Origin of the sequence: Flavobacterium salmonis, assembly GCF_903819435.1 — a bacterium.
GTDB classification, from domain to species: Bacteria; Bacteroidota; Bacteroidia; order Flavobacteriales; family Flavobacteriaceae; genus Flavobacterium; species Flavobacterium chungangense.
Genome location: NZ_CAIJDP010000084.1, coordinates 57,672 through 115,342, shown reverse-complemented (window position 1 = coordinate 115,342; position 57,671 = coordinate 57,672). Strand labels below are relative to the sequence as shown.

The window sequence follows — 57,671 nt, the reverse complement described above, 5'->3', positions numbered from 1 at the left end:
AAAATTAGATGGTTTTAGTAGCGATGAGTCTCGTAATCCATTATTCGAAATTTTATCGGCTGGTCCTATTATCAGAGGTAAAGTAACAGATTTAAGTGGTAGTCCATTACCTGGAGCTACTGTACTTGCAAAAGGATCAAAGATATCGGTGCTGACTGATTTTGATGGAAATTTTTCTATTGAAATGCCAACGAACAGCAATAGGTTACTAATTTCTTATGTAGGTTTCGAAACTAAAGAAATTGGGATAGAAAATACTTCTCCAACAATTGCCTTAACAGAAGAAGGACAAAACTTAAAAGAAGTGGTCATTACTACAGGTTATGAAAAAACTTCTAAAAGAACTTTTACAGGAGCTATAAGTAAAATTTCGGGTTCTGAACTTAAAGTAGACGGTGTAGTGGATATCAGTAGAATGATTGAAGGTAAAGCAGCGGGGGTAACTGTTCAGAATATTACAGGTACTTTTGGAACAGCACCAAAAATTACAGTACGTGGATCATCATCTATTTTTGGAGATACTAAACCATTATGGGTTATTGACGGAGTTGTTCAGGAAGATATTATTAATGTTTCTGTAGCAGACTTGGCCTCTGGAAATTCCGAAACATTATTAAGTTCTTCGGTTGCGGGTTTAAATTCGAATGACATACAAAGTATCGAAATTTTGAAAGATGCATCGGCAACTTCTATATATGGGTCAAGATCATTAAACGGTGTTATTGTTGTGACTACAAAACAAGGACGAAGAGATTCGCCATTAAAGGTTACTTATTCAGTTGAAAATTCAGTAAGAACTGTGCCAAATTATAATCAATATGATATTTTGAATTCTCAGGAAACAATGAGTATTTTAAAAGAGGTTGAAGCAAAAGGATTCTTAGAAAGACCATTAACAACACAAGGACGTTATGGCGGAGTTTATAATATTCTTGAAAGAGCTGTTTCTACCTATATACCTGAAACAGATAGTTATTTAGTAAATAATGATCCGGCTAGTCGTAATGCTTTTTTAAAAAAATATGAATTAGCAAACACAGATTGGTTTAAAACGTTGTTCAGACCTTCAATTACCCAAAATCATTCATTAAGTTTTTCAGGAGGAGGAAAAAACAATACATTTTATGGATCATTAGCCTATTATACTGATCCGGGTTGGAGTATTGCGGATAATGTTAAACAACTTTCATCCAATTTAAAGGGAACTTTTTATGTTAATGACAGATTGAATGTTACACTAACAACACAAGCTTCTATTAGAGATCAGGGAGCTCCTGGAAGTTATGATAGTGAAAAGGATGAATACTTTGGAACAACTACCAGAGCTTTTGATATTAATCCGTTCAATTATGTGTTAAATACAAGCAGAACTTTAAGACCTTATGATGATAACGGCAATTTAGAATATTACAGAAACAATTGGGCACCAATAAATATCTTAAATGAATTAGAGAATAATTTCATGGAGATTAAGGTAAAAGATATACGTTTTCAAATGGATTTAGATTATAAAATAAATCCTTATTTGACCTATAATCTGACTGCAGCTGCCCGATATGCTAATACAAGCAGAGAACACAAAATTCTTGAAAATTCGAATATAGTAGGTGCTTATAATGCTGCCGAAACAACAGTTGTCAGAGATGAAAATATTTTTTTATATCAAGATCCTGATGATCTGACTGCACCAAAAGTTTCAGTTCTGCCAAATGGGGGAATGCTTAGAAAATTTACAAATGATTTAACATCTTATAATATTAGAAATAGTGTTAATTACAGACGTACTTTAAATGATACACATGAATTAGAAGGTTTATTTGGTACCGAATTAAGGTCTTTAGACAGAAACAGCGATAATTTCACTGCTTTTGGTGTGCAGTATGATAAAGGTCTTACCGGTTTTACAGACCCAAGACTATTAGAAAAAATCATTACGGAAGGGGGCTCTTATTTTGGTTTTAATGAAGAAAGAGAAAGAACAATGGGATTTTTTGGAAAAGTAGGATACACTTATGATCGTCGTTATACAGGATCTCTTACCGGGCGTTATGACGGATCAAACAGACAAGGTAATAGTGATTCTTCAAGATGGCTTCCTACTTATACTTTTAGTGGAAAATGGAATGTGAAGGAGGAAGATTTTATGCAAAACGTTTCTGTAATAAATAATCTTGCTTTAAGAGCATCTTATGGACTTACTGCTACAGCGGGGCCTGCTACAAATTCATTAGCTATTTATAAAAGTTTTATTACTGACCGTTTAAACTTAGATGACAGAGAATCTGGTATTGAAATAGATGAACTTCAGAATGGAGACTTGACTTGGGAAAAACAATTTGAAACCAATTTAGGTTTTGATCTTGGAATGTTTAATAACAGGATACAATTAACAACAGATATTTACAGCCGAAAAGCATTTGACCTGGTAGATTATGTAGTGACATCCGGAATAGGAGGACAAAAAATAAAACAAGGAAACAATGCCGATATGGAAACAAAAGGTCTTGAGATTAGTTTAACAACTACTAATATCAACGCTAAAGATTTTAAATGGTCAACTAATTTTAATTTCTCAGTTTACAACCAGGAAGTTACAAAGTTAGGAAATCAGCCTACTGCTTTTGATTTGATTGAAGGAACCGGAGGAAATGCATTAGGACGCCCAAGAAACTCACTTTTTTCGTATCATTTTACAGGTTTAAATAATCAGGGTTTACCAACATTTCAAATGAAAGAAGGAGAAACTGATAATATTGCAGGTGCTAATTTTCAGGACACCGAAAATGTTACGGACTATTTAAAATATGAAGGATCAATTGAGCCAAATAAATCTTTCGGTCTTTCAAACACTTTTACTTATAAAAACTGGTCATTATATGTTTTTGTAGTAGCATCTGCCGGAAATAAAGTCCGTTTAAACCCGATATTTGATAGTGAATATGATGACTTAACAGTATTTACAAAAGATTATACAAACCGTTGGATAAATCCTGGCGATGAAAATGTTACTAATATACCTGTAATAGCCGATAAAAGATTAATTGCTAATTATGATGAACAGTCAAGAGATCTTGAAATTGCTTATAATACCTATAATTTTTCGGATGCACGTATCGCAGACGGAGATTTTGTCAGATTAAAAAATGTATCCCTAAGTTGGGAATTTCCTAAAGATTTCAAGAAAAAATTAGGATTATCGACTTTTACGTTAAAAGGTTCTGCGGTTAACCCATTATTGATTTATTCAGATAAAAGACTAAATGGTCAGGATCCTGAATTTCGTAATACAGGAGGTGTGGCATTACCGGTTACAACACAATATACATTTACATTAAACATTTCATTATAATTTATAGTATTATGAAAAAAATAAAAATAACACTATCACTATTGTTACTTATAAGTATCAGTAGTTGTGATGAATTCTTATCAGAAACTCCGGATAATAGAACACAAATAGATACACCAGAAAAAATAACTGAATTGCTTGTTAATGCTTATCCAAAAGGTTCTTATATGGAGTTTGCTGAAACGATGTCGGATAATGTTTTTGATAGTGCTGATCCAGGTTTGTTTGAGCCCAATAACACGCAAAATTATAATTGGGAAATGAATGAGGCAGTGGATACAGATACTCAGGCAAATTATTGGGATGCTTGTTATAATGCCATCGCACATGCAAATAAAGCCTTACAGGCTATTGAAGAATTAGGCAGTCCGGCTAGCCTTAATCCACAAAAAGGGGAGGCATTATTGGCAAGGGCGTATGCACATTTTATGTTGGTTACTTTTTGGGCTAATCGTTATAATCCGGCTACTGCTGATACAGATTTAGGAATTCCATATGTAACAGAACCCGAAGATGTACTGATTAAAAAGTATAAAAGAAATTCTATGGCAGAAGTTTTTTCATATCTGGAGCAAGATATTGAAGAAGGTTTAAAATATGTGACAAATGAATATAAACAACCTAAATTTCATTTTAATGTAGAAGCAGCGAAAGCTTTTGCATCCCGTTTTTACTTAATTAAAGGAAATTGGGCCAAAGTCGTTTCGCTTTCAGATCAATTAGCAGCTAACCCTGATGGAAAGCTGAGAAATTATGAGTCCTATTTAGCATTTGACTTTAATACACGTCTTAGGGTTTATGGTGAAGCAACTGAAGAAACCAATTTATTAGTAACCTCTGCGCAATCCTGGTATAAAAGATCTTTTTACCAAAATAGATTTCAGCTTACAGGAGCCAGACAAGATGAAATTGTAGGGGCTTCGACTAATCTTTTTAATAAAAATTGGCTTTTCGATATTTTATCGTATAATGGCCAGATTACAGTTTTTGTGCCAAAATTTGATGAATATTTTAAATATACGAATCCGAATGCAGGTATTGGAAATGGTTTTGTTTCGCAAGTATTAATAAGCAACAATGAGTTTTATCTAAACAGAATTGAAGCTCTTGTTATGCAAAATAATTTTGCCGAAGCAAATATTGAATTACAATATTACTTATCGACAATCACTGAAGGATTCAATCCTGCAACAGATATTGTAACAAACGAGTTAGTTGTTGATACATATCCTGTAATTCAAAATGAATATACACCGTTTTATAATACTTCAGATGAGCAAAAATCATATATAAAAGCAATTGCGCAGATTCGCAGAGTAGATTTTATTCATGAGGGAATCAGATGGTTTGATATTAAACGTTTTAATTTAGAAGTTAGACATGAAATCTATAATAATCCAACAAATATCTTGACCAAGAATGATAAACGCAGAGCGTTACAAATTCCATTACATGCATCATCAAATGGTGTTGAAAAAAATCCAAGGTAATATAAAATATAAAATATGAAAATCATCAAAAAATATAGAATTGCAATTTTAGCATTAGCTTTTATTGCCTTTAGCGGATGTTCTCATGAAGATTTGCTAAAAGAGAGTCAGTTAGATTTAAGTAACCCTGTTCAAACTGATTTAGATAAATGGATTACAACAGCTTATTTGAATCCTTACAATATGAAGGTTCAGTATAAGTGGAATCAAAATACAGTTGATTTTAATCGTTATTTATATCCACCTCAAGAAGACAAGGTAAAACCGGTACTGGAAATCATTCAAAAAATTTGGTTAGAGAGTTATAAAACCATTGCAGGACCGGATTTTGTTAAAAAAATAGCACCCCGAGAAATTGTATTGGTGGGTGGTGTGAACCTAAATTCAACCGGAACGATTACTTTAGGTTTGGCAGAAGGTGGACAAAGAGTTACACTTTTTGAAACAGATTATGTAGATAAAACAGATAGAGAAAATGTAAAAAGGTTTATTCATACCATACAGCACGAATATATTCATATTTTAAATCAGACTAAGCCTTACGACGAAAAAGCACTGTCTAAAATTACACCTTCCGGATATACGGCAAACTGGTACGCATCTAATGATGCCGTAGCAAATGAAGAAGGCTTTATAACTGCTTATGCAAGATCCAACATTAATGAAGATTTTGCAGAAATGGCCTCTATTATGCTTATTAATTCTAAAGCTGAATATGATGCAATTTTAGCAGGAATTGATAGTGATGAAGCAGTGGCAGCAATTAGAGCTAAGGAAGCTATTGTAGTTAAATATTTCAAGGAAGCCTTTAATCTAGATTTTTATGCTTTAAGAGATGAAGCTGAAAAAAATACCACAGCGGTTGTTAATGGCAATAAAAATTAGTTAAAAAATTAATTTAACAAGAAACATCATGAAAATAAAAAATACATTTAAGTTTCTAATTTTTGCTTTTATTGCAATACAATTAGGTTCTTGTACCAATACAGATGCAGAACAAAAGTTTGATCAGACACCAACTGAAAGATTAAATGCTCAGAAAAAAGAATTGAGTGATTTATTGCTGACATCACAGTATGGCTGGAAAGCAGTATATTTTACAGATAATACGCAATTGGGAGGATTTACTCATTTATTCAAATTCTCTAATGATGGAAAAGTAGAAATGGCTTCTGATTTTGATGAAGATACAGATTCGTATGTAAGTGATTACAGTGTAGAGCTTAGCAGTACGGTAAGTTTATTGTTTTCTACAAAAAACAGAATTCATCTTTTATCGGACTCAAATAATTTTCCAACTGCAGCATTAGAAGGTAAGGGATACAAAGGTGATTTTCAGTTTTTGTATTACGGCCAGGAAAACGGGGATATCATTTTTAAAACCAATAGAAGTTTTCAGGAATTAAGATTCGTAAAAGCAACCGCTGATGACTGGAATAATTTATCTGAGAACATTATTATGGCAGAAAATGTTGTAGGAGGAGATGATCGTCCATTGTTTAGAATGTTAGAAACGAATGATGGTACAACAAAACACCAATTAGATTTTGTTTTTGATGAAGCGCCTCGATTCGCAACAGCAAATTCTGTAGAAACAGGCTACAATATGAGCTATAACATGGGGATTGCTTACACGCCAACAGGAATCACTGTTAGTCCGGCAGTAGTTGTTAAAGGTCAAAACTTAACTAATTTTGCTTATAATGAATCCGATGGAAGTTTTACTGCGACTGGAACTGGCGGAGTGAGCGCAACTATTAAATATACAAATAAGCCACTCATCCTGACAGATGATTATAAGGTATTATTAGATGGAAATCCTTTCAAGGTCTATGGATATATTTCTCCTTTTTTAACAAATGCTCCTACAACATCTACTTTATGTAAGTCTTTGTTAAATGAGATTAATGCAAACTTGCCTGCTAATCAGCAATTAACGAGGGTACAGCTTTATTTTAATGATGGAGGTTATCACTATATTGAATACAGATTCTCAGGAGGAAGACCAACACTTTACCACAATGTGACTACGAGCGAAAATGCTGTAGATAAAACAATAGTGTTAACTCATGATTCATGGCAGACTGCAACAGCATTAATTCCGGCACCAGCCTTATTGAAAAAAATTGATGATGAATTAACAAATTCTAAAGGTTTATATGTTAAAAGAGAAAATTTTAAAATTACTTACAGCAATGTTATTTGGACATTTACCAGTGCTAATAGTAATTTTAGAATTACTACATATGCATTAAATTAAAAATATAGTTTAATTTTTATATAGGAAAAGCAGTTCATTTTGGACTGCTTTTTTGATTTGTATCAGATTTAGGAAGATTTGTTTTTTTATGATATTAAAATGTTATTGTAATTGTTATTTTTTTAAAAAAAGGAATTTTTCTATATTTGACGAGTCGTTTTTAGCCCTGACAGAAGCGGTATCCTTTTTTAGCCGCTTTTTTGCGGATAATAAAGATATAGCGGATAGCAGGATTAGCTACAAATAATTATAAAATTAATTTTTAATATGAAATTACTAGAAGGAAAAGTAGCCATCATTACAGGCGCAAGCCGTGGAATAGGTAGAGGAATTGCCGTAGTTTTTGCTAAACATGGTGCTAATGTAGCTTTTACATACAGCTCATCTGTAGAATCTGCTCAGGCTTTGGAAGCAGAATTGAACGGTTTGGGAATTAAAGCAAAAGGATACCAGTCGAATGCAGCGGATTTTAATGAAGCGCAGACTTTTGTTGATGCTGTTCTGGCAGATTTTGGAACAGTTGATATCTTGATTAACAATGCCGGTATTACAAAAGATAACCTATTGATGCGTATGTCTGAAGCTGATTTTGATCAGGTGATTGATGTCAATTTGAAATCGGTTTTTAATATGACAAAAGCAATTCAGAAAACTTTCTTAAAACAACGTGCAGGTTCTATTGTTAACATTAGTTCTGTAGTTGGAGTTTCAGGAAATGCGGGACAAACGAACTACGCAGCTTCAAAAGCTGGTGCGATTGGTTTTACAAAATCAGTAGCTTTAGAACTGGGTTCGCGTAATATTCGCTGTAACGCAATTGCTCCGGGATTCATTGAAACCGAAATGACGGCAAAATTACCTGAAGATGTAGTAAAAGGATGGAGAGACGGAATTCCGTTGAAACGTGGCGGAACTACTGAAGATGTTGCTAATGCATGTCTTTTCTTAGCATCTGATATGAGTGCTTATGTTACCGGACAAGTGCTTAATGTTTGCGGAGGAATGCTTACTTAGATAATTAAAAAGATTTAAAGATTTAAAAATTAAAAGATTCTTATATTCGTAGCTACTTTGATTTTTCAATCTTCTAATTTTTCAATCTTTAAATTAATTATATGACTACAAACACGATTCTATTAGTATTACTTTCTTTAGTAATAGCTGGTGGATTGTCGTACTTTCAATATTTTTATAAAGCCAAAAGTTATTCGAATGTGAATATGCTTTTGGCTTTTTTGCGTTTTTCAGTCATTTTTGGATTATTGATTTTACTAATTAATCCTGTAATGACTAAGAATTCGCTGGAAGTAACCAAAACCCCTTTGGCAATTGCGGTAGATAATTCGAGTTCTATTACCGCTTTGAAATCTGATAAAAAAGTTACTGAATTGTATCAGAAACTGATTTCGGATCCAGCCCTTCAGGATAAATTTGAAATCCAGTCCTATCAGTTTGATGCCGATTTTAGGCCTTCGGACAACTTTGATTTTAAAGGAAAACAGACCAATCTGGATGAGGTTGCAAAGAATTTAAAAAGCATCAATAAAAACCTGATTTTTCCAACGGTTATAATCACCGACGGAAATCAGACTACAGGAAACGATTACGTATATCGTTTTGATCCTGTCAATAAAGTGTATCCTTTAGTTGTGGGAGATACAACCACTTTTTTTGATTTAAAAATCAATCAGTTAAACGTAAACAAATACGCTTTTCATAAAAATAAATTCCCGGTTGAAGTTTTTCTGCAATATGCAGGTACTAAAGCAGTAAATGCCGATTTTACAATTTCGCAGGGAAATTCTGTTGTAGCAAGAGAGAAAGTTTCTTTTTCTCCCTCTAAAAAAACAGCATCTTTAAATGTATTGTTACCGGCTGATAAAGTTGGGCTGCAAATTTTCAGAGCCAATATTTCATCGAATGTAAAAGAGAAAAACAGTTACAACAATATCAAGAACTTTGCAGTTGAAGTAATCGATCAAAAGTCAACTATTGCGATCGTTTCCACTATAAACCATCCGGACGTCGGAGCTTTGAAACGTTCGATTGAAACAAATGCACAGCGAAAAGTCATTCTGGCAAAACCAAATGAAATTGATAAATTAAACGATGTCTCGGTTTTGGTTTTATATCAGCCAAATGGATCCTTCAAACCTATTTTTGACAACAATAAACTGGCTGGAACAAATAGTTTTATCATTACCGGAAACAATACCGACTTTAATTTCCTAAACCAAAAACAGAATAATCTGGTTTTTAAAATGAGCGGTCAAAGAGAAGATTATTTAAGCGAATTTCAGTCACAGTTTAATTTGTTTGCGATTGAAAATATTGCTTTTGAGAACTTTCCGCCATTACAAAATCTATTTGGGAGTATTTCAACCAGTGGAAATGTATCGGTTTTGCTTTCGTCTAAAATTAGGAATGTTTCGACCAATGCGCCTTTATTGGCTTTCGCCGAAAATCAAGGCAAAAGAACTGCTTTTCTTTTAGGAGAAAACAGCTGGAAATGGCGTTTGCAAAGTCATATTGACAATCAGTCGTTTGAGAAATATGATGTTTTTGTAGACAAGATCATTCAGTATTTGGCAACATCGGCTTCAAAAAAATCATTGGTTGTAACGCACGAAAGTTTTTACAATTCGGGAGAGGCTATTGTAATCAATGCGCAGTATTTCAATAAAAACTATGAGTTTGATGAAAAAGCCAGATTAACCATCACGGTTACAAATGCCAAAACGAAGCAAAGCAAAAATTACGATTTATTAAAGGGAAACAATTCTTTCTCGGTCAACTTAGACGGTCTGGCTGCCGGAAAATATAATTTTACAGTAAAAGAATTAAATTCAAATACTTCGTATGCAAGTCATTTTGAGATTTTGGATTTTGATATCGAAAAGCAATTTGTAAATCCGGATGTTCAAAAACTGAAGCAACTGGCGTTACAAACTAATGGAAAAGCCTTTTTCGAAAATCAGGCAGATGATTTGATTCAGACACTTTTAGAAAATAAGGAATACAAATCAATAGAAAAGAATATCTCAACCAAAACACCAATAATTGACTGGGTTTGGTTGTTGGTTTTACTTGCTGTTTTACTGACAACAGAATGGTTTGTGAGGAAGTATAATGGGATGCTTTAAAAGTCATAAGGCTTAAAAGAAAAATAAATAAATTATGGAGATAAAAAAAATCATTATTTTCTTTAGTCTGTTTTTCATAGCTGTTTTTTCTTTTGTTTATATTAGTGCCAGAAAGAAAAATAGAAATAACTATGAGTTTGTAATTACCCGATTTAATGAAGGCCCAAATAGTATTACTTTTAGCAATAATGATAATGAATTTACTCTTCAAAGATTCTATCCTTATGTAAAAGATATTGAAAAAGAGGATAGTTTAGTAAAAAAGCCCTTTTCAAAAAAGATTTATATTTATAGAAAGAATAAAAAAGATGGTAAATATTTTTTAATGTTTACACTAAATAACTCAGGGACGTTTCCAATAGATTGGCTATGATGAGTCTTAAAAAATCAATAAACAATGGACTTCAGGCTAAAAGTTTTCTACACCGTTGCACTCCGCCTTAATTTTACTAAAGCGGCAACAGAATTGTACATTACCCAGCCAGCAGTTTCAAAACACATTCAGGAACTCGAAGAAACTTATAAAACCAAGCTTTTTGAACGTAACGGTTCTAAAATAGCCTTAACACCGGCAGGAAAAATTCTTTTAGAACATACCAAAAATATCTTCGAAATTTATCGCGACATCGACTTTGACATGAGTTCGTTTCGCAACGAGCGTCAGGGGTTGCTGCGATTAGGTTCAAGTACCACCATTTCACAATATATTATTTCGCCGGTTTTAGCAAGATTTCACCAAAAACAGCAGGAAATTAAAGTCAATCTACTGAACGGAAATACCGAACAGATTGAAAATGCCTTAATTAATAAAGAAATCGAAATTGGAATTGTAGAAGGACAATCTAAAAATCAGTCGATTAAATATGTTCCGTTTATAAAAGACGAACTGGTTTTGGTCTGCAGTACTCAAAATCCTTTTGTGAAGCAAAATGAAATTTCATTGGAGGATTTAAAAGCAATGAAATTTATCACCCGCGAGCGTGGTTCAGGAACACTAGAAGTTATTGAATATGCTTTGAAACAAGTAGGTGTAAAATTATCCAATCTTCAAATCGAAATGCAGTTAGGAAATACAGAAAGTATCAAGTCTTATTTACTAAATTCAGATTGTTTTGCTTTCATGTCAATACACGCAGTAGGCAAGGAGCTTAAAAATAATGAATTGATAGTTTTAGATGTAGAAAATTTAACGATCGAAAGATACTTTTACATCATTACATTACTCGGAAAATCGAATGCTCTATCTGAACTGTTTATTCAGAATATTTCTTCTTACTATAACCTGAAGTTATAGTCGATTGTATTTTACGATTGGTGTTTTCAAAATAAAGGGCAGAACTTTGCAGGGTAAATATCAAGTACCCTATTTTGAAAACACAACAAAATACAGCGTCGCATTTAATAGATGTTAATCTTTTTCTTCAGCAAATTATTTTTGGTGCAGTAATCCTGTTATGTGTGTTTTCAATTATTTCACCGCCAATTGCTTTGCTGTTAGGGGTTTTGATTGTAAATGTTTTTGGAAACCCGTTTTTAGAATTCAATCATAAAGCAATCACTTTTTTATTGCAGTTTTCTGTAGTAGGCTTAGGTTTCGGAATGAACACTTCATCAGCAATTTCAGCTGGTAAAGAAGGTTTTTTGCTGACAGTCCTGTCTATTTTCAGCACATTAATTTTCGGTACACTTTTAGGGAAATGGCTTAAAACCGATAAAAAAACTTCTCACTTAATTTCGTGTGGAACTGCAATCTGTGGCGGAAGTGCCATTGCGGCGATTTCTCCAACAATCAAATCAAATGAAAATCAGACTTCTATTGCATTGGGGGTGATTTTTATTCTGAATTCGGTTGCCCTGTTTGTGTTTCCGTTCATTGGGCATCAGCTTGATTTATCCCAGAAAGATTTTGGATTATGGTGTGCCATTGCCATTCATGACACCAGTTCTGTAGTAGGGGCGGCCAATAAATATGGAGCCCAAGCCTTGCAGATTGCGACTACTGTAAAACTCGCAAGAGCTTTATGGATTATTCCTATTTCGATTTTGACAGCAATTATTTTTAAAAATAAAAACTCAAAAATTAAGATTCCGTATTTTATCGGATTGTTTGTTTTGGCTATGCTTCTAAATTCTTATGTGCCGCAAATAGCCATTTTTACACCAAATGTCGTTGGAATTGCAAAAATCGGTTTAACCATTACTTTGTTTCTAATCGGGGCAACTTTAAATAGTAATGCTTTAAAATCAGTAGGAGTAAAGCCATTATTGCAGGGTGTGTTTCTTTGGATATTTATTGCAGGTTTAGGTTTGATGTCGATTTTATATCTTAAATGATTTTTATTCATTTACTTACTTAAAATTGTTTAAACACATAGAATCATAGTTTTTCATAGCTTAAAAAGGCGTTTCACTAATTTAAAAGACACATAGCGATGTGTTTTAAAGCAAGTGAAACGCCTTCTTACGTTTACAAAATCTATGATTCTATGTGTTTAAATTAAACTTTTAAAGTTAGGGTTTAATGGAGTATTACTTAATATTATAATATTTGACAACAGGTTTACCAACAATAGTGTACCATTTACCATCAAATGAAAAGCGTTTTTCGATTGTGAAATTAAATTGTTTTTTCGTTTTAACCATTTCGCTTAACTCCTTTGGTATTTCTACTTCAAAGTCTTCTTCAGTTCCTTGTGCTTTTTTGTAGAATCCGGTGGTTGTAATGGCAAAATCCCTAAAAAACTTTTTCTTGCCATCATTCACAACTTTGTATGTACTTGACCACTCTGTACTGCCTTCGGCATTATTAGAAAGTCTGTAATCTCCCAGTTCCATCAATGTTTGGTATTTGCCGTTAAAACCTACAATTAGATACAAGTATGCGTTGTAAGGTCCGCCAGCACCTCCGTTGGCATGTATAAGCGAAAAAGCATATTGATCTTCACCAACTTCAACAAGTTTCAAAGCAGGTATATGAGAGAAAGCACCAAAGGCAGCAATTGCTGGTTGATACGACTTCATTTCCCAGACATTTCCATTTTTTGCAAATTTGGCTAATCCTAAAAGTCCTCCGCTAAAGCGCCCGGTTTGTAATCCATCGGCATCATAAACAGAATGATTAAAAACCAACATTTTGAATTGATTTCCTTTTGAATCTGTATAATTAATTATGGTATCAAGTCGTGTTGCAACTCCTTCTTTGTAAGGAAATAATGGATCTTCTTCAACGCCATTAACATCTTTGTAGGTTATGGGGTTGCAGGTATTGCATTTCCAGCTTATAAAAGTGTTGTATGAAGACTTCTTGTATAATCTTCCGGGAAATAACTGCTGCATGGTTTTTATTCCATTCATAGGATCGGATATTTTTAATATTCTTTTAGGATTTAGAATCGTATCACTAACATTTTTTAATTGCACAATATCATCTTGTGCAGAACTAATTGAAATGAATATCAGTGAAAAAAGAATAGAGTGAATTAGGCGCATACAGCAATTTTTAAGTAAAAATAGTATAAAATTATGAAAAAACTTCATCTTGAGTTAAATGTAAATTTATATTATTTAAAAGGTTTTAAAAATCATAAAAATTAAATTAACACAATATTAATTAGTATTTTTTTAAATTATCTTTAAAAGAAATAAATTTGCAGTTCAAATAAAACTTCAAATGAAAAATTTTAAAATGAAACCAAAACTAATTGCTTTTTTTGCCATTGGAATTGGATTTTTGACCTTATCCTGGGGAATTGTGGGACATGAACGCATCAATAAAGCTGCTGTAATGGCACTGCCTCAACAATTACAAGTCTTTTTTTATAATCATATTGATTTTATTACACAGGAAGCTTCTGTTCCGGATATTCGTAAATATGCCTTAAAGTATAAAGATGAAAACCCAAGACATTATGTTGATCTTGAGAACTTTAAAGTGCCAATTGACAGTTTACCTAAAACACTGGACGAAGCAACTAAAAAGTACGATACAAAATTCCTGAACGACAACGGAATTTTACCTTGGTACATTGAAGACATGATGACCAAATTAACCAAAGCTTTCAAAGAAAAAAACAGAGCCGAAATCTTATTTCTTGCTGCAGATTTAGGTCATTACATCGGAGATGCGCACATGCCATTACATACTTCTGCCAATCATGATGGTCAGTTAACGGATCAAAAAGGAATCCATTCACTTTGGGAAAGCAGGCTGCCTGAGCTGTTCGTTAAAAATTATAAATTAAATGTTCCTGAAGCGCAGTATTATGATGATGTTCACAAAGCAACCTGGGACATGATCAGAGATACACACAACTTGGTTGAGCCACTATTGGCAGTTGACAAAAAGTTAAGAACTTCAACTCCAGAAAACCAGATTTTTGTTGTAGATGCTGAAGGCAAAATTGTAAAGAGCAAATACAATTCGGCTAAATTCTCAGACGAATATGCTGCCAAATTGCACACGGAATTAAACGGAATGGTGGAAAGCCAGATGAAAAAGGCCATCACAGCAACAGCCAGTTTTTGGTACACAGCGTGGGTAAATGCAGGAAAACCGGATTTAAACGACTTAGATTCAAAGGAACTTACAAAACGTAACAGCAAAGCTTTAAAGCAGGATTTGAAGTTATTTCAGAAAGGAAATCTTTTCGGAATGCAGAATCAAAATGATTAAGAATTTTATCATAATTCAATAAAACAGAAAGCCTGTGAAGTTCTATTTCACAGGCTTTCTGTTTTTAATTAAGACTCGGTGATCCCGGAATTTTAATATTTCTTTTATGCTTTTTTATAATCAATAAGTAAAAAGTAATTCCACCCAAAACAATCAACAAAGCAATTTCCAGCTGTCCAAGGGTGTTATTTCCACTATGTATTGCATTGGCACTCGCCAGTTTCGCTTTACCTTCTTTTACCTGAATTTCAGAAAGCTGATTCAGCGTGTTTAAAGCCTTGTCGCATAGAGGCACAATATGATTCCAGTTTTTATTTTGCACATCTTTATTAATTGCGGAACAGGAAGCCAGAAAATTATCAAAATGAATTTTTTCCTTCGGGGTAAGAACCGTTTTAAAGTACAAATCATCAATTGTACGTATTATTTTCAAGGCATTTTTTATTTCGTCATTTTTCGTTATATCATTTAAATTCTCTTTCTGTGCTTCCGCTTTTATATAGTGGAGCTCATTTGCATATTGAAAGATATAATAAGCCACAACGAGTCTGTCATTATAAATAGTGTTGATATTTTCGTTGATATTTTTAGAATTTCGCAGTGTATTAAAGTTACTTAATACAATAATCAGCATTACAATCAGTAAAATAAAAGCGGCTTTTGCCTTGTTGCTGTATTTCTTTAAAACGTTCTTCATTATAAATAATGATAATGATTAATGTGTAGCTGTTATCTAAAAAGATACATAAAGATAAGGTTTTAGAATACAGTAATTTAGAATATATAAGACATTTTTTTTAAGCAGATGTTCCTGCTGTTCGTTGTATTTTTTGCACACTCGTCTCAAAAACCAGTACAAAAAAAGGATGTCACTTTCATAAGAGCTAAATGATTTATTAGACAAATAAAAGTAATACAGTGGGAATCTTGATTGATTAAAAAATTAGCTTAACAACTTCTAAGAATAATTTAATAATATCTTAAGGGAGCTTCCATAAGCCTATTTATTGATATAAATATATTTGTGTCATGAAAATTACTATACAGAAAACAGCTTTAGCCTTTCTATTATTAACTATTAGCCAAATATCTTTTTGCCAAAAAACCGGAATGATAAAAGGAACAATTTCAGATGAAAAAATACCCTTAGGTTATGTTGATGTCATTTTGAAAAATTTAAATGATTCAACACAAGTGGTAAATCATAAAGTAACTGATAGCTTAGGAAATTTTATGATGGAATCAATTGTTGCCGGGAATTATGGATTGCAGTTTAACTTAATTGGTTATAAAACAGTTTGTCAAAAAGTAATGATTTCTGAATCCAATAATTTTGTATCATTAGGTACTATTGTTTTACATAGTGACACAAATTTATTGAATAGTGTTGTGGTTACATCTCAAAAAAAACTTATTCAAAAAACAGCCGTGGGGTTTGTTTTTAACGCAGCCTCTAATATTTCTCAAACTGGCGGAACAGCAATTGATATGCTGAAAAGCATTCCAACTATAGTTGTAGATGCAGATGGAGCAATTTCTATGAGAGGAAAAATGCCTCTGATCCTGATTAATGGGAAAAATTCGACTATTACAAATATGGATCAAATTGCGGCAACAAGTATTGAAAGCATTGAAGTAATTAATAACCCTACTGCAAAATATGATGCCAATGCTGAAAGCGGTGTCATTAATATTAAGCTTAAAAAAAACAATCAAAGCGGTATTAACGGTGCTGTAGCTCTGGGGGGTGGTTTTGGAGCTAAAGGCAGATTTAATAGTTCGGCAATTTTGAATCATAAAACTGATAAATGGAATTTTGGTTTGAGCTATGATAATCGTTTTGCAGGTAGAACTAAAGAAATAAAAGGAAGCAGGACCAATTATTTTATTGAAGATGAACATAATATTGAACAAAACAGGAATGATAAGCGAACGGAACAGTTACAGAACCTAAAATTCAATATTGATTTCTCACCCAACGAAAAAAATAATTTTTCTTTTGAGGCTATAGGGAATATGGAAGGTCAGAATAATGATGAGACGTTAAAGACTTTGATGAAAAGAGAAAATAACAACTTTTTTTCAAATAATACCAGACATTCTCTGGAACTCGAACGATCAAAAGTGGCAGAATTTGCACTTAATTATGATCGAAAATTTTCAGATGAAAGAAAAAGTCTTACTGCCAGTATCACTTCATCCCTTAACAGAGATCACGAAAATACAGCTATTGATACTTATAATTATAATGAAAGTAAGGATCAGACAGGTGATGTTTTTTTACAAAGAACACACAATTATGAAAACGGAAATGTGTCAAATGTTATTTTCGATTATTCTTTCCCGGTTTTTGAAAAATCAATTATTGAAACGGGATACAAAGGAACTTTCCGGTTTTTTAATTCTGATTTTGAAAGTGCAGATAATAGCAATGGCGAATATATTGTTAATCCGGCATCGAGCAATATTTTTAAATTTCATGAACAAATAAATGCTGTTTATGGAATGTTTAATTCTGTTATTGGCAATGCTGAAGTTTCACAATGGAAATATAACTTAGGCATTCGCGCAGAACAGGCTTCAAATGATGGAAAAATACAAAAGAATAGTAATAGTTTTTCAAATAATTATCTAAAATTGTTTCCATCAGCATCCTTACAGTATAATTTGAAAACGGATGAATTTATTAAATTCGCCTATAGCAAGCGTATTAATCGCCCTCAATTAGGTCAGCTTAATCCATTCGTAGATATTACTGATGCGTTGAATCCTCATACTGGAAATCCCTTTCTTAAACCTGAAATAATCAATATCGCAGAGGCAAATTATGATAAAGAATGGTCTAAATATTCTTTTTCTATGAATGCTTTTTATAGAAATGCAACAAATACAATCAAGCAGTATTCAGAACTTCAGGATGATGGTTCTGTATTATTATCGCCAAAGAATTTTGGAAAAACAATTACTTATGGATTAGAATCTATTTTTAGTCTTAAGACAGATGGCTTTTATGATGCAAATATTAGTTTAACAGCTTTTCAACAAAATATTGACGGATCAAATGTAGCAGAGGATCTGGCAAGCAAGGCCTTTAACTGGTATGGAAAAATCATAAATAATTTTGTACCGTGGTCAGGAGGGAAAATTCAAATAATTGGAAATTATAATTCAGCACTGGCAACTCCACAAGGAGAAAGAATTGCTCTTTATAATGTTGATATGGGTTTTCAGCAAAAACTGGGTTCCGGAAATGCACGTTTAGGCTTAGTTGTCACTGATATTTTTAATACGTTAAAAAGCGGTTATATAAATAATACTTACAATTTTACAAATAGCAGAACTTCAAAATCAGATACGCGTGCTTTGATGCTTACGTTTGCTTATACTTTTAAATCGGCATTCAGGGAAAAATTATTAGAAAATCAGTTTACCCCTGAGTATTGATTTACGGGTATAATTCAACATAGGTGTTAGGCGAGTCATTTGGCTTCGCTTAGGATTTAGTTGAAGGTTTTTTACTTTGAAAGGGCTTCGACTCCGTTCAGCCTGACAAATGTCATTACTAAATATCTCTTTAAATCAAGTGTCATCCTGAACGGAGTCGAAGGTTTGTCAATTGGAACAGGTTTAGACTAAGTTTATTCTGAGTGAAGCCTGAATGGACTCAGCTGATATCTTATAAATATGAATTGTTTCAGTTTAAACCTAAAATACCTTTACAAAAGACAACCCATATTGATGACCGTTATAGAAAGGCATAATCATAGATGTTGAGTTAGTTTCAGAAGAAGATTTAAATATCTTTTTTGTTATATATGGATTCATCCAATAAGCCAGTTTGGTACTCAAAATACCAATTCCGGCTCCGGCAGCTACATCGGTTAACCAGTGGCGATTGTTATAAATCCTGAAAAGGCCTGTTCCTGTTGCTACTGCATAACCTACAATTCCATACCAAATCGATTTATCTTTGTATTCCTGCCATAAAAATTCGGCCCCGGCAAAAGCGGTTGCGGTATGCCCTGATGGGAAAGAGTTATTAGAACTTCCGTCGGGGCGCTCTTCTTTTACAATTGATTTTAAACTCAAGACCGTTGTCGCCATTATCACATATGATGTAACAAATATAACTGAGCGATCTCTGAAATTATTTTTACCTTTTACACCAAAAGCATTTAGCGCATAAACAGAAGCTGCAGGAGTATATCGAGAGAAGTCATCAATGGTGACTTTTTGATCAATATCTTCGGTCACCTCTTTTTTAATTTGCGAATTGAAACTCAGCAATTGGTCGCTTTCAAGACCAATTACACCATAACCAATTAACGCACCCGGAATGATTAATTGTTTATAATTGAATTTTAAATGATGGTTAGCGGTAGTGTCAATTTTTGCAATGCTGTCTGTTTGCTGTGCATTTGCATCTGGAACACTCAATAAAAATACAAGGAAAATAGTTTTATAAAACATCTTTTTTATTAGTTATGAAAAAATAAAAGCGATTATTATTTTTACGGATTATAATTCATTAAATAGAAGTTTTATTTCTGATATTTTTTTTGTTTCAGCATATCGGAAGCTGTTTGATAAAATGAAATTGTTTCATTTACCAAATCAGTTCTTTCTGTTTTTAATGGCTTTTCATCATAATAAATTTGATATTCCGGAGCAATACCTTTTTTCTGATTCAAATGCAATTCAAATTGTCTTACTCGTTGTTTAGGCGATAAAATAGTTAAAACATTGTCTTTTATGAATCCTAAATCCTGATAGGTAGCAATAAATGCCCTTGGTTTATAATCTGATTTTAAAACATCCTGACCAAAAAACTTGCTTTGATAATCGAAATGCAATAATCCGAAAAGCGTTGGCATAAGATCAATTTGCGACATTAGCTTTGTACATTTTTCAGGTTTGATTCCCGGAGTGTAAATAAAAGCCGGAATTCTGTATTTATCCATTGGTAATTCCGTTTTCCCTGCGCTTGATGCACAATGATCTGCAACAATTACAAAAACAGTATTGGTAAACCAGGATTGTTTGCTGGCCATTTCAAAGAATTTTCTTAGCGAATAATCAGTATATTTTACCCCTCCGTCACGTGATTTTATATCGCCGGGAATATCAATCTTATTATTAGGATAAGTAAAAGGCCTGTGATTGCTCACTGTCATGATATGGTTAAAAAAAGGTTTATTTTCTTTAGCTTCAGCACTCATAACCTTTATAGCTTTATTGTACATATCTTCATCACATACACCCCAAACATTAGAAAATGTGATTTCCCCGGATGTAAAGCTTGATTTGTCAACAATTTCATATCCATTTCCTGAATAAAAATCCTGCATATTATCAAAAAAAGCATCGCCGCCATACATGAATTTTACATTATATCCTTTTTGTTTAAAAATAGCACCGGTTGAGAATTTATTCTTATTGTCTTCTCTTTTTACCACGCTCTCACCAGCAGTTGGAGGAAGGCATAAAGTTACGGCCTCAAGTCCGCGTACAGTTCGGTTTCCTGCAGCATATAAATTGGTAAACTGCAGGCTTTTTTGTGCTAAACTATCCAAAAAGGGAGTTATGTTCTTTTCGTTGCCATACATTTTCATGAATTCGGCGCTGTAACTTTCAATAGTAATGAGAACTACATTTTTATGATTTTCTGCAGAATCACTTTCTATTTTTCGGATAGTAGTTTCTCCTGAAATAGCTGGAAACTGCTGTTTTAAAATTGCAAAAGCTTTTGTATTTGGCATCGTTTTGTAAAACTTGAAATAATCCAGATCACTGTTTTTAAATGCTAAGTAAAATTTGTATAACCCGTTAGACTGTAATTCATTAACGAAAATATTTCTGGAATTTTCTGTTTTAGCCAGAGTTGGAATTACAAATAAGGAAACTAAGAACAAAACGATATAAAGTACCGAAATTTTTATTTTCTGGCTGAAGGACGGAATCTCATCAATATAAATTCTTGACTTTTTCAGAATAAAATAAGTAACAATACCGGTTATCAAAAACACCCCCGAAAATATTGGAACAACAGGATAAGACTGCATAATGTTTCCGATAACTTCATTGGTGTAAATCAGATAATTTACAGCGATGAAGTTGTATTTTACACCAAATTCATTCCAGAAGAAATATTCACTTATTCCGTTTTGGAGAATCAATAAAACATAAAGGAAGATAACAAAGGCAAACAGCCAAAACCTGATTTTGTTTCTCAATTTTGGAACAAATAATAGTACGACAAATAAAGCAGTTTTGATTCCGATGAAAATAAGTGCAATCCTGGGTAATCCACCTCCGTACTCGTCTAAAATACTTTTACCTGAAGCAACATATAAAAATAAAATGATAAAAGCACCCAGAATAATATATCCGGACGGTTTATTATATTTGGAATTTGAGATAAATATTAAATAAAGCCATAAAAAAACACTGGCAATTACAAAGACAAAAAAATCAGATAATAATCCTAAACCAAAGATTTTAAGGCTTTCAGTAAAACTGAATGAGCTCTGTGTTATGGGATGTAAAAGCAAAACAATCCGCAGTATGAAACTGACAATAAAATAGAATAAAGCAAGATTGTAAAATGGGGAAAGTTTCTTGTAAAATATCATGTATTTTTTTTGTAAAATTAATTTCGATTGATTAATTCCAGATTAAGAAAAACTATTTCCTTCCTTAGTGCAGTCTTAAAGTTTACTTAAGATGACTGCATTTTTTTATTGTGATGTTTTTGAACATTTATACCATATAATTTTTTTTATCTTTGATAAAAATCAATTATAAATATATAAATAAAATCTTAATAAAAAAAATGAAATGCATATTTTAATAGTTGAAGATGAGCTGGGTATTGTTCAGTTTTTGAAACAGGGTCTGGAGGAAGAAGGATATGAGATAACTACCGCCAGTGATGGTTTAATAGGTTTTGAATTGATTCAAAACCAGCAGTTTGATTTGATTTTGTTAGACTGGATGCTGCCTAAAATTAGTGGTTTAGATTTATGTAAATCCATCAGAATTAAAAATCGTAATACCCCAATTATTTTTTTGACAGCAAAAGATACAGTTCAGGAAACTATAGAAGGTCTAAAAGCAGGAGCTAATGATTATATCAAAAAACCGTTTAGTTTTGAAGAATTAGTAGAACGTATAAAAGTTCATTTCAGAGTTCAAAAAGATTCAGAAATATTGACTTTAGGAACTATTAAAATTGATTTATCGAAGTATACGGTTTTAAAAAACGATGATGAAATTTCACTTACACAAAGAGAATTTGAATTGTTGGTTTATTTGATTAAAAATAAAGGAAAAGTATGTACCCGAAACCAGATTTTAAAAGATGTCTGGGATATAAATTTTGAATATGATACCGGTGTTATTGATGTTTTTATGAACGCCATCCGAAAAAAACTGAAATTAAAAATTGAGGAAGATTACATCAAAACAATCCGCGGTGTTGGATATATAGCAAATGATTAAAGAATGACACAGCTTTCTTTTAAAAATAGAATTGCCTTAAATTACATTATTACAACCGGTTTGTTGATTCTGGTTGTTTTTTTTACGTTATATTATATAGTGAAACATGCTGTTTACAGTCATATTGATACTGGTATTAAGGTTGAGCTTCAGAATCATTTTAACGAAATCAAAGTTGTAAATAATGCTGTAATCCTGGTTGATGAAGAAGAATGGGAGGAACGTGAACATAATACGGTAGATATTAATCCGGTTTTTGTTCAATTTTTAGACTTAGACAAAAAAATCTCTGAAAAATCTCCAAATCTTAAGAATAAAAGACTTGTATTTCATGAAAATATCGAAAATTTTAAAATATTTGATACAAAAATTGGAGCCAATACAATTCGCCAGGTTCAGGCACCCCTGATTGTTCGATCTAAGAAAATAGGGTATTTAATAATAGCAATGTCGTTAAATGATTCAATATTAGTCTTGGATAGATTATTCGATATTATGATAATAGCTTTTCCTATAATTTTATTAGTACTGTTTTTTATTGCACGTTTTTTTGCAGGCAGAAGCATAAAACCTATAAATGCAATTACCAGTATATCAGGAATGATTACAAAAGATAATTTAAAATCAAGGATTCCGTTGCCTAAAAAACATGACGAATTGTACACACTTTCAGAAACCATAAACAGCTTATTAAATCGAATTGAAGATGCGATTGAACGTGAAAAACAGTTTACTTCGGATGCCTCTCATGAACTAAGAACACCGTTAACAGTCATAAAAGGAACTCTCGAAGTACTAATTAGAAAACCACGGGACCATAAGGAGTATGAAGAAAAAATAAATTACTGTATTAATGAAGTAGATCATTTAAATAGATTAGTTGATCAGCTTCTCATGCTGGCCCGTTTCGAGAATCAAAAACAAAATATTTTACGGGAGTCTGTTTATTTGAATGCACTGATTTTGGATGTTATAACCTTAAATTCAGAGAAAATAAACAACAAGAAAATCAATATGAAATTTAATGCTGAAGAAGATTTTTATATCAATTCAGACAATTATCTGGTAGTAACCATTCTTAGAAATATTATTTCGAATGCTGTCAAATATACAAACGAGGGCGGTGAGGTATCTGTTTCTCTTTCTAAACGTACCGGGAAAATAATTTGTAAAATTTCAGATAACGGAATAGGAATCGCCAAGGAAGATTTAGAGACCGTTTTTAATCCTTTTTTTAGATCAAATTCATCGCTACACCCTGAAATTAAAGGAATGGGATTAGGATTGTCTATTGTGAAACGCTTTACGGAATTGCTCCATATTACATTTCAAATGGAAAGTAAAATTAATACCGGAACTGTAGTGGTTTTAGAATTTAACGAAGAAATGAAATAGTATTGTACTTATAAAATCTATTAAAAATAAGGACTAAAGCTTTTTTTTAACAATAAACTACAGTTAAGTTAAAATAAAAATTGCTTTTTTATGAAATTAACCTGTATATTTGCAACCGAATCAAAGAATAAAAACAACCAACAATGTTTATAAATAAATTACATCATCATCATTTTCATAATTGCTCTCAGGCGATGTGTTAATGTATGGATGTAAATCATCATATTTTAAAACCCGTTTGAGTACATCAAACGGGTTTTTTATTACCTATTCTTTGTACTCAAACTATTAATTAAACAAAAAAAGAAAAATGAGTACTTTAAAAATTGCAATTCAAAAATCAGGTCGTTTAAACGAAGACAGCATTCAGATCTTAAAAGACTGTGGTATTTCAATCAACAACGGAATCGACCAGTTAAAAGCCGAAGCTTCCAACTTTCCTCTTGAAGTTTTATATTTAAGAAATTCTGATATTCCTCAATATTTAATTGATGGAGTGGTAGATTTGGCAATTGTTGGTGACAATCTTTTGGTAGAAAAAGGAAAAGGTATTGAAGTAGTTCAGAAATTAGGATTCTCAAAATGCAAAGTTTCTGTAGCAGTTCCTAAAACTTTTGAATATAATTCGGTTCAGGATCTGGCAGGTTTGAGAGTTGCGACTTCATATCCAAATACAGTTAACGAATATTTTGGTTCATTCGGATTAACAGTTGATATTCACCAGATTTCAGGATCTGTAGAAATTGCGCCTAATATTGGTCTTGCTGATGCCATTGTTGATATTGTCTCCAGCGGAAGTACTTTGTTTAAAAATAATTTGAAAGAAGTTGAGGTAATTTTGAAAAGTGAAGCAGTTTTAGCGGTTTCACCAAAAGTTTCTCCTGAAATTCAAAAGCACATTGATACTTTAAAATTCAGAATTCAGTCAGTTTTGAGAGCCCGAAATTCAAAATACATTTTGATGAACGTACCAAACGACAAGATTGATGAAATTGGCAGAATTTTACCGGTTTTAAGAAGTCTTACCGTTTTACCATTGGCTCAGGAAGGATGGAGCAGCGTACACTCGGTAATTGATAAAGATACTTTTTGGGACGTAATCGATCAGTTGAAAGAAGCCGGAGCCGAAGGAATTTTGGTTTGCCCAATTGAGAAAATGGTTCTTTAGGACTTCGTCCGCTTTAGGCTTTAGGCAATATGCTTTAAGCCAAAAAAACATAAAGTTAATAAAGCTTATTGCGTATAGCTTAAAGCTTAAAGCATAAAAAAATGAATAAAATAAATAGCCCAAAACCGGATACCTGGTCAGAGATATTAAAAAGACCTACGAAAACCATCGATGATATCGAAGTTACGGTTAAAGAAATATTTAAGGAAGTACAGAAAAAAGGAGATGAAGCTGTTGCAAAATATACTTCTATTTTCGACGGAATTGCTTTAGACAGTTATGAAGTTACTTCAGAAGAAATTCAGGAAGCAATTAATTTAGTTTCATCCGAATTGAAAGAAGCGATTCAGCTGGCTAAAAACAATATTTATAAATTCCACTCAGCACAAAAAACAGAAAGAATCTCAATTGAAACGATTGAAGGTGTTAACTGCTGGCAGGAAAAAAGGCCAATCCAAAAAATTGGTTTGTATATCCCAGGCGGAACAGCTCCTTTGTTTTCAACGGTTTTAATGCTGGCTGTTCCTGCTGAAATTGCCGGAAGTAAAGAAATTGTTTTATGCTCGCCTCCGGATAAAAATGGAAAAATAAATCCTGCAATTTTATATGCCGCCAATTTATGCGGGGTAACCAAAATATTAAAAGTAGGCGGAATCCAGGCCATTGCAGGAATGACGTTTGGAACACAGTCAATCCCTAAAGTGTATAAAATTTTCGGTCCCGGAAATCAGTTTGTAACGGTGGCTAAACAATTGGCAACACAATTTGGTGTGGCGATTGACATGCCTGCAGGGCCATCAGAGTTATTGGTGGTAGCTGATGATACAGCCGTTCCTGCTTTTGTCGCGTCAGATTTACTGTCACAGGCAGAACATGGAGCTGACAGTCAGGTAATTTTGGTTTCGACTTCGAAAAAACTGATTGATGCTGTTGAAAAAGAAATAGAAATTCAACTTGAAGCACTTCCAAGAAAAGAGATTGCCCAAAAAGCCATTGCCAATTCTAAATTAATTTTTGTTGAAAATGATAAAATTGCTTTAGACTTAATCAATGAATACGGTCCGGAACACTTTATCATCTGCTCAGAATATGATGATTTCTATTGCAACGGAATAGTAAATGCAGGTTCTGTTTTTATAGGGAATTATACTCCCGAAAGTGCCGGAGATTACGCTTCGGGAACAAATCACACTTTGCCGACAAATGGTTATGCGAAAAATTACAGCGGAGTAAATCTGGATAGTTTTATGAAATCCATGACTTTTCAGAAAATTTCAGAAAAAGGAATTCAGAATATTGGGCCAGCAATTGAACTTATGGCTGAAGCAGAAGGATTACAGGCGCATAAAAATGCAGTGACACTTCGATTGAATGAACTAGATAAGTAAAGAAGCAAGAATAGTAAATAGCAGAATATTTTAGGCAAAAGTCTTTCCTCTTGATTCTTTCTTCTAATTAAAAAAATAAACCAATGAGTACCTTCGATATAAATACAATAACACGTGAAAACGTAAAATCTTTGAAACCGTATTCGTCCGCACGTGATGAATTTGAAGATTTTGATACAGCCGAAATGATTTTTCTGGATGCGAATGAAAACCCGTTTCAAAATGGTGTGAACCGCTATCCGGATCCACAGCAGAATTCGGTTAAGGCAATTTTAGCTAAAAATAATAAGGTAAAACAAAGTCAGATTTTATTAGGAAACGGAAGCGATGAGGTTTTGGACTTGCTTTTCAGGGCTTTTTGCGAACCAAAAACAGACAATATTATTTCATTGCCGCCAACATACGGAATGTACAGCGTTCTGGCGAATATTAATGCCGTAGAAAACAGAGAAGTTTTGCTTTCGACAGATTTTCAGCCACAGGTTGAGAAAATTTTAGAAGCGGTTGACGATAATACTAAAATTATCTTCTTATGCTCGCCAAACAATCCAACCGGAAATTCATTTTCGGATGAAAGTGTGGTGAAACTGCTTCAAAACTTTAAGGGCTTGGTGGTAATTGATGAGGCTTACATTGATTTTTCGGATAAAGAAAGCTGGCTGATTGAAATTGAGGAATACCCAAATTTGGTCATCACACAGACACTTTCAAAAGCCTATGGCTTAGCCGGAATTCGTTTAGGAATTTGTTATGCCTCCGAAGCTGTAATTTCAGTTTTAAATAAAATTAAACCTCCTTATAATGTAAATGAACTAACGCAGCAAAGAGCTATTGAGCGTTTGAAGGATGGTGAAAAAATAAAGCAGGAAATTGCTGCTATCATCGAACAAAGGTCAGTATTGCTTAAAGTTTTGGCAGAGGTTGCTTTTGTTGAAAAAGTATATCCAACAGAAGCTAATTTTGTGTTGGTAAAAGTTGACGATGCCAATAAAAGATACAATCAGTTGATTGAAAAGGGAATTGTTATCAGAAACAGAACAACGCAGCCTTTATGCGAAAACTGCCTTCGTTTTACGATTGGTATTCCTGAAGAAAATGCTGTTTTGATTAGGGAATTGAAGGCACTGTAAAAAAGTTTTGTCACAAATTCATTAGTGATGAAATTAGAAATTATAAATATCTCGAAAACCGTTTTGCGTGAGGGATATAGGCGGTATCCTTTTGTGAAGAGAAACGAAACAAAAGATATAGCCGAAAGCCCGACCCGGAGGGACACGCCCAAAATAGAATTAAAATATGAAAAAAGTACTTTTTATCGATCGTGACGGAACGATTGTTTTAGAACCGGAAGGATATCAATTAGACAGTTTAGATAAACTGGAGTTTTATCCGAAAGCGTTTCAGTATCTTGCTAAAATTGCCAATGAACTGGATTACGAACTGGCAATGGTAACCAATCAGGACGGATTAGGAACGGATAGTTTTCCGGAAGATACATTTTGGCCAACACAGAATTTTATTCTGAGAGCTTTTGAAAACGAAGGCGTTTTGTTTGATGATATTTTTGTAGACAGATCGTTTCCGGAAGATAATGCGCCAACACGCAAGCCAAGAACAGGAATGCTGACAAAATACATTGACAATCCGAATTACGATTTAGCAAACTCTTTTGTACTGGGAGATCGTCTGACTGATGTTGAGCTGGCTAAAAACCTGGGTGCAAAAGCTATTTTTATGAATTTGACTGACGGAGCTGGAAGTGCCGAAATTTCATCAAAACGTGAAGAATTAGATGAAACGATTATTCTGCAGACAACGGACTGGAAAACAATTTATGAGTTTTTGAAATTAGAGGCACGTTCTGCTTCGATTACACGTAAAACACATGAAACTGACATTTTTATAGATTTGAATCTGGACGGAACCGGAAAAAGTAAAATAGATACCGGAATTGCTTTTTTCGACCATATGCTGGATCAAATTTCACGTCACGGTCAAATGGACTTAGAAATTTTGGTAAAAGGCGATTTAGAAGTTGATGAACATCATACGATTGAAGATACCGCTATTGCGCTTGGAGAAGTTTTTGCAAAAGCATTAGGAAATAAATTAGGTATAGAGCGTTACGGTTTCTGTTTGCCAATGGACGATTGTTTAGCTCAGGTTGCCATTGACTTTGGTGGAAGAAACTGGCTGATTTGGGAAACCGAATTTAAACGCGAAATGGTAGGCAAAATGCCAACAGAAATGTTCTTTCACTTTTTTAAATCATTCTCTGACGGTGCAAAAGCAAATATCAACATCAAAGCTGAAGGTGATAACGAGCACCACAAGATTGAAGCAATTTTTAAAGCTTTCGCTAAAGCCATAAAAGTGGCCGTTAAAAGAGATACCGAAAAAATGATTCTGCCAAGTACAAAGGGAATTTTGTAAAAAGAGGTTGTTTCAGGTTTAAAGTTTCAAGTTCTGTTGAGTAACGTGTAATTTTAAACCTGAAACAAAAAATGAAATGGAAGCGAAAAAGTTTGCCAAAGAATGGATTGATTCCTGGAATTCTCATGATTTAGATGATATCATGAAGCATTATTCAGAAGAAATTGAAATTACAACACCAATGTTAAAATTGGCTGCCGGAATTGAGAGCGGTTCGCTGCAGGGAAAAGAGCAGGTAAGGGCATATTGGCAGAAAGCTTTGACTAAAATTCCGGATTTGCATTTTGAACTGATAGAAGTTACATCAGGGATTGATTCTGTGGCACTTTACTATAAGTCGGTTATGAATAAAATGGCAATCGAAGTTATGTTTTTTGATGAAAACGGATTGGTAAATAAAATGATCGCTCATTATACTGATTTGTAAAAAAATAAAAATTGTTTCAGATTTTAAGTGCTGCTGAGAAACTTGAAACTTGAAACCTGAAACCTGAAACAAAAGAGAATGAAAATAGTAATTATAAATTACGGAGCAGGAAATATTCAGAGCATTATGTTTGCTATTGAAAGACTGGGTTTTAAAGCCGTTCTGAGCAATAATCCGGAAGAAATTCAGACGGCAGATAAAGTGATTTTTCCGGGTGTGGGAGAAGCAAGCTACGCCATGAAAAAACTGAAAGAAAGCGGTTTAGATACCTTAATTCCGAACTTGAAACAGCCTGTTTTCGGAATTTGTCTAGGAATGCAGTTGATGTGTAATTCAACAGAAGAAGGAAATACTGAAGGTTTAGGGATTTTCGATGTCGATGTAATCAAATTTTCAAACAAAGTAAAAGTACCCCAAATGGGCTGGAACCAGATTTATGATTTAAAATCGGATTTGTTCAATGGAATTTCAGAGAATGAATTTATGTATCTGGTTCATAGTTTTTACGCTCCAAATTGCGCTGAAGCCATCGCTACAACAAATTATGATGTAGAATATGCATCGGCATTGCAAAAAAATAATTTTTACGGAACACAATTTCACCCTGAAAAAAGCGGTGATGTTGGGGAGAAAATTTTGGGAAACTTCCTGAAAATGTAAAGGTTTAAATTTCAATAGCAATTTCAAAAATCAATTACAATATCAATTTAGAAAATCTGAAATCAAAAATCGTTAATCGACAATCAAAAATCAACACTTTCAAACTTTAAGACTTAAAAATAAATGAGAATAATACCAGCCATAGATATCATTGACGGAAAATGCGTTCGTTTGTCCAAAGGGGATTATGATACCAAAATAATTTATAATGAAAATCCGCTTGAAGTAGCGAAATCATTCGAAGCTCACGGAATTGAATACCTGCATTTAGTAGATCTTGATGGTGCTAAATCGAGTAAAATTGTCAATTATAAAATTTTAGAACAAATTGCAACGCAAACCGGTTTGAAAATTGATTTTGGCGGCGGTTTAAAATCGGATGATGATTTGAGAATTGCTTTTGAAAGCGGTGCAAACCAAATTACAGGCGGAAGTATTGCCGTAAAAAACAGAAGCATTTTCGAAAAATGGATTTCTGAATATGGTTCAGATAAAATTATTTTAGGGGCTGATGCAAAAGATGAAAAAATCGCTGTTTCAGGCTGGTTGGAAGATTCTGATGAAGATTTGATTCCGTTTATTCAGGATTATCAAACCAAAGGAATCCAGTACGTTATTTGCACTGATATTGCAAAAGACGGGATGCTGGAAGGACCAAGTTTTGACTTGTATGGCAAAATTTTAGCAGAAGCCAAAGTTGTAAAACTTATCGCTTCGGGAGGTATTTCAACTTTCGACGAGTTACCAAAATTGGCTGAATTAGGCTGCGAAGGAACGATAATCGGGAAAGCAATTTACGAGGGAAGAATTACATTAAAGCAACTCGAAGATTTTATAATTAGAAAATGAGATAATTAGATAATTAGATAATTTAAATACAATGTAAAAATTATCTAATTAACTAATTATCTAATTAACACATTAGATAAATGTTAGCAAAAAGAATTATACCCTGCTTAGATATAAAAAACGGAAGAACTGTAAAAGGGGTTAACTTTGTTGACTTGCGTGATGCGGGTGATCCTGTCGAGCTCGCTGAAATATACTCAGATGAAGGTGCGGATGAATTGGTTTTTCTGGATATTTCGGCTACAGAAGAAAGACGTAAAACGTTGGTAAACATGGTGCGAAGTGTTGCGGAGAAAATCAACATCCCGTTTACAGTTGGCGGGGGAATTTCATCTGTTGAAGATGTTGAAATCCTTTTGAATAACGGAGCTGATAAAGTTTCGATTAATTCATCGGCAGTAAAAAATCCACAATTGATTAATGATCTGGCACAGAAATTTGGAAGTCAGTGCATTGTAGTAGCAATTGATGCTAAACAAATAGACGGACAATGGATCGTACATTTGGTGGGCGGAAAAGTACCAACAGAATTGAATTTATTTGACTGGGCTGTTGAGGTAGCTCAGCGTGGTGCCGGTGAAATTTTATTCACCTCGATGGATAATGACGGGACCAAAAATGGTTTTGCAAACGAGGCTTTGGCAAAACTATCAACGTTAATCAATATTCCAATTATTGCTTCGGGAGGTGCTGGAAACATTCAGCATTTCGTTGATTCCTTTAAAGAAGGAAAAGCAGATGCGGCTTTGGCAGCGAGTGTTTTTCACTTTAAGGAGATAGAAATAAAAGCTTTGAAACAAGAACTTAGGAATAATGGTATTGAAGTTAGACTTTAGATAATCAGATAATAATTGTTTATGAAAGATAAAGAAAGTATACAAATTTTTGGAAGTACGGGTAAATTAATAAAACTATTGTTTTTTTCTATCTTATTTTTAATTGTCAGCCTTTGGATATTAGTATATCAACCTACTGTTCGCAATGTAATCGTTAATAATTTTATAATAAAAAATGTTGCTTCAATTTTAGGTCTATTCATGGGATTGTTTGGAATCTATTTCACTACAAAAAAGTTATTTGATAAAAAACCAGTCGTTGTTATTGATGCTATTGGAATTGTAGATAATTCATCAGCAGTATCGCTTGGAAGAATTTTATGGGAAGACATTGATGCAATTAAAGAGATTACAGTTGTAAATCAAAAATTCATTAAGATTTATCTTAAAAATCCTGAAGATTATATAAGTAAAGAAACTAATGTGATTAAAAGAAATATGATGAAAATGAATTTAAAGCAATCAGGCTCTCCTGCTAGTATTTCAGTTAATGGACTCAAAATATCTTTTAATGATTTGAAAGATATATTAATGCAAAAATTTGAAGAAACTCAAGCAGGTAAAAACTAGAAAAAATTAATATAAGGGTCAAGAATCTAAAATCTAAACTCAAAAATCTAAAATAAAAATGAACATCGATATAAAAAGCTCCCACGGATTGATTCCGGCGATTATTCAGGATTCAGAAACGAAAAATGTCCTAATGATGGGTTACATGAATGAAGAATCAATTCAAAAAACAATCAAAACCCAAAAAGTGACTTTTTTCAGCCGATCCAAACAAAGGCTTTGGACAAAAGGCGAGGAGAGCGGAAATTTTTTGAATCTGGTAAGTATAAAAAATGACTGCGATGGTGACACGCTTTTAATTCAGGCAAAACCTGTTGGACCAACTTGCCATACTGGTGCGGATACTTGCTGGCAGGAACCAAATGAGGCTAATTATGGTTTTATTTCCCAGTTAGAAAATACAATCAAAACCCGCAGAGAAAATGCTGATTCGGAGAAAAGTTATGTAGCTTCACTATTCGAAAAAGGAATCAATAAAATTGCTCAAAAAGTAGGAGAAGAAGCAGTAGAAGTAGTTATTGAAGCCAAAGACGATAACGATGATTTATTCCTCAGCGAAAGCGCTGATTTGCTTTTTCATTACCTGATTTTGTTACAAGCAAAAGGATATCAGTTAAATGATGTAATTGATGTTTTGAAGAAACGTCAGAAGTAGTTTTTTAATAGTAGCTTACAAATAAATCGCATTGTACATTTTCATGTATAATGCGATTTTTTGTATTATATTTGAAAATATACTTTACTGTTTAAATGATACCTATGAAGATTTTAGTCTGTTTATTGTTATTTATAGGTCCAACATTTAATTTGAACTATAAAAAAATGACGATACCATATTGTATTGTCATTTCAAAAGCGGATTTAATTGTTGACGGGAGTGTTTCCAAAGTTTTTAAAAATAGCTACGAATTCACAATAACTCAATTTGTGAAAGGAAGATCAGGTTCGAAAATTAATGTTACAATTTGGAAGGAATGGTTATGTGATCCAAGGATGGCAGAATTAAAAGAGGGACAGAGATTAATTTTGTTTTTAGAAAAAACACCTGATGATCATTTTAATCCAATTAACGAAAGTACTGGAGAATTATATGTTGATAAGGATAAATTTACTAATATATTTATAGCTAAAGATTTCTCTAATCCTACAGTTTTAAAGAAGGGAGTTACAATGTATCTTGAAACATATACTTATCAACAGAATTTAAATGGGAGTTTTTTTTATTCTCAAAAATCTATATTTGAAATAGGTAAGATGAAAGAAGATAATAAGTTCTTTAAATTTTTAGTTGATAAAGAATTAGCATATTCTAATGTTACATATAATCAAATCAATAAATTTAATAATTAAATATTCTACAATTTAAAGTATATAAATAATTGTTTATTAGTGGTTTGATTCTTTTTTTTAGCTTGTTTTTTGCTGAATCAGTTTAAAGTCAAAGCTCCTAAAATTTCTTCATACATAAATGGTCCTCCCGGATATTTGGCCGTGTAATCCAGATTCATCCAGACCTGACCGCGTTCGTCGATATGATAATGAATTATTTTTCCTTTACTTTCTTTCACAAAAAGGACATTCTTAATTAAATAATTGACTTTTTCCAGATCGATTAAAGACCCTATCAGTATTTCGGGATAAATATGTCCTTTGGTGTGAATTAATCGTGGTGTTCCGCCAATGGAACGAACCGCAGCAGCCATCAAAATAGAATGATCGTCACAATCTCCGGAAAAATATTCTAATGATTCACTGGCTGTGGCAATGTAATCGCCTTCTTTTGGATCGTTAACGTAATTCCATCGATCATTGATTTCCTTAAAAACGGCAAAACACTGAATTACAGTTCTGTAATCTGAGTATCCTTTTATACCTTTAAAATGCTTTGTAGTTGCCATAATAGCGAAGTTTCGAACCTTTGGATTCTGATATTCTATGGCATTAATGATTTTTGATTTATTTGGAAAAGGCAATAGTTTTGCCACAATAATATCCTGCGGAAAAGGATTATCAGACATCGTGTAAATCATTGAATTATAATCTTCGGAAATTTCGTTGAAACCATAATTTCCAATAACACTACCGTAAACTAACACTAATATGTATAGAGCAATACAGATTATAATGATGGTACGTAACAACATCAAAAGAAAGAAAATTGCAGCAAAAACAAATAAAAAAATAAAGATCCGGTCTAAATTTAAAGGCCATTTTAAATCAATCAGGTTTTGGTGCAATATGATAAAAACCGGAATGGTAATCAAAAGACTTAATACCATAATAATAATCTTATCCCAGGGAGATTTTACCTGTAATTTGGATTTTAATTGCGGAAAGTCAATTTTTGGGATTTTTATCATAATAATTAAAAGCAGTGCTTTACAAGGCTTTTACGATTTCAACAAAAGTAATTTTTTTATCAATAATTCCCAGATCAAATAACTGATTTTGAATCTTAATAAAGGCTTTTTCGTTTAAATTTTTTTGTGACCATTGTGTTAACTTTAACCATTCCTGAATATCTTCGAGTTTTTGATTAAATATTTCGGCTAATGTCTTATCGATATCTGGAATTAGAGTAAAATCATGTGTTGTACTATTGATCGTTTCAAGGATTTTTTCTACTATTTTAGGATTTTTTTTCAAAAACTCTTCCCTAACAGCAATTACAAATGAAGGCCATGGAGTAGGACAGTCACCAACACGTCTGAAAATACCCTGATCAACAAGCGGTTTGGTCATAAAACGTTCCCACATAAAATAATCAGCAGTTTTGTTTGTCAGAGCTTCGACAGCGCCATCAATTGTATTGATGATTTCAAATTCTAAATTATCTGTTTCCCAGCCTTGTTCATTTGCATTTACGTATGCCATTAATTGTGATCCCGATCCCAATCTGGAAATCGCAGCTTTTTTATTTTTAAGGTCTTTTATTGTCTTGAAATCAGATTTAGCGGCTACGTGAATTCCCCAGATTAAAGGTGATTGTACATAGATCTGTACAATTTTGCTTGGATTTCCGGCAACGATATCTTTTATAATGCCTTCGGTTAAAATAACAGCAATGTCAGCTTCACCATCACGAAGCATCTGACACATTTTGCCAGTACCCTCAGGAATATTTTTCCATTGCAAATCTATATTTTCAGCTTCAAATTCGCCATTTTCAATGCAAAGACGCCATGGCAAATTGAAGTGTTCAGGAACACCTACAATTTTTACAGTTTTCATTCTAGTTTTAAGTTTAAGTTAAGTTGTTTGGATATGCGTATTCTATGTTTGTTTGTTTGTTTGTTTGTTTGTTTGTTTGTTTGTTTGTTTGTTTAATTTTTTAATAAATCAGTCCTGTGCTTTTCAGAAAGACAAGGTTCTGCAAATTCTATTATTTCCTGTAATTCGTATTGGCTTAAAAGGTCTTTTACAATCGAATAATCTGTATCTTTTGCAACTTCTACTGCAAATAAGGTTTCGTTTAAACCTTCAGATGCACAATTAATTAGTTTTAATTCTTCTCTGATTATTTCTTTATCAAATCCTTTCTCTAAAATTACTACCTGAAGAATTGAATTGCCATAGCTTTCAATTGTTTTTCTGTAAACCAGACGTTCTTCATCTTCATCATATTCTGCAAAGAAAATATCCTCTGTGGCAATCAAAGGCCCAAAAAAAGGAATATTATCCAATTTGAAATATCCTTTTTCTAAATCAATAATTTCTGCCCACATAGTCTCTACAACTGTATCTTCTAATAAATCACTATAATATTTAAATAGGATTTTTTTGTGTGTTTCTGCCATTTTGTAATTTAATTTTGCGCTTTTAAAGGTGATACTACAATTCGGTAACCATCCGGATCAAGGTACATTTGCCCGTTTTCATTCCAATATGGGTTTATTGCAGTTATCTTTTGAATATTATTTTTTAAAAGATTTTCAAGTAAACTATTATATTTTGTAATTGTATCCGGATAAAGTACAATTATATCATCTTCATCAAAAATATGATTTGCTTTTGTTTGAGATTGTGTAAATTCAAAATGCCAGTCTAAATCTGGCTTTCCAATAAAAATACCATCGTAATTATTATGTTTTTGAAAACCACCGAGTTTTTGAAAACCTAAAATCTTGACGTAAAAATTTTCAATTTTATTTAGGTTATTGGTATGCCGGGCAACTCTTAAAATCATAATTTTAAATCAATTATCTAATTTTTAAATGGACTAATTATCTAATTATTTCACCGCCAATTTATTCAATGTATACGAAATTAATTCATCGACAGCTTTATATGGATCTTCGCTGAAAGTTCCTGAAGCACGATTGGCAATAATCGCATTCAATGACAAAGCATTATGTCCTAATAATGCCGAAAGGCCATAAATAGCTGCAGTTTCCATTTCTAAATTTGTGATTCGGTTTTCATTAAAATTAAAATTATCCATTTTATTGTTTAATTCCACGTCCTGAATATTTAAACGCAAGACTCTTCCTTGTGGCCCATAAAAACCTCCGGCTGTAGCTGTGATTCCTTTAAAAATTTTATCAGACTCAATTATCTTTTCTAAGACCTCTGAACACGGAATTGCATATGGTTTTCCTTTTCGGATATCCCAATTGGTATGGATTATAAAAGCATCTTCAAGGGCATCTTCTGAAACTTCGTCAACCAAATAGGAGCGAAGCATATTATCCAATCCTAAACCAAATTTAGACATCAAAAAACTATCTACAGGTATATCAGACTGCAGGGAACCTGATGTTCCAATTCGGATAATATTTAAAGATGTCAGTTCTTTTTTTGGCAAACGGGTTTCTAAATCAATATTAACCAAAGCATCTAATTCGTTCAGAACAATATCAATATTGTCAGGGCCAATTCCGGTTGACATTACAGTAATTCGTTTTCCTTTGTAGGTTCCTGTTTGGGTTTTAAATTCCCTTTTTTGTGTCGAATATTCAATCGAATCAAAAAACTGAGTAATTTTTTCAACTCTGTTCTGATCTCCAACAAAAATTATATCGTGGGCTATGTGTTCAGGTCGAAGGTTTAGATGATAAACGCTTCCATCCGGATTTAGTATTAATTCTGATGCTTGTATCATTTTGTTAAGTTGCTAAGGTTCTGAGTTGCTAAGATTCTAAGTTTTTTGCTTCACAATAACTTGAAACGTGAATTTTTTTAACCTCCAACTCTTTTTGTTTTAAAGCCTTTTTCTTTTAAAATTGCCATGATTTTGTCGCGATAATCTCCCTGAATGATAATTGAGTCGTCCTTAAAAGTTCCGCCAACACTCAGCTTTGTTTTAATTTCTTTCGCCAGAATTTTAAAATCTTCATCAGATCCTTCATAACCTTCGATTATGGTAGTGGCTTTCCCTTTCCGTTTTTCGAATTTGCAAATCATAGGCTCTTTTTGAATATACAGTACATGCTCTTGTTCCTGAACTTCTTCAGGTTCGTTTGATTCAATATGATCTGGAAATAAATTTTTTAATTGATCTTGTAAGTCCATAAATTTTTTATTCTAAAAAATAAATTCCAATAAATATAGTTCATAAAAATTAAATTCCAAACCCCAAGCTGAATTGGGATTTGGAATTTTAATATCGGAATTTAATAAGTTTATTTTTTTATTAAACCTAAATCTACCAAACGTTCGTATAAATAATCTCCTGCTGTAATGTCTTCGAATTTCTTAGGGTTTTCGGCATCAATACAGTTTTCCAGGCAATCCAGACGCATATCGCTTACCGGATGCATAAAAAACGGAATCGAATAACGAGAAGTTCCCCATAATTCTCTAGGTGGATTAACTACCTGATGTATAGTTGATTTTAGTTTATTATTGGTATGTCTTGACAACATATCACCCACATTAATTACTAATTCATCATCTTCTGCTATGGCATCAATCCATTCTCCATCATGATTTTGAACCTGCAATCCTTTACCCTGCGCTCCCATTAAAAGCGTAATCAGATTAATATCACCGTGAGCAGCTGCACGAATGGCATTCTCTGGTTCAGAAGTAATTGGCGGATAATGGATTGGTCTTAAAATGGAGTTTCCTTCTTTGGCATACTGATCAAAATAAAATTCATCCAGACCTAAATGTAAAGCAAGGGCTCTTAATACATAAACACCTGTTTTCTCTAACATTTGATAGGCTTCTTTACCTACAATATTAAAACGGGGTAATTCTTTTACTTCAACATTATCCGGATATTCTGAAGCATATTTTGAATCTTTGTCAACATATTGCCCAAAATGCCAGAACTCTTTCAAATCTCCCTCTTTGCGTCCTTTGGCATGTTCTTTTCCAAAAGAAACATAACCTCTTTGTCCGCCTATTCCGGGAATTTCATAATTGTGTTTGGTTTCTACTGGCAAGGCGAAAAATTTTCGAATTTCGCCATACAGTTCGTCTACCAGTTTGTCATCCAAAAAATGACCTTTTAGGGCTACGAAGCCAATGTTTTCAAATGCACTGCCGATTTCATTTACAAATTTTTGTTTACGTTCCGGGTTGTCCGAAAGGAAATCACGTAAGTCTACACTAGGAATGTTTTGCATACTTTACATTTTTATTTAAGAAAAAAAGGTCTCAGGCCTTTTCATAACAAAGGTATAGAATATTTTAGTTTTGAATTTTAAAAAATAGCATAAAATTGGATTTTTCCTGCAATAATTTAACATAAAGAAAGAAAAAACAATTTTGATTAAAATTTAATTTCTGACTTATTTTGCATTAAAAACATGTTAATAATTCTGAAAAACATGAATTTTTAAATAGAAAACTCTATTTTTATGAAAAAGAACATTGTGAAAATAGGACTAATCGGATTTGGAAAAACAGGAAAAGCAGTGGCTTCGGTTCTATTGCAAAACAAAAATTTCTCTCTTAAATGGGTAATGAAAAGAAGCCATACTTTAGAGAATCGTAATACAGCGGAATATCTGGGAATCGATTCTGACGAGACAGGAAGAATATATTCCAGCGAAACAACTCCAATAGCAGAATTATTAGACAGTCAGCCAGTTGATGTAATAATTGATTTTTCATCTGGTACCGGCATTTACACTTATGGTTAAGCAGCAAGTAAGCGAAAAATCAAGATAATTTCTGCAATCTCACATTATGCAAAAAAAGAAAAAGATTTTATAGAATCACTTTCCAAAAAGACAACTGTATTCTGGGGCCCAAATATAACTTTAGGTGTAAATTATTTACTGTTTGCTTCCAAATTTTTAAAGAAAATCGCTCCATGGGTGGATATTGAAATTATTGAAGAACATTTTAAAGGAAAAGACGGAATCTCCGGAACAGCCTTAAAGATCGCAGAAGCACTGGAGGTAGAAAAAGATGAGATAAATTCTGTTAGAGTTGGCGGAATTGTTGGTAAGCATGAAGTTGTTTTCGGATTTCCATTTCAGACCGTAAGGCTGGTACACGAAAGTATTTCACGTGAGGCTTTTGGAAGCGGTGTAATATTCGTTGCCGAGAATCTAAGGGATAAAAAAGAAGGGTTGTTTAATTTTGAAGATATTCTAACTCCGTATTTTGCAGTTTAAAAAAGCCTGAAGAAATTACGATGAATGAATTTTACCTTAATGATATAAAGATAGTACCATAAAGTTTCATTTATTAATGATCTTTCAATGATTAATTGTTTAACAAATGCAATTAGGATTGTTGTATTTTTATATATTTGAAATAAAAATAACTACAATGATCTTTTACAGACAAGACCTTACTGACGCTCAATTATTAGATTTATATAAAAAAATACTAAAACCTCGTTTAATCGAAGAGAAAATGCTCATTTTGATCCGGCAGGGAAAAGTATCAAAATGGTTTTCCGGAATTGGTCAGGAGGCTATTGCAGTTGGTGTTACAGCTGTTTTGGATGAATCTGAATATGTATTGCCAATGCATAGAAATCTGGGCGTTTTTACTTCAAGAAATATACCGCTGCATCGACTGTTTTCGCAATGGCAGGGAAAAGCAAATGGTTTTACAAAAGGGAGAGATCGTAGTTTTCACTTTGGAACACAGGAATACAAAATTATCGGAATGATTTCGCATCTTGGTCCACAGTTGGGCATTGCAGACGGAATTGCCTTAGCCAATAAACTTCAAAATAATAAAAAGATAACAGCTGTATTTACCGGTGAAGGCGCAACCAGCGAAGGTGATTTTCATGAAGCTTTAAATATTGCCGCAGTCTGGAGACTGCCTGTTATGTTTATTATTGAAAATAACGGTTACGGGCTTTCGACCCCTACGAATGAACAGTATTTGTGTGAAAATCTGGCTGATAAAGGAGTAGGTTATGGTATGGAAAGCCATGTTATTGACGGAAATAATATTCTGGAAGTTTATACTAAATTATCTGAACTAAAAGCTTCAATGCAGAAAAATCCTCATCCTGTATTATTAGAATTTAAAACTTTTAGAATGCGCGGTCATGAAGAGGCGAGTGGTGTAAAATATGTTCCTCAGGAATTAATGGATGAATGGGCTGCAAAAGATCCCGTTACAAATTATCGAAAGTTTTTGACAGAAACGGGTATTTTGACAGCCGAATTTGATGAACAGCTTCATAACGAAATCAAACAGGAAATTGAGGATAATTTAGCCATAGCAAATGCAGAGCCGGAAATTGTGCCAACTCTTGAGGGAGAATTAGATGATGTTTACAAGCCTTATGAACATGAAGAAATTAACCATTCATCAGATTCTAAAAATATTCGTTTTCTGGATGCCATTAGAAATAGTTTGGAGCAATCTATGAAACGACATGAAAATCTTGTTATTATGGGGCAGGATATAGCAGAATATGGTGGTGCATTTAAGATAACAGATGGTTTTGTTGAGTTTTTTGGAAAAGCCCGGGTTCGCAATACTCCTATTTGTGAAAGTGCAGTTGTTTCAACCGGAATGGGATTATCAATTAACGGTTATAAAGCGATTGTTGAAATGCAGTTTGCTGATTTTGTTTCAACAGGTTTTAATCCTATTGTTAATCTACTCGCAAAATCCCATTACCGCTGGGGCGAAAAAGCCGATGTTGTTGTACGAATGCCTTGTGGTGGTGGAACTCAGGCGGGACCATTTCATTCGCAGACTAATGAAGCCTGGTTTACCAAAACTCCGGGGTTAAAAGTAGTTTATCCGGCTTTTCCGTATGATGCCAAAGGACTGTTAAATACTTCAATAAATGACCCGAATCCTGTTTTGTTTTTTGAGCATAAACAGTTGTACAGAAGCATTTATCAAGATGTTCCAAATGATTATTATACGATTCCGTTAGGAAAGGCAGCCTTGATAAAAGAAGGAAAAAAGATAACTATTATTGCTTTCGGGGCAACGGTACACTGGGCATTGGAAACTTTAGAAAAAAATCCTGATATAGAGGCTGATTTAATCGATTTACGAACCCTGCAGCCTTTGGATACCGAAACTATTTTTGCATCGGTTAAAAAAACAGGAAAAGTAATTATTTATCAGGAAGATACCTTGTTTGGCGGTATAGCAAGCGATATTTCGGCCTTAATAATGGAACAATGTTTTGAATATCTTGATGGACCGGTAAAGAGAGTTGCCAGTTTAGATTCTCCAATTCCGTTTACAAAAGCTTTGGAAGATCAATTTTTACCAAAAGACAAATTCGAAAAAGAACTTATTAATCTATTGGCATATTAAACCATGATCATTTTGCATTTATACTTTATAAACTAATAAACATGAAAAAAATATTTATTTCAATTATTACACTTACCCTGCTTTTTTCCTGTACTAAAAGCACTAAACCCAATGAGGATGTAGATAAAAAATTTGACAACTATAAAGATGGTTTTGTTACTGCTTTATGGCAAATTAATCCAGAATGGGCATCTGCTGTGGGATATCATAAATTAGACAGTCTTTTGGTAACTCCAAATGCGGAGGCTGATAAAAAACAACTTGATTTTGTAAACGCACAATTAGATTCTTTAAAACAATATAATATTGAAGACTTATCGGATAAGAATAAAACAGATTTCCATATGATAAAAAATCAACTGGAAAGCACAATATTTAATATTAAAGAATTGAAATCATCAGAATGGGATCCATCCGAATATAATGTTTGCGGTTTATTTGCCGAAATTTTAAATGGCAATTATGACAGTTTAGAAATTCGCCTCCGTGCTTTTAATATCAAAATGAATACTATTCCGGCTTATTATGATGCTGCCAAAAAGAATATTAAAAATCCAACTATTGAACATACTGAACTGGCTATTGCTCAAAATTTAGGTGGTTCTTCTATTTTTGAAGCCGATTTAAGATCAGCTTTAGAAAAGAGCAAATTAAGTGATGCCGAAAAAAAGGAAATGCTTGACAAGGCTAAAGTTGCTGTAAAAGCAATTAAAGATTATGCAGACTGGTTAAAAGCATTGCCTAATAAAACGCCACGTTCTTTTAGATTAGGGGAAGCTTTATATGCTAAAAAATTCAATCTTGATATTCAATCCGGTTATTCAGCTGATGAAATTTATAAAATTGCTATTGATCATAAAAAAGACCTGCATGGTAAAATGTTTGTCCTTGCCGATAAGCTTTGGTCAAAATACAAAGGGAACACTCCTAAGCCAACTGATAAACTGTCAGTAATTAAACAGGTAATTGATCAGATTTCGCTAAAACATACAACTCCTGAGAAATTTCAGTCTGAAATAGAAAAGCAAATTCCGGAGTTAACGGCCTATGTTAAAGACAAAGATTTATTATACATTGATCCGTCAAAACCATTAGTAGTTCGTAAAGAACCAGCATATATGGCCGGAGTTGCAGGTGCATCAATATCAGCACCAGGGCCTTATGATAAAAATGCAAATACCTATTATAATGTAGGAAGCATGTCTGGCTGGACAGCCGAAAATGCCGAGAGTTATCTGCGTGAATACAATGATTATATTTTACAGATTTTAAATATTCACGAAGCTGTTCCGGGACATTATACACAATTGGTTTACAGTAATCAGTCGCCAAGTATTATCAAATCTATTTTAGGAAATGGTGCCATGATTGAAGGCTGGGCTGTATATGCAGAGAAAATGATGTTGGAAAGCGGTTATAAAAATTCTGATGAAATGTGGTTGATGTATTATAAATGGAATTTAAGAGCAACCTGCAATACAATTTTGGATATTAGTGTTCATACTAAAAACATGTCTAAAGAAGCTGCGTTGGATTTACTTATTAAAGAAGCATTTCAGCAACAGGCAGAAGCAGAAGGGAAGTGGAAACGCGTCACTTTATCGCAAGTACAATTGTGTTCTTATTTTACAGGCTATACTGAAATTTATAACTTAAGAGAAGAACTTAAAAAAGAGCAAGGTGATAAATTTAATTTGAAACAATTTCACGAAAAATTCCTGAGTTTTGGAAGCTCACCGGTAAAATATATTAAAGAATTGATGTTGTCTAAAGAATAGATAGATCCTTTAATTCAGTAAAAAAAGGTTTGATAAGATAATATTATCTCGTCAAACCTTTTTTTTAGATAGTTACAACCAGACGTTTACCATCAGAGACATCTTTAGTCCATATTTTTTCAATATCGATCAAACTAACTTCTTCAATATTTATTTTCAATTTATTTTGAGCTGCAAGAAGAAACATTTCCGGAAGTATTTCTGAAAAAAGTAATTTCACTTCTTCTCTAGTCCAGCTTCCTAATCCGGAACCTGATAAATGAAGATCCACACTTCTTAAAATTCCCGATGATAATTGAATAGTGTCGCCTGAGATGGAACCAATTGAAACATATATAACTTTATTTGTAAAGCCCCCGTTTCCTTTTAATGCTGATAAAATCAATTCAGCAGAATGTCCCCATAAATAATCAAGAATAATATCAATTGGCGTATTTTGATGGATTTCTTTAAGTTGACTGAGTATCGATTCATCATCCTGTTTAAAAGAAATGATTTCATCAGCACCTAATTTTAAAAGATTTTCAAGTGTCTTTTCATTTCGTCCGGTTACGATTATTTTTTTTGCTCCGTAATGTTTTGCAAGCTGAATAGCCATTTGGCCTGTAAAGCCCGTAGCTCCGTTTATTAAAACAGTTTCTCCCTGTCTCGTTCCGGCCCGAAAGCGTAATGCCATAGCTGATCCTGCAATTGCATTAGGCATTGCCGCTGCTGTTGTATTATTAATTCCTTCCGGTAACGCCACCATTCTGTTTTTTTCAACAATTGCCTTCTCAGCAATTGTTCCCGTAATTCCTCTTGCGTAAACCCTTGTGCCATCTTCTAATAAACCAACACCGTCACTTCCTACTACGGTTCCGTTTTGATTTTCATTTTCAGATGAATAATGTTTGCCGCTGGCTTTTGCTTTATCCAGATTGGTAATAGCTACTGCTTTGACCGAAATTAAGATTTCGTTTTCATTTTGTGGAATTGGTTCTGGAAATTCTGCATATTTTGGCATTTCGCCTTTTCTATAAATAACTGCTGCTTTCATATGTTTTTTTAATTTTATGATACAAAGCTATACAGCAGTTTATAGGCAGACGATAACATTTGTTATCAAATTGACCCGATTATTTTTTCTGAAGTAATTTGCTTTTTATCCGGCTTAAATGAACTGTACTTACACCAAGATAAGAAGCAATATAATGCTGTGGAACACGTTGAATAATTTGAGGATTTCTCTCAGTTAAATTTAAATATCGCTGAGAAGGGGAATCTTTTATAAAAGAAACAAAATGGTGTATATAATCGAAAGTGCGCTGAAAAATCTTGTCAATAAACTGATCTCTTAATTCGGGAATTTCCTTAATTTCTTCCAGTATTATATCAACATCACTTTTATGGATCCACCATAAAACAGAAGGTTCAATGGTTTCAATAAATACAGGGCTTGGGAGTTTTTTAATAAAACTTTCGATGGAAGCTACGCTTTGGTTTTCGAAAAAAAACTGGGTAGTAAGATCCTTGCCGTTATTGTTGAACCAAACCCGGATACAGCCTTTTTCGATTATAAAAAGTCTTTTTGAGATTTCGCCTTCTTCTAAAAGTATTGTTTTTGCAGGAACTTCAAGGCGTTTGAAATAGCTTGTATATTCATTCCATTTTGAATCGTCAATGAGGAATTTATTTTGGAATTGATTAAACATTGGTTTTGTTTGTTTTCTAAATAAATAACTGATATAAGTAGCTTACTTCTGAATATCAGATTTAGGGTTTTCATTTACGAACCTGCTATTAAAAAGTTTATAAAAGCCGTAGCTGATCATAAAAAAAATAAATAGTGTAATTAATAGAAGGAAAATATATTTTTTTACATGTTCATCCTTATAATTGCATTGATTGTTTGAGTCGCATAAAAATCTTTCGTCATATAATAAGTACTCTTCAGGACATTTTCCTAAAATTTTGCAATTTTCCATTCTTACTAAATCAATAGTCCCTCTACCATAAGTCATAATAGCTCTAAAGGTTCGTATATTCATTTCAGTATCATCGGCAAGAGTAACATAATCGGTTTTATTACCATCTTTAAATGTCAGGATAAAAGAGGTACCGTGTTTCTTCATATTAGTGCTGATCGAATCAATTTTAATATTTTTTATTAATGTGTATTCATTTGGCAGACAAACATAAAGCATACTTCTGGCAACTAATGAAAAAAAAATAAAGACAAAAACATATATTATTATAATGGCTTTTTTTAATGTTGAGATGTTTTTCATATTATTAGACCGCAATGATTCCGGATAAATCTATCTTTTTTTCTAATTTATTTAATTTTTCCAAGTTGTTTTTTCTGCAAAAAAAGCTGCAGTTTGGTATTTAATTATGTGGTTTCAATTTCAAACAACTGCACCTGACTTTTCAATCTGTCAGTCAATAAATTCATCATCCTTTTGTTTAAGCTTGAAGAGTTTTGAATGTAAGTATCATATTCTTCAATTGTAAAAAGTGCCATTACGATTCCTTTTAAAGAATTTCTGAACTTAATATCTTTCTGAATGGAATTTTCGATGACCTGCAGTTTTTTTTCGACAGTATAAGAATAAAAATCAGCCTTATTTTTATTGACATAATTAATAAAAACGGCAATAAACAAATCGTTCTGAAGTTTTAAAATGGGTCTAATGGTTTGATTTTGAAATAACTCATCAGCAGATGACTGAGCGCTGATAGTTCCTAAAGTTTCGCCTCTGAATTCTTTTAAAAAAGTGTCTCTGTCTGTCATGGTTTTTCTTTAAAATTATAAAAATATCTCTTATAAAAATACCTTCCCCGGATTTAGTTACTGACAAAATCTACAAAAAATAAGTTCATAAATTAAAATATTTCGTTGACTGTAATTTTAATATTTTGGACTTTTAAAAATGATTTTTGAAATAATTCAGCAGCAAATTTTCGAATTATTGAAATCTTAAAGATTAATAAAAAAACATAATTCGATTATGGGAGTAAAAAACTATTTTTACCCGTATAAAATAAAAATATGAGATTCCATACCAGAAAATGGGTTAAGCCCCAGGATTTAAATCCAAACGGAACTTTATTCGGCGGACAGCTATTAGCCTGGATTGACGAAGAGCTGGCTTTATATTCAATTGTACAATTAGAAAATTCCCGGGTGGTCACTAAACACATGTCTGAAATCAATTTTAAAAGTTCTGCCAGACAAGGTGATATTGTAGAAATTGGAATCGATGTGGTGAAATTTGGAACTACTTCCCTGGTGCTTAAATGTGCCGTAAGAAATATGATGACGCGCGAAATTATCATTACAATTGATCACACCACTATGGTTAACTTAGGCGAGGACGGAAAACCTAAACCACATGGAAAAACCAAAATTGAATTCGTAAAAGATCGTTTGTAATATTCAAATTTGACACATGTTACTTACGATTAAGAAACTCAATATGAATAAATTGCTTTTTTTATTTTTCTTTTTTACTTCCATTACTTTTGGACAAAAAATAGCAATAGGAAATCAGGAAAATCAAATTAAAACATATCAATATGTTTTGGAAAATTTCGATTTTATAAAAAAGAATAATAAAGAAGAAATGATCTATGTTGATTTAATTTTTAATAAACATCATTTCATTCAATCGGCAACCTATTATTCCTGTAAAAAAGAAGATTTTAATGCGGAAAATAAAGTATTAACTAAAGTACCTTTTGAATTAGATGAATTTATTAAAAATTCCTTTTCCTTTTTTCTCAATGACATTTTTTTTAATAAAAGTAACGGTGAAAGCGGTTATGCTTTCTTTATACCTTTAGATAAAAAGAACCTTAAACTTGCCATAAATAATATCAATGAAGAAAAACAAAGATTGGTAAAGGAAATCGATACAGTGGGGGTAATTCCAAATTCTAAGTTCAATTTGCAAATCAGTAATTTGTATTTTTACAGAAAAAAAACGGAAGAAAGGAAAATTGAAAGTCAATTAAAAGAGTTCAATTCTAAATTAATAGAAATTGCTCCGGATTTGTATTTCGTTTTTAGAATAATTAAAACAAATCAGTTTAATACAAATATGTCCAGAGATTATTTCGAATACAAAATTATGTGTTTGAAAGGCACATCATCAAAATTGTATATTAGTAATCGAAGTGAAATGTTCAGAAATGAAATTGAAATTGATGAAGTGCCAACGTCTGGAGGAAATGACAATCTTGCCGATTTCGTTTGCACTGATGAAGATGAAGACAATAGTTATGATTCCATATTTCAAAATTTTAAATTTAATCTGAAAATTCAGTTTACAAATTCATCAAAATAAATGCGAAAAGAAACTTTATTATTTATTGTTGTCGTATTTGCTTTTTTAATGTCCTGCAATTCTAAGGAAGAAAAAGACAAATACAATCATATTGTCTATCTGGCTGTAAATAATAAAGACAGCGCAATTTTGGCTATTCAAATAAACGAAAAACGTTTTTACGGGCGTTATGAACGATCATATTACAGAAATGGTAAAGATTCCGGAGATGTAAGGGGAGAAGTTAGAGGGGATACTTTAAGAGGGGATTTTCATTATATATCAAATGGAGGTAGTTGGAAAAGGGAGCCATTGGCTTTATTAAAAAAAGAAAATAAACTGTTTTTAGGAAACGGTGTAATGGGAACTTATATGAGTCTTCCGTGCTTTTTGCCGGGAACTCTTAATTATAAAAACCCTGAGTATGTTTTTAAAGAAGCAAAAAAATAGTTTCAGGTTTCAGATTTTTTAAAGATGTTCAGCCTGAAACCTGAAACTTATTTACCTGTCCAAATGACCAATTGCAGAAGGTAATTCAAAAATTTCCAAATCAAAGTATACTACAGAAGCCATAATATGGTCAAAAATATCTGCCATAATATATTCATAATTTGCCCAGCGTTTATCACTCGAAAAGGCATAAATTTCTAAAGGAACTCCATGTTCTGTAGATTGTAGCTGACGGCAGATAATATGCATATTTTTATTCAATCCCGGATAATTAACTAAATACTGTATAATATATTTTCTAAACAGTCCCAGATTAGTCATATTTCGGCCATTAAGGGCCAGAGATTTATCGATACCGCGCAAGTGATTGTATTTCTCAATTTCTGCTTGTCTGGTTTCAATGTAAGAACTTATCAGCTGCACCTTTTTCATCTCATTCAAATCATCATCATTTAAAAAACGAACGCAGCTGCTCTTGATCAAAACGTGTCTCTTTATACGTCTTCCTTCAGATTTTTGCATGCCACGCCAGTTCTGAAAAGAATCTGAACTTAAAGCATAGGTTGGAATCGTGGTAATGGTATTATCAAAATTACGGACTTTTACAGTTGTCAGGTTAATTTCGATTACATCTCCATCGGCACCAAATTTATCCATTGTAATCCAGTCACCAATACGAACCATATCGTTAATTGCTACCTGAACGCTCGAAACAAATCCTAAAATGGTATCTCTGAAAATTAAGATAATGATAGCCGAAAGGGTTCCCAGAATCGTTAGTAGTTCTCCTTTCTTTATTCCGAATAAAGTCGAAATAATCATGGCAACTCCGAAAATCCAAAGCACAATCATAATTACCTGAACGAAGCTGTCAATAGGTTTATCGCTGTATTCAGGTTTGTTTTTTAAATAATCACGTAATGCATTAAAAATTGTTCTGATAATCCATAAACTGATCAAAACGATATAAATTCCAACTATTTTTCCAAAAAGCAATTCCCAATACTCATATCTGTCCAAAATAATTGGCACTGCCTTGTAGATAAAGAAGAACGGAATTAAATAAGCCGTATATTTTGTGGTCTTATTGTGAATTAAATAATCGTCAAATTTGGTTTTGGTTCGCTGAGCAAAAATGGCTGTCAGTGTTACCAGAACAAACTTCGCTATATAATAAATGGCAAAAGCCAGTGCTATCATAATAGCAATATTAAAGACAAGGCTGATGTAAGACGCAAAGCTGCGGCTCATTCCCCAATCTCTGAAAAGCGGATATAAAAAATTGAATATTTTATCCAAAAACTTATGCATTGTTTTCTAAATATTTTCTCTCAACATAAAAAGTTCCAAATGGTATAAGCGAAGCAACAAGAATAATTCCGAAAGTTTTTAAATCCCAGTTCTGAGATTTTTTTAATAAAGCAGCCAATACAATATAGCCAATAAATAAAACTCCGTGTCCCATTCCAAAAGGACGTACAATTGTATGATAAAGTTCGGGGTTGTTTGATTTAAGAATAAGCATATTAGCAATTAATACTAAATAAGAGATTCCTTCTAAAATAGCTGTAACTTTAAAAATCTTAAGCATGTATATATTTTTTGAGATTATAGCAGCAAAATTAAGTATTATAGCTGATTATTGAAGTATTTATAATAAAAGTAATTTACTTTTGTAATCTTAAACTTTGAGTATGAGTAAGCGGGATTTAAAAAAATATTTAGGAGAATTAAATAAGGAACAGCTCGAAGAACAAATTATTGAGTTATATGAGAAATTTAGTCCCGTAAAAGTCTTTTATGATTTTGTTTTTAATCCGAAAGAAGATAAACTTTTACAGGAAAGCAAGACGAAGATTTCACACGAATATTTCCCCGTAAAAAAACCTGGGGCAAAATGGCGTCCAAAAGCAAAAATGCGCCGTTCTGTGGCTCAAAAAATTATCAAGCATTTTATTTTATTGGGAGTTGACCCGTTTGTAATTGCAGATATTATGTTCTATAATATTGAAATTGCACAAACATATTCGTCAGGAAATTTTATAAAACAGGAGCTATTTTATAAAAGCATGCTTAATTCTTTTGAACAGGCAGTAAATTTTGTGATTTCCAACGGGATTTTAAATGAATTTAAAGCAAGAATTGTAGCGATTCAACAAGAAACTATTCAACAAAAGTGGAAAATCAGATATGAATTTGAGACAATTTTAGACAAAATCGACATATAAAAACACTTCCCATAAAAAATCTTATTAAAAAGCGTAATTTATTTTACGTTAAAATACAATGAATAACTGTTTTTTAGGTGTACTTTTGCAAAAATCCAAAAATTACAATGCTTCAAAACACTTTAGAAATAGAAAGAGAAGGAAAAAAAGAACTTTATGCATACCAAAAAGGTGATATTGACGCCATTTTTGAACGTTTAGACAATGCTCCCTCAAAACATCATTTATTATACCAGCTTCCTACAGGTGGTGGAAAAACGGTGATTTTTTCCGAAATAGTTCGTCGTTATTTAGCTAATAACGATAAAAAAGTGGTAGTTCTGACACATCGTATTGAACTTTGTAAGCAGACTTCGAAAATGCTGAAAGGGTTTGGGGTTTCCAATAAAATTATCAATAGTAAAGTAAAAGAACTACCGGATCAAAATGATTACTCATGTTTTGTAGCGATGGTTGAAACTTTAAAAAACCGTATTAATGACGAGAAATTACATCTTGATAATATTGGTTTGGTGATTATTGATGAAGCCCATTACAATTCATTCAGAAAGCTATTAAACTCATTCAAAAACGCTTTTATTCTTGGAGTAACGGCAACACCTTTGAGTTCGAATATAAAATTACCAATGCACCAGAGTTATGATGAACTTATTGTGGGAGATACTATTAGTTCATTAATCGATAAAGGATTTTTGGCACGTGCTACAACTTACAGCTATGATGTAGGTTTGACCTCTCTAAAAGTGGGGATCAACGGAGATTATACTGTAAAATCATCTGATGATTTGTATACTAATACTATCATGCAGGAAAAACTTTTGCATGCATACACAGAGCGCTCATTGGGTAAAAAAACCCTGATTTTCAATAACGGTATTCATACTTCGTTATATGTTTATGAAACCTTTAGAGAAGCCGGTTACGACATCAGACACCTTGATAATACAAGCAGTGCCGAAGAACGTAAGGATATTTTGGCCTGGTTCAAAAAAACGCCTGATGCTATTTTAACTTCTGTCGGAATCTTAACCACAGGTTTCGATGAGCCAACAGTTGAAACTATTATCCTTAACAGAGCCACAAAATCACTGACATTGTATTACCAGATGATTGGTCGCGGGTCTCGTAAATTGCCAGGCAAAGATGAGTTTACAGTTATCGATTTAGGTAATAATGCAGCCCGTTTTGGTTTGTGGAGTGAGCCTGTAAACTGGCAGCACATCTTTAAATCACCCGAATTTTATTTGGAGAATTTGCGCGATGATACCGAAATCGAATTGTATTTCAAGTACAATATGCCACCAGAGTTGCGTGCAAAATTCAGTAAAACTGCTGATGTAACTTTTGATGTTGATGAAGAACATAAATTAGCCATTAAGCAAAATTTACGTTCTAAGATTGTTTTGGATAAATCGCTGGAACAGCACGCGGGAATGTGCGTTGATAATACCGAAACACTTCAGGAAGCAAAAGCATTAGGCAAAGAGCTGGATGATGATATCGAATGCCGAATTAAACGTTATGCGAAATGTTTGAGTCAATGCAGTAAAAATTACCGCGAATGGCTGGTTGAAGATTACAAGAAAAACATGATCTTGCTTATTGGCAAAAAGTATCGTGAAAAAATCATGAACGAACCGGATTGATAAAATTTTTAGTTTCAGGTTTAATGTTCGAAGTTAAAAATGTCAAGCAAAAACGAAGCGTATTGCAGTTTTATATTGAAATTGATTTTTGCATTGAAATTGAAATTGATTGTTGACATTTGCAGGCATTGAAATTGATTTTTGTTATTGAATTTGATATTGAAAAAGATGAATTTGAAGAAAATTTTAGTTTTATTTTTAATTAGTTTTTTTTATAATGTTTCCGCTCAAAAAGATGGATATTGGGATAAAGAGCGTGCCACTACAAAAGAAATACTCGTGTCTGCAGGTGACAGAATCAATGTTAAAACTGAAGATTTACCTATTGGTACAACTGAAATTGTTTACAGAATAACACTTTTGGATGAGAATCAGCAAATGGCAAATAGTCTGGTTTCTGTACTAAAAGCTATTCCTGATCCTTACGGAATAGGCCAGGGTTCTGCAGGAGCAGTATTAATAATGTCAAAAATTTCAGGTGATGATAAATGTACTTATGCAGTTTTTACCTCAGATACAAATGCAAAAAAATACATTGATAACGGAAAAGTAAATGATGCCTGTTATGCCCAGACAGAACCAGTAAGTAAAGATGCTAAACGTTTGTCAATAGACAAATCTTCTTGCCTTAATGCAAACACCACTACAATTTGGTTTGGCTTCGAAAGCAAAAACTGGCTATTGAAACAAAAAATAGTTTTAGAAGTTGTGCCCTGGGTTGATACAAAACTAAACCGTGGATGGAATCAGGATAATAAAAACGAAATTGTCAGCTTGTGTAAAACCTCTACAATGGCACAAAAAATGGCAAATTCTGACGATTTTTGCGTCTGTATTTTAGATAAAATCATGAAGCAATACCGTTATGGCGAGTTTCAAAAATTGCTTGCCATAGAGAAAACTAAGGTTTATAAGGATTTTGGAAATTCCTGTTATAATGACGCTTCTATTTCTAAAAACATTTATAATGATTTGCGTACTCAGGCAAATACTTTAATTAGACTTCAAAAATACAACGAGGCAATTCCTAAATTAAATACAATAATCACCGCAGGAAAAGCCACAGCACTTGATTACAGTTCTATTGGTTACAGTTATATTTTGACCAAACAATACGCAAAAGCGATAAAGTTTTTAAAAGAAGGTGAAAAACTGGATGATACTGAATTACTTGTAAAATTAAATTTAGCGCATGCCTATTTGGTTAGTGATAATTACGGTGATGCAAAAGCAATTTACAAAAAGTACCAGTCTCAAAACGTTACTGATAGTTTAAGCTGGACAGACAAAACTAAACAGGATTTTGCTCTTTTTCAAAAAGCAGGATTGCCTTCATCCGACTTTGAGAGGATCTTGAAATTATATAATTAAAAATATTTTCACCATATAAGTGATTACAGGTTTATTTAAATTTGCCGAAAAAGCTAACTTAAATTTTCTTATAATCACTTATATGGTTTAAAAAAGCATCACCTATGAAAGCTACTTACCATAAATACATGCTCGAATTCAAACGTCCTTCTGGAACGTCCAGAGGTATTATGACCGAAAAAGAAACCTGGTTTATAATTCTGGAAGAAAACGGTAAAAAAGGAATAGGAGAGTGTGGTATTTTAAGAGGACTAAGTGCTGACGACAGGGAAGATTATGAGGCCAAATTAAATTGGGCTTGCCAAAATATTGATTTAGGTGAGGATGTTCTTTGGGAAAAATTACTCGAATTTCCTTCCATTCAATTCGGAATCGAAATGGCTTTTTTATCTCTGAAAAGTGAAAATCCGTATTTATTATTTCCTTCAGATTTCACGAATAATTCAAAATCAATTGTCATAAATGGTTTGGTCTGGATGGGAGAAGAAACCTTCATGAAAGAGCAGATCAAAGAAAAACTGCAACAGGGTTTTACTTGTATAAAACTCAAGATCGGAGCTATAGATTTTCAAAAAGAGCTTGAGTTATTACGCTTTATCAGGACTCATTTTACTTCCGATCAAATAGAAATCAGGGTAGATGCGAACGGTGCTTTCCCTTTAAATGAAGCTTTAGATAAATTAAATCAATTATCTGGTTTTGAATTACATAGTGTAGAGCAGCCTATTCAAAAAAACAATACTGACAGTATGGCAGGGTTATGTAAAAACACCCCTTTTCCTATTGCTTTGGATGAGGAACTGATTGGTGTATTTTCATTTGAAGAAAAAGAAGCACTTTTGCAAACAATCAAGCCACAATATATCATTTTGAAGCCAAGTTTTGTTGGTGGATTCAGAGGGACTCAGGAGTGGATTACATTAGCAGAAAAATATACTATTGGCTGGTGGATTACCTCAGCACTGGAAAGCAATATTGGTTTAAATGCCATCGCACAATGGACATTTTTACTAAATTCTAACATGCCTCAGGGATTGGGTACCGGAGCACTTTATACGAATAATATTGATTGCCCATTGGAAGTTTTGAACGGACAATTGTGGTACAGTAAAACTAAAAACTGGGATTCGGCTTTTTTAGAAAAGGCCTGATGAAATCACTTTTTTTAATTCTCAAAATCCGATCCAACGAATTCAGTTTAGCGTTAAATTAAGTAACTTGCATAAAATTTAATTTGCAGAACTAATGGTTGAGATTGAAAGAAAGTTTCTTGTAAAATCAGACAAATTTAAGGCACAGGCTTTCGTCCAAAACAAAATCGCTCAGGGCTATTTGAGTTCGCTTCCTGAAAGAACTGTCCGCGTTCGAATTAAAGGCGAAAAAGGATTCATTACGATAAAAGGAATCGGTCAGCATGGCGGAATGACGCGTTTTGAGTGGGAGAATGAAATTCCGTTAGACGAAGCACAGGAATTGCTTAAATTATGTGAGAAGGGAAAGATTGAAAAAACACGTTTTGAAATACAATCAGGCAAACATGTTTTTGAAGTGGATGAATTTTATGGAGAAAATGAAGGTTTGGTAATGGCAGAAGTAGAATTGGAATCTGAAACGGAAACTTTTGAAAAACCGGATTGGCTGGGTGATGAGGTTACAAATGATGAAAGATACTACAATGCTTATTTAAGCAAAAATCCTTTTAAAGACTGGCAAAAATAACAATTTTATGACATATCCATACGATCTGATTATTGTGGGAGGAGGTCCAATCGGGCTTGCATGTGCAATTGAAGCTCAAAAGAAAAACCTGAATTACCTGATTATCGAGAAAGGGGCAATTGTAAACAGTATTTTCAATTATCCTTTGTATATGACGTTTTTTTCTACTGCGGAAAGGCTTGAAATAGGCAATATTCCTTTCAACTGTCTGGCTCCCAAACCGGGTCGTCAGGAGGCTTTGGAATATTATAGAAATATTCACCGTTATTTTAATTTCAATATTAATTTATTCGAAAAGGTCACAGAAGTTCAGAGACTTGAAAATCATATTTTTAAAATCACAACAGATAAAAGTCTTTACGAAACCAAAAATGTAGTTATCGCAACAGGGTTTTATGATATTCCAATCGAAATGAATGTAAAAGGTGAAGAGTTACCTAAAGTTCGTCATTATTACAAAGAAGCGCATGAATATGCTTTTAGGGATATTCTTGTTGTGGGAGCAAATAATTCCTCTGTGGATGCCGCTTTGGAATGCTGGCGAAAAGGAGCGAATGTAACGATGGTAATTCGCAAAACCGAAATCAATAATAGAGTAAAATACTGGGTAAAGCCTGATATTGAAAACCGAATCGATGAAGGAAGTATTAAAGCGTATTTTGAATCGAATATTACTGAAATCAGGGAGAACGAAGTAGAAGTAGAAACTCCAAATGGTAAAATAACGATTAATAATGACTTTGTTTTAGCATTAACGGGCTATAAACCTGATTTGTCTTTCCTTGAAAAAATGGGCATTGAGTTATCCAAAGATGAATTGAAAATACCAACTTATAATGCTGAAACGATGGAAACGAATGTTGAAGGATTATTTTTGGCAGGTGTGGTTTGCGGCGGCATGCAGACGCATAAATGGTTTATAGAAAATTCACGTATCCATGCCACTATGATTGTGGATTATATTACTTCAAAATAAAAGTTTTAATTACAATTGTCACATTGAGCGGAGTCGAAATGCTTCAAAGATTAAAGGTTCTCGACTCCGCTCAAACTGACATTTAGGGTTTTAAAAAACGATTGTTGGTAGTTGTGTTTTTATTATTCATTTATTTCGAATATTTCAATGAATTTTTGTTCCAAATTTTTCTTTTTCCTTTTTATGTCCCATCGCGAAAAGAATATGATAAACGCGATGAATGAATTAAAAAGTATGTTTATTTCATTTGGTACGTTTTTTAAATTAAAAAAGTAAAAGCAATTAAAACCAATCAGAGCAACAAATGGAAAACATTTTATCCAAATAATTCCTATTCTGCTCATAGGTTCAATAATATAATTTAGCTTTAGTTTGTTGTCAATGTTTTGATATTTACCCTTTATGATGTAAAAACCTGAAGTAAAATTATAATTTATTGTGAGTCGAAAAGTTGAATGATCAAACTCTCCATAAAAAATTTTTGAGCTTAGAAAAAAGATCGAGAATATTCCAAGTGATAATTGTATATCAGATCTGCCAATTTTTGTATTGTCTTTTAATCTGTTTCTAAATTCAGTTATACTAAGTTTTGACTTCATCAAAATTTTTCTAATTCGCTATTTCTGCGATAATATTGCTAATAACTAAGAACTGCACGAAAGCATAGAACATCCTACTTTTGACCTCGCCCAGTCTGGTCGTTTTGCAAACCATTTTTCGAATTCAGGCTGTTCGTTATAAGGTTTTTTTAGTAATTCATATAATTCTGAAATTAGCGAATAATCTTCCTTGTCAGCCTCGTCAATAGCCAATTGCGCCATGTAGTTTCGCAGTACATACTTTGGGTTAACTGAATTTTGAAGTACAATTCGTTCTTCATCTGAAGTGTGTTCTAAGTTCAGGCGTTCCAGATAATCGGTAAACCATAATAGCCAGTTGTTTTTAATGGTTTCTTTTATTTCTTCTGGTTTGTAAAAGGCATCTTCAATAGACTGCAGTGCTTTTTCTGCCGAATCACTTTTTCTAATTTTATTCAGATTACGATAAAAAATAGTCATATCCGTTTCAGATAATAGCAGATTTGACTCCAGATAGGCTATAAATTCATCATCGTTATCCGCTTGGGAAATGATGCCTAATTTTCCTAAAATCATTTTTTTATAATCGGAATCAAAATCAGTTATAAATGATTCTAATATTTTTTCCAAAGGCTCGGCTTCATTGATTAAAGGATAAAGCGCATTCGCTAATTGAAATAAATTCCATTGAGCAATCTGAGGTTGGTTTCCAAAACGATATCTTCTGTTTTGGCTGTCGGTTGTATTAGGTGTCCAGTTTGGATCGTAATTTT

Annotated in this window: 53 protein-coding genes and 1 pseudogene (2 of these 54 cut by a window edge); 36 read left to right on the top strand and 18 right to left on the bottom strand. The window is 32.9% G+C overall.

The features are described 5' to 3' along the window. From FLACHUCJ7_RS20360 to FLACHUCJ7_RS20320, 9 genes are all read left to right on the top strand, one after another. Positions 1–3,349, top strand: the 3' portion of a protein-coding gene (locus FLACHUCJ7_RS20360) for a SusC/RagA family TonB-linked outer membrane protein (RefSeq protein WP_180910242.1). It extends 362 nt beyond the left edge of the window; 3,349 of the gene's 3,711 nt are visible here — the last part of the coding sequence; its start codon lies off the left edge, out of view; the stop codon is at positions 3,347–3,349. Between the two features lie 11 nt (positions 3,350–3,360). Beyond that, entirely contained in the window at positions 3,361–4,839 is a 1,479-nt protein-coding gene (locus FLACHUCJ7_RS20355; protein ID WP_078229773.1) for a RagB/SusD family nutrient uptake outer membrane protein, read from the top strand. Positions 4,840–4,854: 15 nt separating this feature from the next. Continuing rightward, entirely contained in the window at positions 4,855–5,724 is an 870-nt protein-coding gene (locus tag FLACHUCJ7_RS20350; RefSeq protein WP_180910241.1) for a zinc-binding metallopeptidase, read from the top strand. A 28-nt stretch (positions 5,725–5,752) separates the two neighbouring features. Beyond that, complete coding sequence (locus tag FLACHUCJ7_RS20345) at positions 5,753–7,099, top strand: DUF4302 domain-containing protein (RefSeq protein ID WP_180910240.1); 1,347 nt, start codon at positions 5,753–5,755, stop codon at positions 7,097–7,099. A gap of 267 nt (positions 7,100–7,366) precedes the next feature. Continuing rightward, positions 7,367–8,113 carry a 3-oxoacyl-[acyl-carrier-protein] reductase gene (gene fabG / locus FLACHUCJ7_RS20340; RefSeq protein WP_078229775.1) on the top strand — a complete coding sequence of 249 codons (747 nt, stop codon included), beginning with the start codon at positions 7,367–7,369 and terminating at the stop codon, positions 8,111–8,113. Between the two features lie 101 nt (positions 8,114–8,214). Next, a complete protein-coding gene (locus tag FLACHUCJ7_RS20335; protein ID WP_180910239.1) occupies positions 8,215–10,242 on the top strand; it encodes a hypothetical protein in 2,028 nt (675 codons plus the stop codon). A gap of 34 nt (positions 10,243–10,276) precedes the next feature. Continuing rightward, positions 10,277–10,615 carry a hypothetical protein gene (locus FLACHUCJ7_RS20330; protein WP_180910238.1) on the top strand — a complete coding sequence of 113 codons (339 nt, stop codon included), beginning with the start codon at positions 10,277–10,279 and terminating at the stop codon, positions 10,613–10,615. 24 nt (positions 10,616–10,639) lie between these two features. After that, on the top strand, positions 10,640–11,536 hold the full coding sequence (locus FLACHUCJ7_RS20325) for a LysR family transcriptional regulator (protein WP_180910237.1): 897 nt from the start codon (positions 10,640–10,642) through the stop codon (positions 11,534–11,536). Between the two features lie 74 nt (positions 11,537–11,610). Continuing rightward, positions 11,611–12,576 carry a YeiH family protein gene (locus FLACHUCJ7_RS20320; protein ID WP_078229778.1) on the top strand — a complete coding sequence of 322 codons (966 nt, stop codon included), beginning with the start codon at positions 11,611–11,613 and terminating at the stop codon, positions 12,574–12,576. A gap of 195 nt (positions 12,577–12,771) precedes the next feature. On the opposite strand, the gene FLACHUCJ7_RS20315 is transcribed toward FLACHUCJ7_RS20320, so the two are convergent. Continuing rightward, on the bottom strand, positions 12,772–13,731 hold the full coding sequence (locus FLACHUCJ7_RS20315) for a hypothetical protein (RefSeq protein WP_180910236.1): 960 nt from the start codon (positions 13,729–13,731) through the stop codon (positions 12,772–12,774). 181 nt (positions 13,732–13,912) lie between these two features. Between FLACHUCJ7_RS20315 and FLACHUCJ7_RS20310 the strand changes: the two genes are divergently transcribed. Next, entirely contained in the window at positions 13,913–14,914 is a 1,002-nt protein-coding gene (locus FLACHUCJ7_RS20310) for a zinc dependent phospholipase C family protein (protein WP_180910235.1), read from the top strand. A 64-nt stretch (positions 14,915–14,978) separates the two neighbouring features. Here the strand turns inward: FLACHUCJ7_RS20310 and FLACHUCJ7_RS20305 are convergent, their stop codons facing one another. Next, positions 14,979–15,611 (bottom strand): MCP four helix bundle domain-containing protein, encoded by a 633-nt coding sequence (locus FLACHUCJ7_RS20305; protein WP_180910234.1) that lies wholly within the window; start codon positions 15,609–15,611, stop codon positions 14,979–14,981. 332 nt (positions 15,612–15,943) lie between these two features. On the opposite strand from FLACHUCJ7_RS20305, the gene FLACHUCJ7_RS20300 reads away from it, so the two are divergent. Continuing rightward, positions 15,944–18,358 carry a TonB-dependent receptor domain-containing protein gene (locus tag FLACHUCJ7_RS20300; RefSeq protein ID WP_180910233.1) on the top strand — a complete coding sequence of 805 codons (2,415 nt, stop codon included), beginning with the start codon at positions 15,944–15,946 and terminating at the stop codon, positions 18,356–18,358. Positions 18,359–18,619: 261 nt separating this feature from the next. On the opposite strand, the gene FLACHUCJ7_RS20295 is transcribed toward FLACHUCJ7_RS20300, so the two are convergent. Then, on the bottom strand, positions 18,620–19,384 hold the full coding sequence (locus FLACHUCJ7_RS20295; protein WP_180910232.1) for a phosphatase PAP2 family protein: 765 nt from the start codon (positions 19,382–19,384) through the stop codon (positions 18,620–18,622). A gap of 71 nt (positions 19,385–19,455) precedes the next feature. After that, positions 19,456–21,546: an LTA synthase family protein gene (locus FLACHUCJ7_RS20290; protein WP_180910231.1), complete on the bottom strand. Its 2,091-nt coding sequence runs from the start codon at positions 21,544–21,546 to the stop codon at positions 19,456–19,458. Between the two features lie 205 nt (positions 21,547–21,751). Here FLACHUCJ7_RS20290 and FLACHUCJ7_RS20285 point away from each other — a divergent pair, with 205 nt between their 5' ends. From FLACHUCJ7_RS20285 to FLACHUCJ7_RS20225, 13 genes are all read left to right on the top strand, one after another. Then, positions 21,752–22,414, top strand: coding sequence for a response regulator transcription factor (locus FLACHUCJ7_RS20285; protein WP_180910230.1), 663 nt, complete (start codon positions 21,752–21,754; stop codon positions 22,412–22,414). 3 nt (positions 22,415–22,417) lie between these two features. Beyond that, positions 22,418–23,809: a HAMP domain-containing sensor histidine kinase gene (locus FLACHUCJ7_RS20280; RefSeq protein WP_180910229.1), complete on the top strand. Its 1,392-nt coding sequence runs from the start codon at positions 22,418–22,420 to the stop codon at positions 23,807–23,809. Between the two features lie 310 nt (positions 23,810–24,119). Beyond that, complete coding sequence (gene hisG, locus FLACHUCJ7_RS20275; protein ID WP_180910228.1) at positions 24,120–24,977, top strand: ATP phosphoribosyltransferase; 858 nt, start codon at positions 24,120–24,122, stop codon at positions 24,975–24,977. Positions 24,978–25,078: 101 nt separating this feature from the next. Next, on the top strand, positions 25,079–26,365 hold the full coding sequence (gene hisD / locus FLACHUCJ7_RS20270) for a histidinol dehydrogenase (protein WP_078229787.1): 1,287 nt from the start codon (positions 25,079–25,081) through the stop codon (positions 26,363–26,365). A gap of 83 nt (positions 26,366–26,448) precedes the next feature. Beyond that, a complete protein-coding gene (hisC, locus tag FLACHUCJ7_RS20265; RefSeq protein WP_078229788.1) occupies positions 26,449–27,495 on the top strand; it encodes a histidinol-phosphate transaminase in 1,047 nt (348 codons plus the stop codon). Between the two features lie 166 nt (positions 27,496–27,661). Then, positions 27,662–28,798 carry a bifunctional histidinol-phosphatase/imidazoleglycerol-phosphate dehydratase HisB gene (hisB, locus tag FLACHUCJ7_RS20260; protein WP_180910227.1) on the top strand — a complete coding sequence of 379 codons (1,137 nt, stop codon included), beginning with the start codon at positions 27,662–27,664 and terminating at the stop codon, positions 28,796–28,798. Between the two features lie 76 nt (positions 28,799–28,874). Further along, the gene (locus FLACHUCJ7_RS20255; RefSeq protein WP_180910226.1) at positions 28,875–29,225 is read left to right on the top strand and encodes a nuclear transport factor 2 family protein; all 351 of its coding nucleotides are present in this window, start codon (positions 28,875–28,877) and stop codon (positions 29,223–29,225) included. Positions 29,226–29,303: 78 nt separating this feature from the next. Continuing rightward, positions 29,304–29,885, top strand: coding sequence for an imidazole glycerol phosphate synthase subunit HisH (gene hisH, locus FLACHUCJ7_RS20250; RefSeq protein WP_078229791.1), 582 nt, complete (start codon positions 29,304–29,306; stop codon positions 29,883–29,885). 123 nt (positions 29,886–30,008) lie between these two features. Next, positions 30,009–30,734 carry a 1-(5-phosphoribosyl)-5-[(5-phosphoribosylamino)methylideneamino]imidazole-4-carboxamide isomerase gene (gene hisA, locus FLACHUCJ7_RS20245; RefSeq protein ID WP_180910225.1) on the top strand — a complete coding sequence of 242 codons (726 nt, stop codon included), beginning with the start codon at positions 30,009–30,011 and terminating at the stop codon, positions 30,732–30,734. A gap of 80 nt (positions 30,735–30,814) precedes the next feature. After that, positions 30,815–31,570: an imidazole glycerol phosphate synthase subunit HisF gene (gene hisF / locus FLACHUCJ7_RS20240; protein WP_180910224.1), complete on the top strand. Its 756-nt coding sequence runs from the start codon at positions 30,815–30,817 to the stop codon at positions 31,568–31,570. 21 nt (positions 31,571–31,591) lie between these two features. Then, complete coding sequence (locus FLACHUCJ7_RS20235) at positions 31,592–32,140, top strand: STM3941 family protein (protein WP_078229794.1); 549 nt, start codon at positions 31,592–31,594, stop codon at positions 32,138–32,140. 52 nt (positions 32,141–32,192) lie between these two features. Further along, the gene (gene hisIE / locus FLACHUCJ7_RS20230) at positions 32,193–32,795 is read left to right on the top strand and encodes a bifunctional phosphoribosyl-AMP cyclohydrolase/phosphoribosyl-ATP diphosphatase HisIE (RefSeq protein WP_317170936.1); all 603 of its coding nucleotides are present in this window, start codon (positions 32,193–32,195) and stop codon (positions 32,793–32,795) included. A gap of 104 nt (positions 32,796–32,899) precedes the next feature. Further along, a complete protein-coding gene (locus FLACHUCJ7_RS20225) occupies positions 32,900–33,490 on the top strand; it encodes a hypothetical protein (RefSeq protein WP_180910222.1) in 591 nt (196 codons plus the stop codon). 77 nt (positions 33,491–33,567) lie between these two features. On the opposite strand, the gene FLACHUCJ7_RS20220 is transcribed toward FLACHUCJ7_RS20225, so the two are convergent. The 7 genes from FLACHUCJ7_RS20220 to FLACHUCJ7_RS20190 form a co-directional block, all read right to left on the bottom strand. Then, complete coding sequence (locus tag FLACHUCJ7_RS20220; protein WP_180910221.1) at positions 33,568–34,500, bottom strand: transglutaminase; 933 nt, start codon at positions 34,498–34,500, stop codon at positions 33,568–33,570. Positions 34,501–34,519: 19 nt separating this feature from the next. Beyond that, complete coding sequence (locus tag FLACHUCJ7_RS20215; RefSeq protein WP_180910220.1) at positions 34,520–35,371, bottom strand: substrate-binding domain-containing protein; 852 nt, start codon at positions 35,369–35,371, stop codon at positions 34,520–34,522. A gap of 92 nt (positions 35,372–35,463) precedes the next feature. Then, positions 35,464–35,937 (bottom strand): DUF4265 domain-containing protein, encoded by a 474-nt coding sequence (locus tag FLACHUCJ7_RS20210; RefSeq protein WP_180910219.1) that lies wholly within the window; start codon positions 35,935–35,937, stop codon positions 35,464–35,466. Between the two features lie 8 nt (positions 35,938–35,945). Beyond that, positions 35,946–36,326 (bottom strand): VOC family protein, encoded by a 381-nt coding sequence (locus tag FLACHUCJ7_RS20205; protein ID WP_180910218.1) that lies wholly within the window; start codon positions 36,324–36,326, stop codon positions 35,946–35,948. A gap of 45 nt (positions 36,327–36,371) precedes the next feature. Beyond that, positions 36,372–37,241, bottom strand: a complete 870-nt coding sequence (locus FLACHUCJ7_RS20200) for a nucleoside phosphorylase (RefSeq protein WP_180910217.1) — start codon at positions 37,239–37,241, stop codon at positions 36,372–36,374. Between the two features lie 77 nt (positions 37,242–37,318). Continuing rightward, on the bottom strand, positions 37,319–37,651 hold the full coding sequence (locus tag FLACHUCJ7_RS20195) for a translation initiation factor (protein ID WP_180910216.1): 333 nt from the start codon (positions 37,649–37,651) through the stop codon (positions 37,319–37,321). Between the two features lie 110 nt (positions 37,652–37,761). After that, entirely contained in the window at positions 37,762–38,712 is a 951-nt protein-coding gene (locus tag FLACHUCJ7_RS20190) for an isopenicillin N synthase family dioxygenase (RefSeq protein WP_180910215.1), read from the bottom strand. 249 nt (positions 38,713–38,961) lie between these two features. Here FLACHUCJ7_RS20190 and FLACHUCJ7_RS20185 point away from each other — a divergent pair. From FLACHUCJ7_RS20185 to FLACHUCJ7_RS20175, 3 genes and pseudogenes are all read left to right on the top strand, one after another. Continuing rightward, positions 38,962–39,711, top strand: a pseudogene (locus FLACHUCJ7_RS20185) (4-hydroxy-tetrahydrodipicolinate reductase). A 157-nt stretch (positions 39,712–39,868) separates the two neighbouring features. Further along, positions 39,869–41,845 carry an alpha-ketoacid dehydrogenase subunit alpha/beta gene (locus tag FLACHUCJ7_RS20180; RefSeq protein WP_180910214.1) on the top strand — a complete coding sequence of 659 codons (1,977 nt, stop codon included), beginning with the start codon at positions 39,869–39,871 and terminating at the stop codon, positions 41,843–41,845. A gap of 41 nt (positions 41,846–41,886) precedes the next feature. Continuing rightward, positions 41,887–43,623, top strand: coding sequence for a DUF885 domain-containing protein (locus tag FLACHUCJ7_RS20175; RefSeq protein WP_180910213.1), 1,737 nt, complete (start codon positions 41,887–41,889; stop codon positions 43,621–43,623). A gap of 64 nt (positions 43,624–43,687) precedes the next feature. On the opposite strand, the gene FLACHUCJ7_RS20170 is transcribed toward FLACHUCJ7_RS20175, so the two are convergent. The 4 genes from FLACHUCJ7_RS20170 to FLACHUCJ7_RS20155 all read right to left on the bottom strand — a co-directional run bounded on the left by FLACHUCJ7_RS20170 (position 43,688) and on the right by FLACHUCJ7_RS20155 (position 46,396). Beyond that, positions 43,688–44,659: a quinone oxidoreductase family protein gene (locus FLACHUCJ7_RS20170; RefSeq protein WP_180910212.1), complete on the bottom strand. Its 972-nt coding sequence runs from the start codon at positions 44,657–44,659 to the stop codon at positions 43,688–43,690. Between the two features lie 79 nt (positions 44,660–44,738). Beyond that, entirely contained in the window at positions 44,739–45,314 is a 576-nt protein-coding gene (locus tag FLACHUCJ7_RS20165) for a Crp/Fnr family transcriptional regulator (protein ID WP_180910211.1), read from the bottom strand. Between the two features lie 42 nt (positions 45,315–45,356). Next, positions 45,357–45,890 (bottom strand): hypothetical protein, encoded by a 534-nt coding sequence (locus FLACHUCJ7_RS20160; RefSeq protein ID WP_180910210.1) that lies wholly within the window; start codon positions 45,888–45,890, stop codon positions 45,357–45,359. A 104-nt stretch (positions 45,891–45,994) separates the two neighbouring features. Beyond that, a complete protein-coding gene (locus tag FLACHUCJ7_RS20155; protein WP_180910209.1) occupies positions 45,995–46,396 on the bottom strand; it encodes a glyoxalase in 402 nt (133 codons plus the stop codon). Between the two features lie 258 nt (positions 46,397–46,654). On the opposite strand from FLACHUCJ7_RS20155, the gene FLACHUCJ7_RS20150 reads away from it, so the two are divergent. Genes FLACHUCJ7_RS20150 through FLACHUCJ7_RS20140 form a run of 3 tightly spaced genes read left to right on the top strand, consistent with a single transcriptional unit; the run spans position 46,655 to position 48,380 of the window. Beyond that, the gene (locus FLACHUCJ7_RS20150) at positions 46,655–47,038 is read left to right on the top strand and encodes an acyl-CoA thioesterase (protein ID WP_180910208.1); all 384 of its coding nucleotides are present in this window, start codon (positions 46,655–46,657) and stop codon (positions 47,036–47,038) included. Between the two features lie 43 nt (positions 47,039–47,081). Further along, positions 47,082–47,951: a hypothetical protein gene (locus tag FLACHUCJ7_RS20145; RefSeq protein WP_180910207.1), complete on the top strand. Its 870-nt coding sequence runs from the start codon at positions 47,082–47,084 to the stop codon at positions 47,949–47,951. Next, positions 47,952–48,380, top strand: a complete 429-nt coding sequence (locus FLACHUCJ7_RS20140; RefSeq protein ID WP_180910206.1) for a hypothetical protein — start codon at positions 47,952–47,954, stop codon at positions 48,378–48,380. 51 nt (positions 48,381–48,431) lie between these two features. On the opposite strand, the gene FLACHUCJ7_RS20135 is transcribed toward FLACHUCJ7_RS20140, so the two are convergent. Then, positions 48,432–49,691, bottom strand: a complete 1,260-nt coding sequence (locus tag FLACHUCJ7_RS20135; RefSeq protein ID WP_031455365.1) for a mechanosensitive ion channel family protein — start codon at positions 49,689–49,691, stop codon at positions 48,432–48,434. Beyond that, on the bottom strand, positions 49,684–49,971 hold the full coding sequence (locus FLACHUCJ7_RS20130) for a DUF3817 domain-containing protein (RefSeq protein ID WP_031455366.1): 288 nt from the start codon (positions 49,969–49,971) through the stop codon (positions 49,684–49,686). Before FLACHUCJ7_RS20130 ends, FLACHUCJ7_RS20135 begins: the two co-directional genes overlap by 8 nt. A 103-nt stretch (positions 49,972–50,074) precedes the next feature. Between FLACHUCJ7_RS20130 and FLACHUCJ7_RS20125 the strand changes: the two genes are divergently transcribed. The 6 genes from FLACHUCJ7_RS20125 to FLACHUCJ7_RS20100 all read left to right on the top strand — a co-directional run bounded on the left by FLACHUCJ7_RS20125 (position 50,075) and on the right by FLACHUCJ7_RS20100 (position 56,320). Then, positions 50,075–50,608 carry a DUF6155 family protein gene (locus tag FLACHUCJ7_RS20125; RefSeq protein WP_031455367.1) on the top strand — a complete coding sequence of 178 codons (534 nt, stop codon included), beginning with the start codon at positions 50,075–50,077 and terminating at the stop codon, positions 50,606–50,608. A 107-nt stretch (positions 50,609–50,715) separates the two neighbouring features. After that, on the top strand, positions 50,716–52,254 hold the full coding sequence (locus FLACHUCJ7_RS20120; RefSeq protein WP_078229809.1) for a DEAD/DEAH box helicase: 1,539 nt from the start codon (positions 50,716–50,718) through the stop codon (positions 52,252–52,254). 168 nt (positions 52,255–52,422) lie between these two features. Beyond that, the gene (locus tag FLACHUCJ7_RS20115; protein ID WP_180910205.1) at positions 52,423–53,625 is read left to right on the top strand and encodes a tetratricopeptide repeat protein; all 1,203 of its coding nucleotides are present in this window, start codon (positions 52,423–52,425) and stop codon (positions 53,623–53,625) included. Positions 53,626–53,729: 104 nt separating this feature from the next. Further along, entirely contained in the window at positions 53,730–54,776 is a 1,047-nt protein-coding gene (locus FLACHUCJ7_RS20110) for an o-succinylbenzoate synthase (RefSeq protein WP_078229811.1), read from the top strand. Between the two features lie 94 nt (positions 54,777–54,870). Continuing rightward, positions 54,871–55,344 carry a CYTH domain-containing protein gene (locus tag FLACHUCJ7_RS20105; protein ID WP_180910204.1) on the top strand — a complete coding sequence of 158 codons (474 nt, stop codon included), beginning with the start codon at positions 54,871–54,873 and terminating at the stop codon, positions 55,342–55,344. A gap of 7 nt (positions 55,345–55,351) precedes the next feature. Continuing rightward, positions 55,352–56,320, top strand: coding sequence for a YpdA family putative bacillithiol disulfide reductase (locus FLACHUCJ7_RS20100; protein WP_180910203.1), 969 nt, complete (start codon positions 55,352–55,354; stop codon positions 56,318–56,320). A 644-nt stretch (positions 56,321–56,964) separates the two neighbouring features. On the opposite strand, the gene FLACHUCJ7_RS20095 is transcribed toward FLACHUCJ7_RS20100, so the two are convergent. Beyond that, positions 56,965–57,671: the 3' portion of a protein adenylyltransferase SelO gene (locus tag FLACHUCJ7_RS20095; RefSeq protein ID WP_180910202.1), read on the bottom strand. Its footprint extends 862 nt past the window's final position; 707 of the gene's 1,569 nt are visible here — the last part of the coding sequence; its start codon lies beyond the right edge, outside the window; it ends in the stop codon at positions 56,965–56,967.

Excerpts from the sequence above, each read along its gene's own strand:
- FLACHUCJ7_RS20355 (WP_078229773.1), top strand. The coding sequence starts at position 3,361 with ATGAAAAAAATAAAAATAACACTATCACTATTGTTACTTATAAGTATC.
- FLACHUCJ7_RS20350 (WP_180910241.1), top strand. The coding sequence starts at position 4,855 with ATGAAAATCATCAAAAAATATAGAATTGCAATTTTAGCATTAGCTTTT.
- FLACHUCJ7_RS20345 (WP_180910240.1), top strand. The coding sequence starts at position 5,753 with ATGAAAATAAAAAATACATTTAAGTTTCTAATTTTTGCTTTTATTGCA.
- fabG (WP_078229775.1), top strand. The coding sequence starts at position 7,367 with ATGAAATTACTAGAAGGAAAAGTAGCCATCATTACAGGCGCAAGCCGT.
- FLACHUCJ7_RS20335 (WP_180910239.1), top strand. The coding sequence starts at position 8,215 with ATGACTACAAACACGATTCTATTAGTATTACTTTCTTTAGTAATAGCT.
- FLACHUCJ7_RS20330 (WP_180910238.1), top strand. The coding sequence starts at position 10,277 with ATGGAGATAAAAAAAATCATTATTTTCTTTAGTCTGTTTTTCATAGCT.
- FLACHUCJ7_RS20325 (WP_180910237.1), top strand. The coding sequence starts at position 10,640 with ATGGACTTCAGGCTAAAAGTTTTCTACACCGTTGCACTCCGCCTTAAT.
- FLACHUCJ7_RS20315 (WP_180910236.1), bottom strand. The coding sequence starts at position 13,731 with ATGCGCCTAATTCACTCTATTCTTTTTTCACTGATATTCATTTCAATT.
- FLACHUCJ7_RS20310 (WP_180910235.1), top strand. The coding sequence starts at position 13,913 with ATGAAAAATTTTAAAATGAAACCAAAACTAATTGCTTTTTTTGCCATT.
- FLACHUCJ7_RS20305 (WP_180910234.1), bottom strand. The coding sequence starts at position 15,611 with ATGAAGAACGTTTTAAAGAAATACAGCAACAAGGCAAAAGCCGCTTTT.
- FLACHUCJ7_RS20300 (WP_180910233.1), top strand. The coding sequence starts at position 15,944 with ATGAAAATTACTATACAGAAAACAGCTTTAGCCTTTCTATTATTAACT.
- FLACHUCJ7_RS20295 (WP_180910232.1), bottom strand. The coding sequence starts at position 19,384 with ATGTTTTATAAAACTATTTTCCTTGTATTTTTATTGAGTGTTCCAGAT.
- FLACHUCJ7_RS20290 (WP_180910231.1), bottom strand. The coding sequence starts at position 21,546 with ATGATATTTTACAAGAAACTTTCCCCATTTTACAATCTTGCTTTATTC.
- FLACHUCJ7_RS20285 (WP_180910230.1), top strand. The coding sequence starts at position 21,752 with ATGCATATTTTAATAGTTGAAGATGAGCTGGGTATTGTTCAGTTTTTG.
- FLACHUCJ7_RS20280 (WP_180910229.1), top strand. The coding sequence starts at position 22,418 with ATGACACAGCTTTCTTTTAAAAATAGAATTGCCTTAAATTACATTATT.
- hisG (WP_180910228.1), top strand. The coding sequence starts at position 24,120 with ATGAGTACTTTAAAAATTGCAATTCAAAAATCAGGTCGTTTAAACGAA.
- hisD (WP_078229787.1), top strand. The coding sequence starts at position 25,079 with ATGAATAAAATAAATAGCCCAAAACCGGATACCTGGTCAGAGATATTA.
- hisC (WP_078229788.1), top strand. The coding sequence starts at position 26,449 with ATGAGTACCTTCGATATAAATACAATAACACGTGAAAACGTAAAATCT.
- hisB (WP_180910227.1), top strand. The coding sequence starts at position 27,662 with ATGAAAAAAGTACTTTTTATCGATCGTGACGGAACGATTGTTTTAGAA.
- FLACHUCJ7_RS20255 (WP_180910226.1), top strand. The coding sequence starts at position 28,875 with ATGGAAGCGAAAAAGTTTGCCAAAGAATGGATTGATTCCTGGAATTCT.
- hisH (WP_078229791.1), top strand. The coding sequence starts at position 29,304 with ATGAAAATAGTAATTATAAATTACGGAGCAGGAAATATTCAGAGCATT.
- hisA (WP_180910225.1), top strand. The coding sequence starts at position 30,009 with ATGAGAATAATACCAGCCATAGATATCATTGACGGAAAATGCGTTCGT.
- hisF (WP_180910224.1), top strand. The coding sequence starts at position 30,815 with ATGTTAGCAAAAAGAATTATACCCTGCTTAGATATAAAAAACGGAAGA.
- FLACHUCJ7_RS20235 (WP_078229794.1), top strand. The coding sequence starts at position 31,592 with ATGAAAGATAAAGAAAGTATACAAATTTTTGGAAGTACGGGTAAATTA.
- FLACHUCJ7_RS20225 (WP_180910222.1), top strand. The coding sequence starts at position 32,900 with ATGAAGATTTTAGTCTGTTTATTGTTATTTATAGGTCCAACATTTAAT.
- FLACHUCJ7_RS20220 (WP_180910221.1), bottom strand. The coding sequence starts at position 34,500 with ATGATAAAAATCCCAAAAATTGACTTTCCGCAATTAAAATCCAAATTA.
- FLACHUCJ7_RS20215 (WP_180910220.1), bottom strand. The coding sequence starts at position 35,371 with ATGAAAACTGTAAAAATTGTAGGTGTTCCTGAACACTTCAATTTGCCA.
- FLACHUCJ7_RS20210 (WP_180910219.1), bottom strand. The coding sequence starts at position 35,937 with ATGGCAGAAACACACAAAAAAATCCTATTTAAATATTATAGTGATTTA.
- FLACHUCJ7_RS20205 (WP_180910218.1), bottom strand. The coding sequence starts at position 36,326 with ATGATTTTAAGAGTTGCCCGGCATACCAATAACCTAAATAAAATTGAA.
- FLACHUCJ7_RS20200 (WP_180910217.1), bottom strand. The coding sequence starts at position 37,241 with ATGATACAAGCATCAGAATTAATACTAAATCCGGATGGAAGCGTTTAT.
- FLACHUCJ7_RS20195 (WP_180910216.1), bottom strand. The coding sequence starts at position 37,651 with ATGGACTTACAAGATCAATTAAAAAATTTATTTCCAGATCATATTGAA.
- FLACHUCJ7_RS20190 (WP_180910215.1), bottom strand. The coding sequence starts at position 38,712 with ATGCAAAACATTCCTAGTGTAGACTTACGTGATTTCCTTTCGGACAAC.
- FLACHUCJ7_RS20180 (WP_180910214.1), top strand. The coding sequence starts at position 39,869 with ATGATCTTTTACAGACAAGACCTTACTGACGCTCAATTATTAGATTTA.
- FLACHUCJ7_RS20175 (WP_180910213.1), top strand. The coding sequence starts at position 41,887 with ATGAAAAAAATATTTATTTCAATTATTACACTTACCCTGCTTTTTTCC.
- FLACHUCJ7_RS20170 (WP_180910212.1), bottom strand. The coding sequence starts at position 44,659 with ATGAAAGCAGCAGTTATTTATAGAAAAGGCGAAATGCCAAAATATGCA.
- FLACHUCJ7_RS20165 (WP_180910211.1), bottom strand. The coding sequence starts at position 45,314 with ATGTTTAATCAATTCCAAAATAAATTCCTCATTGACGATTCAAAATGG.
- FLACHUCJ7_RS20160 (WP_180910210.1), bottom strand. The coding sequence starts at position 45,890 with ATGAAAAACATCTCAACATTAAAAAAAGCCATTATAATAATATATGTT.
- FLACHUCJ7_RS20155 (WP_180910209.1), bottom strand. The coding sequence starts at position 46,396 with ATGACAGACAGAGACACTTTTTTAAAAGAATTCAGAGGCGAAACTTTA.
- FLACHUCJ7_RS20150 (WP_180910208.1), top strand. The coding sequence starts at position 46,655 with ATGAGATTCCATACCAGAAAATGGGTTAAGCCCCAGGATTTAAATCCA.
- FLACHUCJ7_RS20145 (WP_180910207.1), top strand. The coding sequence starts at position 47,082 with ATGAATAAATTGCTTTTTTTATTTTTCTTTTTTACTTCCATTACTTTT.
- FLACHUCJ7_RS20140 (WP_180910206.1), top strand. The coding sequence starts at position 47,952 with ATGCGAAAAGAAACTTTATTATTTATTGTTGTCGTATTTGCTTTTTTA.
- FLACHUCJ7_RS20135 (WP_031455365.1), bottom strand. The coding sequence starts at position 49,691 with ATGCATAAGTTTTTGGATAAAATATTCAATTTTTTATATCCGCTTTTC.
- FLACHUCJ7_RS20130 (WP_031455366.1), bottom strand. The coding sequence starts at position 49,971 with ATGCTTAAGATTTTTAAAGTTACAGCTATTTTAGAAGGAATCTCTTAT.
- FLACHUCJ7_RS20125 (WP_031455367.1), top strand. The coding sequence starts at position 50,075 with ATGAGTAAGCGGGATTTAAAAAAATATTTAGGAGAATTAAATAAGGAA.
- FLACHUCJ7_RS20120 (WP_078229809.1), top strand. The coding sequence starts at position 50,716 with ATGCTTCAAAACACTTTAGAAATAGAAAGAGAAGGAAAAAAAGAACTT.
- FLACHUCJ7_RS20115 (WP_180910205.1), top strand. The coding sequence starts at position 52,423 with ATGAATTTGAAGAAAATTTTAGTTTTATTTTTAATTAGTTTTTTTTAT.
- FLACHUCJ7_RS20110 (WP_078229811.1), top strand. The coding sequence starts at position 53,730 with ATGAAAGCTACTTACCATAAATACATGCTCGAATTCAAACGTCCTTCT.
- FLACHUCJ7_RS20105 (WP_180910204.1), top strand. The coding sequence starts at position 54,871 with ATGGTTGAGATTGAAAGAAAGTTTCTTGTAAAATCAGACAAATTTAAG.
- FLACHUCJ7_RS20100 (WP_180910203.1), top strand. The coding sequence starts at position 55,352 with ATGACATATCCATACGATCTGATTATTGTGGGAGGAGGTCCAATCGGG.